The following is a 54377-nucleotide window of genomic DNA, read 5'->3' as shown; positions in this document are numbered from 1 at the left end:
GCGGGCGTGGCCGTCACGCCGATGCGGTCGCGGTACAGGTAGTACCCTGGGGCGATTTTCCAGTGCAGGTTCAGCGACGAAGCGGCGCGGGTCGATGGTTCCACGCTCAGTGCAAAGGCCGCCTCGGGCGCGAGGAAGTCGTCGGCGGCGTGCGCGGGGCCGGCGAGCAGGCTGGCCAGCAGCAGCAGCGCCGGCCAGGCGGCGCGGATGCCATGGGAAGGAAGCGCAGGCACGATGGAGGTCCACAGGAAGAAAGCGTGGGCCATCGTGGAAAGCGCGGATTAAGGCATCGTTAACACCGCCTTAATGCGCGCGCCGCAGATTCGTCTACGACCGAAAGAGAAGGATGGCATGCATGTTCTGTTGATCGAGGACGACCCATTGGTGGCCACCGGCATCGTCGCGGGCCTGCGCCTGCATGGCCTGACCGTGGACCACGTGGGCACGGCCGGCCGCGCGCGTTCGGCGCTGGCCACGTCGCACTTCGACATCTGCATCCTCGACCTCGGACTGCCGGACGAGGACGGGCTGACGCTGCTCTCCGGCTGGCGCATGCAGGGCCGCGACCTGCCGGTGCTGGTGCTGACCGCGCGCGATGCGGTCGCGCACCGCATCCGCGGTCTGGGCGCGGGCGCCGACGACTACGTGCTCAAGCCCTTCGACCTGGACGAGCTCGTGGCGCGCCTGCACGCCCTGCTGCGCCGCGCGTCAGGGCGCAGCGCCGATCGGGTCGAGCATGGCGAGCTTTCATTCATCCCGTCGACGGGCGAGGTGCGGCTGGCGGGCCAGGTGGTGGAGCTGGCGCGGCGCGAGCTGGCGCTGTTGCGTGCGCTGCTGCAGCATCCTGGGCAGATCCTGTCGAGCGAGCAGCTGCGCGACAGCCTCTACGGCTTCGACCAGGACGTCGAGAGCAATGCGGTCAACGTCCATATCCACCACCTGCGCCGCAAGCTCGGGCCGGAGATCGTGGAGACGGTGCGCGGGCTTGGCTACCGACTCGGGCCGGCCGGCGGAGCCGCGTTATGAGCCTTCGACTGCGCCTGCTGGCCATCATCGGCGTGTCGCTCACCGCGCTGTGGAGCCTGGTGGCGGTTTGGATGTTCCTGGACGTGCGCCACGAGCTGCGCACCGCACTGGACGATCGGCTGGCGGCGTCCGCGCGCATGGTGGCGGGGCTGATGTCGCAACTGCCGCCCACCGGTGCGACCGCGTCCGAAGATGCCGCGTCGCCGATGGACGTGATCGCCCGCGACGGGCTGGCCTGCGAGGTCAGCCTGCTGCGCGGCGAGGTCATGACACGCGCCCTGGCGCGAACCACCGGCAGCCCCGGCCTCCGGGCGGCCGAGGCGGGATACGGCACCCATGTCCTGGGCGGCAAGGTCTGGCGCACCTATGTGCTCGAACAAGGCGGCATCCGCATCGCGACGGCCGACCGCATCGACGTGCGCGAAGCGCTGCTGCGCGACATCGCGCTGACGGCGGGCGTGCCCTTCGTCGTGGCGCTGAGCGGAAGCCTGATGCTGCTGTGGTTCGGCATCGGCCGCGGTCTGTTGCCGCTCGAACGCGTGCGTGCGGCGCTGGCACGGCGCGCACCGGACGACGCCATGCCCCTGCCGGCCACCGACGTGCCACCGGAGCTGCGGCCCCTGGTGGCGACCATCCACCACCTGCTGGAGCGTGTCCAGGGCACGCTCGCGCGCGAGCGGCGCTTCACCGATGATGCGGCCCACGAGCTGCGCACGCCGCTCACCGCCATCAAGACCCACCTTCAGGTCGCCCGCCTCGCGGCTGCGAAGCCCGAGACGGCCGAGGTCATGACCCAGGCGCTGGGCAGTGCGGACCAGGGCGTGCTGCGCCTCCAGAACACGCTCGACCAGTTGCTGCTGCTGGCGCGCCTGGACGGCCGGGTCGAGCAGGATCGCCCTGAATGCACGCAGGCGCTGCGGGTGGCTCGACGCGCCATCGAAGACGCAAAGGCGCCAGGCGATGGCCCTGGCCGGGTCAGGCTCGAAGCGGGCGATTCGCTCCTCGAGCTGCGCATGCCCGAGGCGCTGGCCGTGTCCGCGCTGCGCAACCTGATCGACAACGCCCTGCGCTATTCGCCCTCGACGTCTCGCGTGACCTTGAGCGTCGAGTGGCGCGACGAGAAATGGGTGTGCTTCACCGTGCTCGACGAAGGCCCCGGCCTCACCGAAGCCGAATGCGCGCAAGCCCTGGAACGCTTCTGGCGACGAGGGTCGGGCGTGCAGGGCAGTGGGCTCGGGCTGTCCATTGCAGGTGCCATTGCGCTGCGTTACGGCGGGCGATTGCAGCTGCAGCCGCGTGGCCAGGGCGGGTTGAAGGCCGAGCTGTGCCTACCCGGCGCATCGCTCGGTCATCCGGCGGCGTTCAGCGCGTGAAGTCGTAGTCGATCGCGATCGGTGCGTGGTCGCTGAATTTCATGGCCTGGTAGATCGGCTGGTGCCGGACGAGGGCGTCCAACGTCGACGTCGACTCACGCCCCGCTTTTCTGGCCATTTCCATGTACCTCCTTGTCCAGCATGCAGTCGATAAAGGCGCGCAGCGGAGCGGGAAAATGGCGTCGGCTGGAGTGGTAAAGAAACAGCCCTGGCCGTGAGATCGACCAGTCTGCAAGGACCTGTATCAACTCTCCTCGGGCGAGATGCTCGTCGATGCGTTCGCGGTCGAAAGCATAGGCAATTCCCAGTCCCTGCAACGCTGCGGCCACGCCGATGTCCGAATGGTTGGTCACCAACGACCCTTCCACTTCCACCTCGATCTTCCGTCCTCGCTTAGCGAACTGCCAGCGGTAGGCACTGCCATCGACCTGAAGGCGCCAGTTGATGCAGTCATGGCCATGCAGGTCGCCCGGGGTGCGCGGCGTGCCGCGACGTGTCAGGTAATCGGGAGACGCGACGGCGACCATCTTCACATCGGGCGTCAGGCGTACAGCGATCATGTCCTTCTCCAGCCGTCCGCCCACGCGGATCCCGGCATCGAAACGGCCGGCTACGATGTCCTTCAATTCATCGTCGACCACGATGTCCAGTGTCACATCCGGATGCGCGCGATGGAACCGGCCCAGACGCGGCGCGATGACCTGCCGTGCCGCCATTCCCAGCGTGTTGATGCGCAGCGTGCCACCCGTCTGCCCGGCGGCGGCACTGGCTTGGGCCACTGCCTCGCTCATCTCACGGAAAAGAGGCGCAATGCGACCGTACAGCTGCTCGCCAGCGACAGTGGGCGCCAGGCTGCGCGTGGTGCGGTTCAGCAGCCGCACCCCGAGCCGGGCTTCCAACAGGCGGATGGTCTGGCTCAGCGCTGAAGGCGACACCCCCAGATGCGCCGCTGCACGCGCGAAGCTGGCGCGCTCGACCACCGCGGCAAAGGCCTTCAGCTCAGCGAATTCAGATCCGCGCATTCTGTACCGCTTTCTACATAACTCATGAAGAGTCTAGATGATTCTCTAATTTCTGCGGCGCGCGCAATCTCTGGTCATCACCACAACGGAGCCACCACCATGCCCGACCTGATCCTGCCCGAGCCGATTGCGGCCTATTTCGCAGCCGACACACGCAGCCCCGAAGCCGTCGCCCTGTGCTTTTCCACCGATGCCACGGTGAAAGATGAAGGCCTCACCCACACCGGCGTTGCCGCCATCAAGGCATGGAAGGCAGCGGCGTCAGCCCAATACACGTACACGGCGCAGCCGCTCGCGCTGGAGCGGAGAGATGGGTTTGAGGTGGTCACCAGCCGAGTGGTCGGCAATTTCCCGGGCAGCCCGGTCGATCTTCGGTACCGCTTTCGCCTGGAGCGCGGCCTGATCGCTTCGCTGGAGATCGGTGCATGAGCTTCGATCTGCAACTGACAGGCCTGCGGGCGCTGGTCACGGGTGGTACCAAAGGCATTGGCGCCGCCGTCGTTCAAAGCCTGCACGTTGCAGGCGTGCGGGTGATGGCCACGGCACGCGTCGTGCCTTCGCCGTCGGCCGGGGGCGTGTCGTATGTCGCGGCCGACCTGTCGACGGCTGAAGGTGCAGCCGAGGTGGCGCGGGCCGTGCGCGAGCATGGGGGCGGCATCGACATACTGGTCAACGTGCTCGGCGGCTCCAGCGCGCCGGGTGGTGGTTTTGCGGCCTTGGACGATGCGCAGTGGTTCGATGCGTTGAATCAGAACCTCATGCCGGCCGTGCGACTCGATCGCGCACTCCTGCCCGGCATGCTGGCGCAAGGCTCAGGTGTCATCGTCCATGTCAGCTCGATCCAGCGTCTTCTGCCCTTGCCGGAGTCGACGACCGCCTACGCAGCAGCCAAGGCGGCCTTGTCGACCTACAGCAAGGCCTTGTCGAAAGAGGTGACGCCGAAGGGCGTGCGCGTGCTGCGCGTCTCGCCCGGCTGGGTCGAGACCGAAGCCGCCGTCGCGCTGGCCGAGCGCTTGGCCAGCCAGGCTGGCACGGACTACGAAGGAGGCAAGCAGATCATCATGCAATCGCTCGGCGGCATTCCGCTCGGGCGGCCGGCCAAGCCGCAGGAAGTCGCCGATCTGATCACCTTTCTCGTGTCGCCTCGCGCGGGTTCGATTTCGGGCTCGGAGCACCTGATCGACGGCGGGACGGTGCCGACAGTCTAGGGTGCGGACGTTTCTGGAGCGGCGCGCAGACCTGCGCGAGACACCGATTCGTAGGAAATCTTGTAGGCCGTGCCCGCTCGCTCGATGTGTGCAAAACCAAGTTCACCCAGGTGCATGCCGGCGACGAGGAGCTTGTCCGCGCTGACGACGTCCAGCAGCTTCGCTCGCGTCGCCGAGGAAACAAGCGGGTCCTGGTCGAAGGCAATCGACACGTCAGGTCGGGCGATCTGGATCTGCGGAAAGTGAACGATGTCCCCCCATATCAGCAGGCCGCGTTCTCCCGACTCGATCCGATAGCCGGAGTGCCCGGCCGTATGTCCAGGCAAGGGCATCGCGCTGATCCCAGGCAGAACCTCACGATCGGAAAACGTTCGTATCCTTTCCTGGTACAGATCGAACGCCCTTCGGGCAAAGAGGAAGTTGCCGCGCGCACGCTCGCTCGCCTGAGCGAGGTTGCCGTCGTCTCTCCAGAAAGAGAGTTCGCGTTGGTGAACGATGAGTTCGGCGTTGGGAAAAACGACGTCGCCCGAGGCATCGACCAGGCCACCCACGTGATCAGGATGCGCATGGGTCAGCAGGATCGTGTCGATGTCGAGCGGCTGCACGCCAGCGAGGGCTAGATTCGCCGTGAGCTTGCCACCCCATTGCCTGAAGCCGCCTGCACCCGCATCGACCAGGATCGTGCGGCCCCGGCCACGAACCACGTAGCAATTGATGTGAATGGCCGAGGGATCCGTCATGCCTGCGTCCTGCTGCCATCGGGACGCATCCGCCGGGTCGATATTGGAGAGCAGTTCCAGGCTGGCGGACAGGTAGCCATCGCTGATGGCGGTGATCGAAAAATCCCCCAGTTGCTGGCTCGGGAATGTCGGGTTGTTCATGGTGGGTGTGGTCCGGCGACGCTCAGTGGAGCGCGTGAATGGTCGATGCCGCGTATCCAAAGCAGCGGATACGCGCTGTCAGCGCTGTGCAATTGCGTATGGTTTCATCCAGTCTTTCCATGAACGACGCCATCACGCCTTGCGTCCTGAACGGCTCGAGGCGGTACTTGAGTTCCGCGAACGCCGGATGTCCACGCCCCTCGTCGACGCAGACATAGACGATGTGGACGTTTTCTGGCGCAGCTTGGAGGATCTCGATGCACAACGCGGCGCATTGCGTCGTGAGCGCGTCCCGCGTTCGCGCCGGCGGCATCTTCTGGGCCGCGATGAAGAGCGTGAGGTTCGGCATGTCGGCCCTAACGCGCGAGGGCGGCGTCACCGCTGCGCGTGAGTTGCTCCGTCATCGGCGCATAGAGATGGATGCCCTTTGACAGTGCGCTGCCGCCATCGTCGATGGGATGGTCGAGCCGCGCCAGCCATCGTTGGGCGGGGAATCTCTCCAATGCGACTGCTTGCATCTGGCATGGAGCGAGGCCCATGTCGATCAACGGCTCGGGGCCGATTGCGCTCACGGCCAGGTAGTCGCCCGCACCGATGGCGGGCGCGCGGTCCAGCCCCGCGTAGAGATTGCGATGCCAATCCGTGATGTGCTGCTGCCAGCGCGCGAAGTTGCCACCACCCTTCTGACGGTATTCGCTGCCTTGCAGGACCTCGAGGCCATCGATCGAGTGAATGGCCAGATAGACCGGGCAGCCGGTGCGCAACGCCTTGAAGCGTTGCGAGGTATGGAACCCCTTCACCGAGATGAGCGCGGGGAGCTTCTCGAGGCTGTAGAAATCATTCCATTCTGCTTCGCTGACAGGATCGGCGAAGCTGCATTCGACGGTGTAGATCATTCGATCACTCATGCCCGAAGCGACGATGCATCCGGGGCTCGGTTGTTGATGTTTCATCATGGTATGGCGTGGATTTCGATTGATAAATCGAAGTTTCGGTATGCTTCGGTGATGAAAGATCAAGCTGACCGGGATGTGCCCACGTGCAATGCCTCAAGGCCGATACGCCGCAGGATCCCCAGCAGCAGCGCGTTGATGGCGTTCGAGGCGGCAGCGCGCCATGGCAGCTTCGCGCGCGCGGCCGACGAGCTGGCGCTCACCGAAGGCGCCATCAGCCGTCAGATCGGCCGACTCGAAGCCTTCCTCGGCGTCACGCTGTTCGAGCGGATCGGAAACCGTGTCCGGCTTCGGCCGCACGGCGAGCGTTATGCCGCCCAGGTCCGGGAGTCACTCGACCGGCTCGATCGCGACAGCCAGTACCTGATGGGCCAACCAAGCGGTGGGGTCAGCCTCGACATTGCGACCGTCTCGACGTTCGCGATGCGATGGCTGATTCCCCGCTTGCCTCGATTCCAGCGCAAGCACCCGAACATTCTGGTGCACCTTGCCGATCGCGTGGAGCCCTTCGTCCTCGTGGGCAGTGGCTTCGACGCGGCCATCCACTTCGAGCACCCGGCCTGGACGGGAATGCGGACCTACCCGCTGTTGCATGAGACGCTGGTTCCGGTCTGCCATCCGCAACTCCTGAAGGGCGGCGCAGACACGGCGACCTTGGACACGCTGCCACGGCTGCATCGGCGACAGAATCCGGATGCCTGGCAACGCTACGCGCAGGAAACCGGCATCGCATTGACCAGCCCGGCGACCGGTGCGCGCTACGAGCTTCATGCGATGTTGATCGAAGCGGCCCTGGCAGGGCTTGGCGTGGCGCTCGTGCCGCGCCTCTATGTCGAATCCGAGCTGACACAGGGTCGATTGGTCGCTCCGTGGCCGGAAGGAAGGACCATTGCCAAGACCTTCTGCCTGGTCCTCCCCGAGCCGATCGGGTTGAGCGGAGCGCCGGTTCAGGCGTTTGCGCAGTGGGTGATGGACGAAGCCAAGGCGACGACGACTGCCTGAGCAAATCCGATTCTTGTAGACCTTGATCGTCACCTGCAGCTGTTGACAATTCCTGTCGGATTTTATTATGATAAGCATCATGCGAAAATCCACTGCCACCGCCCGAAGCGCCACCAAGGAAGCCACGCACGAGCGCATCGTGAGGGTCGCGGCGCGTGCCATCAGGCGCAGTGGATACGAAGGAACCGGTGTCGCCGACATCATGAAGGAAGCCGGTTTGACGCATGGCGGGTTCTATGCGCACTTCGCGTCTCGTGATGCGATGCTGGCGGAGGCGGTGCACCGCGCTTGTTCGGAGTCTTCGGATGTGGCGGCGAACGTGGCGGCTGAGGTGGCTCCCGAGCAGGCACTGGCATCCATGCTCGGCGTCTATCTTTCGCGAGAACACCTTGAGCATGTCGACACAGGGTGCCCACTCGCCGCACTGGGTTCCGAGACATCTCGCCAAGGGCCCGAAGTTCGCCGAGTCATCACCCGACACCTCAAGGAAGTGATCGACGGCGTCGCCCGGCAGTCGTCGGACTGGGGGACACCGGCGGCCCACGAACGTGCCATGGTGACGGTCGCCACCATGGTGGGTGCCTTGCTTCTGGCTCGGGCCGTGGACGAACGCAAGCTGTCCGATGGGCTGCGCCAGTCGGCGCTCAAGCATCTGACCTCCTCCGGTTGATGGCGTTTTCCGCCCAAGCTTCCGCTTCGCACGGTTAAAAATATGATGATCATCATTTCAACCGCCGGGCAGCACTCGAAAAACCAGATGGCACGTTGAAGTGCACGCACGCAAAGGACACCATGAAAGCATTCGTTCTCGATCGATACGAAAAGAAAAGCACGCTGCGACTTGCAGACCTTCCGATGCCGGATTTGCGCAACGACGAAGTTCTGGTCGAGGTGCATGCTGCTGGGGTGAACCTGCTCGACGCCAAGATCAGGGACGGGGAGTTCAAACTCTTCCTGCCTTACCGCCTGCCCATCGTCCTGGGCCATGACGTGGCAGGCGTGGTGGTCAAGGTCGGTCCTCAAGTGCGGCAGTTCAAGGTCGGCGACGAGGTCTATGCGCGGCCGGACGACTTGCGCATCGGCAGCTTCGCCGAATATCTTCCGGTCAGGGAGTCCTCGCTGGCGCTCAAGCCCCAGGGCCTGACGATGGAGGAGGCTGCTTCCATCCCGCTGGTGGGCCTGACCGCATGGCAGGCGCTCGTTGAGAAGGCGGGCCTTGAAAAGGGCCAGAAGGTCTTCATCCAGGCCGGCTCGGGCGGCGTGGGTACCTTCGCCATCCAACTGGCCAGACACTTGGGCGCCATCGTCGCGACGACGACGAGCGCAAGCAGCATTGCGCTCGTGAAGCGCCTGGGCGCCGATGTGGTGGTCGACTACAGGCAGCAGGACTTCTCGGATGTCTTGAGGGACTACGACGTCGTTTTGAATAGCCAGGACGGCAGGACGCTTCAAAAATCTCTCGGGGTGCTCAAGCCCGGCGGCAAACTGATTTCCATCTCCGGCCCACCCGATCCCGACTTCGCACGAGCGGTCCATGCGCCCTGGTTCGTGAAGCCGATCATGCGACTCCTCAGTGCGCAGATTCGTCGAAAAGCGAACCAGCGCGACGTGCGCTACGCCTTCCTCTTCATGCGTGCCGATGGGGCTCAGTTGCGCGCGATCACTCAGCTCATTGAGGCTGGCGCCATCGTTCCCGTGATCGACAGGATTTTTCCGTTCGAGGCCACGAACGACGCCATGGCCTATGTCGAGTCCGGCAGGGCCAAGGGCAAGGTCGTCATCAAGCTCAGGTGAGCTTGACGACGCATTTCCAACATTCCTTCATCCAACTCTGGAGTCATTCATGAAAATAGAAAACGCCGTTGCGCTCGTCACAGGTGCCAATCGCGGGATTGGTCAGGCATTCTCACGCGAGTTGCTCGCCCGCGGCGCGAAAAAAGTCTATGCAGGCACGCGCCACCCCGTGGCCATCAGCCCCACCGGCGTTCAGGAGCTGCGCCTGGACGTCAACCATCCTGAGGATGTGGCGGCGGCTGCCGCCATGGCGTCGGACGTCACGCTGGTCATCAACAATGCGGGCATCGCCCAGCTGGGTGGCTTTCTGGCAGAAGACAGCGAAGACACAGCGCGCCGGATTTTCGAGACCAACTTCTTCGCTATGTTGCGCGTGAGCAAGGCCTTCGCGCCCATCCTCAAGGCCAATGGCGGTGGTGCCCTGCTCAACGTCCTGTCGGTGGCCTCCTGGGTCAACGGTGGGGAACTCGCCGCCTACTCCGCCAGCAAGTCGGCAGCCTGGTCGCTGACCAACGCCTTGCGCAACGAACTCGCTGCCCAGAAGACGCAGGTGCTGGGTCTGCACATGGCCTATGTCGACACCGATCTCACGCGCGGCTTCGAAGCGCCGAAGTCGAGCCCTGAAGACATCGTCAAGCGGGCGCTCGATGGACTGGAAGCGGGCTTCGACGAAGTGCTTGCCGATGAACTCACCGTTCAGGTCAAGAAGGGTTTCACTGCGGAACGTTCCAGTTATCTGCCGCAAGCAGCATGACCCCACCCAACATCACATCCAGGATGAGCATGCTTTTCGACCCGCTCTCCAGCGCTTCGCTCCAACTGGCCAATCGCATCGTCATGGCACCCATGACGCGCAGCCGTGCCGTCGAGGCCAACACGCCCAATGCCTTGATGGCGGCGTACTATGCGCAGCGCGCAACGGCAGGCCTGATCATTGCCGAGGGCACTTCGCCTTCGCCTAACGGTCTCGGCTACCCACGTATTCCAGGCCTGTTCAATGAAGCGCATGCCGTCGCATGGAAGGCGGTCACCGATGCCGTCCACGCCAGAGGCGGCAAGATGTTTGTCCAACTCATGCATACCGGTCGCGTGACGCAGACGGCCAACCTGCCCGCTGGGGCCGAAGTGCTCGGGCCGACGTCCGAGACATGTCCTGGCGAGATGTACACCGACTCACGAGGCATGCAACCGCACAGCGTGCCGCGCGCCATGGCCGAAGCCGACATTGCCCAGGCCGTGAGCGAGTATGCCCACTCGGCCCGGCTCGCGATCGATGCGGGGTTCGACGGGATCGAGTTGCACGCGGCCAATGGGTATCTGATCGAGCAGTTCCTGAACGGCAACGTGAACCAGCGCACCGATGGCTATGGTGGCGGCATCGAAGAGCGCAATCGCTTTGCGCTCGAGGTCACCCGCGCCACGGTGGCCGCTGTCGGCGCCGATAGGGTTGGCATCCGGCTGTCGCCGTTCGGCATGTTCAACAGCACGGGCGCGTTTCCCGGCGCTGAAGCGCAATACTTGGCGCTCACCGAGGCGCTGTCGAAGTTGGGACTGTTGTACGTTCATGTGTTGGACCATTCGGCCCTGGGCGCGCCGCCCGTGCCTGGCGAGCTGAAGGCGAAATTGCGGGCTGCGTTCAAGGGCTTGTTCATCCTCGCCGGCGGCTTTGATCGCGCATCTGCGGAAGACGCACTCCATACGGGTCAGGCCGATCTCATCGCATTTGCCCGGCCGTTCATTGCCAACCCCGATCTGGTCGAGCGCATGCGGACAGATGCGCCGCTGAATGCGCCGGACATGGCCACGGCGTATACCCCTGGCGCCAAGGGCTACACAGACTACCCGGCGTTGGCGGCATGATTTCAGCGACGCCAACGCAAGTCATGTGGAAGGACGCGCCGACGCGCACGATAACGGCGGGCGGCGTGACTTTTGCCTATCGCGAACTGGGCGGCACCAACCCCGGCCCTCCCGTCGTTTGCCTGATTCACTTGGCCGCCGTACTCGACAACTGGGATCCCCGCGTGATCGACGGGCTTGCGGCCCGGCACCACGTGGTTGCTTTCGACAACCGGGGCGTTGGCGCCTCCAGTGGCAAGCCGGCCACGTCGATCGAGCAGATGGCCGAAGACGCCATCCTCTTCATCGAGGCAATGGGCTTCGATCAGGTCGATCTCTTCGGATTCTCGATGGGCGGCATGGTGGCGCAGGAGATCGCGCTGATGGCGCCACGGCGCGTGCGCAGGATGATCATCACTGGCTCCGGGCCCGCCGGCGGCGAAGGCATCAGCAAGGTGGCGCGCGTCACCTATGTGGACATGGTTCGCGGCCTGCTGACATTCCAGGACCCCAAGCAGTACCTGTTCTTCACCCGCACGTCAGCGGGGATTCGGGCTGGCAAGACGTTCTTGGATCGCTTGAAGGAGCGCACCTGGAACCGCGACAAGACGATCACTGTCGCGGCGCTTCAGGCGCAACTCAAAGCGCTGCGTCGCTGGGGAGACAAGCAACCTGCCGATCTCTCGAGGGTGGTGCATCCTGTGCTCGTGGTCAACGGCGACAACGACCGGATGGTTCCCAGCCAGAACACGCATGATCTGGCGCGGCGTCTTCCCAACAGTGAACTCGTCATCTATCCGGACGCGGGGCACGGCGCGGTTTTCCAGTTTCATGCCGAATTCGTATCTAGAGCGTTGGCATTTCTCGCCGGATGAATCGGTGATTCCGCCAGGTCGGCGGGGCAGGCCATTGCCTTGGGGTGTCCGGATGCAAGCCTGTGAAAGGTATTCACAGTTTCGGACATCGAGGACCCTTCGCCATGTGCGGCGTCAGAGGGTGAACTCGTAATCCACCGTGATCGGCGCATGGTCGCTGAACTTCACGGTCTTGTAGATCGACTCGTGCCTGGCGAGCGCCGCGATGGCCGGCGTCGCCAGGTGGTAGTCCAGCCGCCAGCCCACGTTCTTCGCATAGGCCTGGCCGCGGTTGCTCCACCAGGTGTAGGCCTCGCCGGTGGTGTCGGGCTTGAGCATGCGGTAGACGTCGATCAGGCCGGCGCCGTCGGTGCCCGCGTCGAGCAGGCGGGTCATCCAGGCGCGCTCTTCGGGGAGGAAGCCGCTGTTCTTCATGTTGCCCTTCCAGTTCTTCAGGTCGATCTCCTGGTGCGCGATGTTGATGTCGCCGCAGAGGATGAATTCGCGTTCGCGCTTGAGCGCGTTCAGGTGCGGGAAGAAGCCCTTGAGAAAGCGGAACTTGGCGGCCTGGCGCTCCTCGCCGGATGAGCCGCTGGGGAAGTAGCAGCTGATGATCGACAGCTTGCGCGCGGGCGTGTCGAAGCGCAGTTCGAGGTAGCGGCCCTCGGCGTCGAACTCGGCATCGCCCCATCCGACCACGACCTCGCTGGGTGCATGCTTCGTGTAGATCGCGGTGCCGGCGTAGCCCTTCTTCTCGGCAAAATGGAAGTGGCCCTTCAGGCCGGCCATCTCTTCGAAGCGGCCTTCGATGTCGCTGGCCTGGACCCGGATCTCCTGCATGCAAATACAATCCGGCGCCAGTTCGGCCACCCAGTCGGCCACGCCCTTGGTGGCGGCCGAACGCAGGCCATTGAGGTTGAGGCTGGTCAGTTTGAACAAAAGGAATTCCCGTGGCTGTTGCAGAAGATGTGGACAAGGATGGCGCGCTGGCGCAGGACTTCGTGAAATTCGCGCTCGACGCAGGGGTGCTGCGCTTTGGCGAGTTCAAGATCAAGTCCGGCCGCCTGAGCCCCTATTTCTTCAATGCGGGGCTGTTCGACGACGGCGCCAAGCTGATGCGGCTGGCCGAATTCTATGCAGAGCGGCTGATCGCGAGCGGCCTGGCGTTCGACATGATCTTCGGCCCCGCGTACAAGGGCATCCCCTTGGGCGCCGCGGTAGCGGTGGAACTGGCACGCCGCGGGCATAACGTGCCCTTTGCCTACAACCGCAAGGAAGCCAAGGCTCACGGCGAGGGCGGCTCGCTGGTGGGCGCGCCGCTGCAGGGTCGCGTGCTGATCGTCGACGACGTCATGTCGGCCGGCACCGCAGTGCGCGAGTCGATCGCCATCATCCGCAATGCGGGTGCCACGCCGCATGCGGTGGCGATTGCGCTCGATCGCCAGGAGAAGGCCACGGAAGACGGTCAGGATGTCGCGCACAGCGCCGTGCAGTACGTGCGGGAGCAACTGGGCCTGCAGGTGGTGGCGATCGCCACGCTCGCCGACCTGCTGCAATACCTGACCGACGGCGCCGACGACGCGCTGGGGGTGCACCGCGCCAACGTGGTGGCCTACCGGGCGCGCTACGGCGCGACCTGAGCGCCACCGTGTTGCGCTGCGCGGGCCGACGGGTCTGGTCGATGCCCCTGACGGGCATCGGGATCGTGATGTTGGCCTGGAGCGCGCACGCCGCGCCGCAGCCGTTGCCTCAGACCCCTGCTTCAACCCCGGCAACCACGGTCGCTGCACCGCGATCGCCGTCCAGTGGTCCAGCCAAAGACAGCCACGGGCGCAAGGGCCCGGCCGTCTACGTGTGCCGCGACCGCCAGGGTCGCCTGGTCACGAACGCGGAGCTGATTGCCGGCTGTACAGCCGGCCGGTTGCCCGTCAGCCCAGCTTCGCCTTCAAAAGCGCGTTGACCTGCGCCGGGTTGGCCTTGCCCTGGCTGGCCTTCATGACTTGGCCGACGAGCGCGTTGAAGGCCTTGTCCTTGCCCGCGCGGTATTCGTCGATGTTCTTCTGGTTTGTGGCCAGCACACCGTCGACGATGGCTTCGAGCGCGCCGGTGTCGCGCATCTGCTTCAAGCCCTTGGCCTCGATCACCGCGTCGACGTCGTCGCCGTCGCCGGTCCACAGCGCGTCGAACACCTGGCGCGCCGCGTTGTTGGAGATGGTTTCGTCACCGATGCGCACGACCAGCCTGGCCAGCTGCGCCGACGTGACCGGCGCCTGGTCGATGGCGAGGTCCTGCGCATTGAGCCGGCGCGCGATCTCGCCGGTGATCCAGTTGCTCGCCAGCTTGGGCGCGGCACCCGCGGCCACCGCGGCGTCGAAGTAGTGCGCGAGCGCCAGGCTCTGCGTCAGCTGGTCTGCGTCGTACGCCGACAGGCCATGCGTCGTGACATAGCGCTCGGCCATCGCACGCGGCAGCTCGGGCATCTCGGCACGCACGCGCTCGACCCATTCGGGCGCGATCGCCAGCGGCGGCAGGTCCGGGTCGGGGAAGTAGCGGTAGTCGGCCGCGTCTTCCTTGGTGCGCATGGCGCGCGTCTCGCCCGTGTCGGGGTTGAACAGCACGGTGGCCTGCTGGATGGCGCGGCCGTCCTCGATCTCCTCGATCTGCCAGCGGATCTCGTAGTCGATCGCCTGCTGCATGAACTTGAAGCTGTTGAGGTTCTTGATCTCGCGGCGCGTGCCCAGCGGCTGGCCCGGCTTGCGCACCGACACGTTGGCGTCGCAGCGAAAGCTGCCTTCCTGCATGTTGCCGTCGCAGATGCCGATCCAGGTGACGATCTTGTGCAGCTCGCGCGCATAGGCCACGGCCTCGGCGGTCGAGCGCATGTCGGGTTCGGTCACGATCTCCAGCAGCGGCGTGCCCGCGCGGTTCAGGTCGATGCCCGACTGGCCGATGAAGTTCTCGTGCAGCGACTTGCCCGCGTCTTCTTCGAGGTGGGCGCGTACCAGGCGCACGGTTTTCTGTTCCTCGCCCAGGAAGAAGCTGACCGAGCCGCCCTGCACCACCGGAATCTCGAACTGGCTGATCTGGTAGCCCTTGGGAAGGTCGGGGTAGAAGTAGTTCTTGCGCGCGAACACGCTGCGCGGCGCGATGGTCGAGCCCAGCGCCAGGCCGAGCTTGATGGCGCGTTCGACCGCACCCTTGTTCATCACCGGCAGCGTGCCGGGCAGCGCCAGGTCGACCGCGCAGGCCTGCGTGTTGGGTTCGGCGCCGAAGGCGGTGGAGGCGCGGCTGAAGATCTTCGATTCGGTCGAGAGCTGCGAGTGCGTCTCGAAGCCGATGATGACTTCATAGCCTTGCACCAGCGGGCCGGTGGGGCGCCCTTGCTGCTGGGCTTCGAAGGTGTTCACGGGTTCGCTCATGTCAGAAGCCCTCCGGCTTGTGCTGGTGCCAATCGGTGGCCTGCTGGAAGCGATGCGCCGCATTCAGCAGCTTCGCCTCGCCGAAGTAGTTGCCGATCAGCTGCAGGCCCACGGGCATGCCGCCGTCGAAGCCCGCCGGCACGCTCATGCCGGGCAGGCCGGCGAGCGAGCCGGGCAGCGTGAAGATGTCGGCCAGGTAGTCGGCCATGGGGTCGTCGCCATGCGAGCCGATCTTCCAGGCGGTGGTGGGTGCCACCGGGCCGGCGATCAGGTCGCACTGGGTGAAGGCCTGCTGGAAGTCGTCGGCGATCATGCGGCGGATCTTTTGCGCCTGCAGGTAGTAGGCGTCGTAGTAGCCGTGGCTCAGCACGTAGGTGCCGATCATGATGCGGCGCTTGACCTCGTCGCCGAAGCCTTCGGCGCGCGTCCTGCCGTACATGTCGGCCAGGTCGCGATAGTCCTTGGCGCGGTGGCCGAACTTGACGCCGTCGAAGCGGCTCAGGTTGCTCGACGCCTCGGCCGGCGCAATGATGTAGTAGACCGGAATCGACAGCTCGGTGCGCGGCAGCGAAATCTCGACACGCCGGGCCCCGAGTTTTTCGTACGCGACCAGCGCCGCCTCGATGGCCGCGCGCACGCCGGGTGCCACGCCGTCGCCCAGGAACTCCCTGGGCACGCCGATGCGCAGGCCTTCGAGCGAATCGCTCAACGAGCGCGAGAAGTCTTCGGCCGGCCGGTCGATCGAAGTCGAGTCGCGGTCGAGGTCCGGGCCACACAGGGCCGACAGCAGCAGCGCGCAGTCTTCGGCCGAACGGGCCATGGGGCCGGCCTGGTCGAGGCTGGAGGCAAAGGCGACCATGCCGTAGCGCGAGGCGCGGCCGTAGGTCGGCTTGATGCCGGTCACGCCGCAGAACGAAGCGGGCTGGCGGATCGAGCCACCGGTGTCGGTGCCGGTGGCGGCCGGTGCCAGGCGCGCGGCCACAGCCGCTGCGCTGCCGCCGGAAGATCCGCCCGGAATGCGCTCGGTGTCCCATGGGTTGCGCACCGGCACGACGACCGTGCCGCCGGCGGCCGGCACGGCCACGTTCTCGTTGGCCGAGCCCATGGCGAACTCGTCGCAGCTGAGCTTGCCCAGCGTCACGGTGCCGGCTTCGCTCAGCTTGCGCACCACGGTCGCGTCGAAGGGCGAACGGTAGCCCGCCAGCATGCGCGAACCTGCGGTGGTCGGGAAGTCCCGCGTGACGAAAATGTCCTTGTGGGCGATCGGCACGCCGGCCAGGAGGGGCGCGTTGCCGCTCGCGAGCTGGGCGTCGGCCGCGCGGGCCTGCGCCAGCGTCACGTCGGCGTCGACGGCCACGAAAGCGCCGAGCGCCTCGTGCGCGGCCATGCGCTGCAGGAAATGCTGGGCGGTTTCGACCGCGGAGACTTCACGCGCAGCGAGCGCACGGGCCAGTTCGGCCACGCCGAGTTGGTGCAGGTCTTTTTTCATTCGATCACCTTCGGCACCAGGAACAGGCCGCCTTCGACGGCCGGTGCGCTGCGCTGGTTGGCCTCGCGGTCGTTAGGCTCGCTCGCGACGTCGTCGCGCAGGCGCAGCGTGATGTCTTCGATGGCGGCCACCGGATGGGCCAGCGGCTGGACGCCCGCGGTGTCGACCGAACGCATTTTCTCGACGATGTCGAAAAAGCCGTTGAGCTGACTGAGCATGCGCTCGCTTTCGTCGGGCGCCAGCTGCAGCCGCGCAAGCGATGCAATGCGGTCGATGTCGGAATGGGTCAGGGACATGAGGAATACGTCTGGAAACGGCATGTAATGCACCCGGAAAGGATGCGTTTGCATGGGAGGCCGAGGGGGATTCGGGTATTATCCCGCCTTTGCCGCGACCCCCGCCAACGCGCCGGTTTTTGCCGCAAAAACAACCTCTACACCCCCAATCAAACGACAAATACAGGGCGACGACCTGCCGACGCGCAAGCCGTGCCCTCATAGGATTTCGCAATGTTCGGCACTTTTCGTCGGTACTTTTCGACCGACCTCGCGATCGACCTCGGCACCGCCAACACCCTGATCTTCGCGCGCGGCAAGGGCATCGTCCTGGACGAGCCTTCCGTCGTGGCCATCCGCCACGAAGGCGGTCCGCACGGCAAGAAGGTGATCCAGGCCGTGGGCCGTGAAGCCAAGGCGATGCTGGGCAAGGTCCCAGGCAACATCGAGGCCATCCGCCCGATGAAGGACGGCGTGATTGCCGACTTCGTGATCACCGAGCAGATGATCAAGCAGTTCATCAAGATGGTGCATCCGCGTTCGATGCTCGCGCCCAGCCCGCGCATCATCATCTGCGTGCCCTGCGGCTCGACCCAGGTCGAGCGCCGCGCCATCAAGGACGCGGCCGAGGCGGCCGGCGCCACCTCGGTCTACCTCATCGAAGAACCCATGGCTGCGGCCATCGGTGCCGGCCTGCCGGTGTCCGAGGCTTCCGGCTCGATGGTCGTCGACATCGGCGGCGGTACCACCGAAGTGGGCGTGATCTCGCTGGGTGGCATGGTCTACAAGGGTAGCGTCCGCGTGGGCGGCGACCGCTTCGACGAAGCCATCATCAACTACATCCGCCGCAACTACGGCATGCTGATCGGCGAGCCGACAGCCGAAGTCATCAAGAAGACCATCGGCTCGGCCTTCCCCGGCTCCGAGGTCAAGGAGATGGAAGTCAAGGGCCGCAACCTCAGCGAAGGCGTGCCGCGCAGCTTCACCATCAGCAGCAACGAAGTGCTGGAAGCGCTGACCGATCCGCTCAACAACATCGTCTCGGCCGTGAAGAACGCGCTCGAACAGACGCCGCCCGAACTGGGCGCCGACATCGCCGACCGCGGGATGATGCTGACCGGTGGCGGCGCATTGCTGCGTGATCTGGACCGGCTGCTGGCCGAAGAAACCGGCCTGCCGGTGCTGGTGGCCGAAGACCCGCTGACCTGCGTGGTGCGCGGCTGCGGCATCGCGCTGGAACGCATGGACCGCCTGGGCAGCATCTTCACGTCGGAGTAAGGCTCGCCCCCAGGCTGCGGCGCACTGCGTGTCGCCTCCGCCAACCCCCTACCGGGGGGCGGCGCCTGCGGCCCGGCAAAGCCGGTTCCGCGGCACCCCGCGAGAATGCAGGTTTCCCCGTGTGTTTCTTCTGGCGTAAAACCGCACCATGCCTCTCGGCACTCTTGATCGAACCGCCCCGCCCCTGTTCAACCAGGGGCCGTCGGCGCTCAGCAAGCTGATCTTCTTCAGTGCGCTGGCGCTGTTCCTGATGGTGGCCGACGCGCGCTTTCACATCGTGCAGCCGATGCGCCAGGCCATTGGCACGCTGCTCTATCCTGCGCAGTGGCTGGCGCTCAAGCCGGTGCAGATGTTCGTTGGTGGTGGCCGTTATTTCGACGACCTGCAGACCGCGCAGCGCAACGAGTCCGACGCCCGCAAGGCGCTGGCGCTGCAGTCAGAGCGCGCGAGCCAGGCCGACGCGCTCGCGCGTGACAACGCCCGGTTGCGCGCCATGCTCGACTTGCGCCAGCTCACCACCACGCCGGGCCGCGCGGCCGAGGTACTCTACGACGCGGCCGATCCGTACACGCGCAAGATCGTCATTGACCAGGGCCTGTCCAGCGGTATCGTCGCCGGCTCGCCGGTGATCGACGAGCACGGTGTGCTGGGTCAGGTCACGCTGGTACAGCCTTTGGCGAGCGAGGTCACGCTGGTCATCGACCGCGACCAGGCGATTCCCGTACAAAACACCCGGACCGGCGCGCGCAGCGTGGCCTTCGGCGACGCGAGCGCGCATGGCAACGGGCTGGAGCTGCGCTTCATGGCGGCCAATTCCGATCTGCAGGAGGGTGACCTGCTCGCCACCAGCGGTGTGGACGGCGTGTATCCGGCCGGGTTGCCGGTGGCGAAGATCGCCCGCATCGAGCGTCGCGCGGACTCGGGTTTTGCGCGCATCTACTGCGTGCCGTTGGCGCAGGTGACCGCCGCGCGCTATGTGCTCGTGCTGCAACCGGTGGGCGACCAGACAGCGGTGCGTGCCGCACAGGCTGCAACCGCAGCGGCATCGGCTGCCTCTGCCTCCGCGGCGTTGAAGAAGAAATCCGAGGGCAAGACGGACGCCAAGACGGACAAGGTGACCCGGCCCGAGCCCAAGGAAAGGGCCGCACCATGATCATGCGTCCCGGCCAGCAACAGTTGCTGCTGCCCGTCAGCCCGGTGTTCATCTGGGCGAGCCTGATCGTCGCGCTGCTGCTCGACATGCTGCCGCTCGGCCGCGGGGCCTGGACGCCCGACCTGCTCGCGCTGGTGATCGTGTTCTGGAGCGTGCACCAGCCCAGCCGCATCGGCATCGGCGTGGCCTTCGTGTTCGGGCTGTGCATGGACGTGCACCAGTCGGCGCTACTCGGTCAGCATGCGCTGTCGTACACCACATTGGGTTTCTGCGCGATCACGCTGCACCGGCGGCTGCTCTGGTACCCGGTGCTGCTGCAGGCGCTGCAGCTCATTCCGCTGTTCGCGTTGTCACACCTGATCGAGTTGGCCATCCGCATGATCGGCGGGGGGGTGTTCCCGGGCTGGTCACTGCTGATCTCGCCGCTGCTCGAGGCGGTGTTCTGGCCGCTGGCCAGCCTGCTGCTGCTGGCGCCGCAGCGCCGCACGCCGGACCCCGACGCCAACCGGCCCCTGTAAGCTGAACGAAACCGCGTCTTCGCGACTCGAAGCTTTCCATGACTGAAATCCGCAACGTTGCCGCTGAGATCGCGCGCTTCAAGCGTCGCGTGTTCATCATCGGGTTGGTGGTGCTCACGGCCTTCGGTCTGTTGTGCGCGCGGCTGTTCTACCTCCAGGTCGTGCGCCACGAAGACTTGGCCGAACAGGCCGAGAGCAACCGCACTGCCATCGTGCCGGTGGTGCCCAACCGGGGGCTCATCCTCGACCGCAACGGGATCGTGCTGGCTTCGAACTACTCGGCCTACACGCTGGAGATCACACCCTCCAAGGCCGGTGACGTCGAAGAGGCGATCGACAACCTGTCGAAGGTGGTGGACATCACGCCGCGCGACCGGCGCCGCTTCAAGCGGCTGCGGGAAGACTCGCGCAGCTTCGACTCGGTGCCCATCCGCACCCGCTTGAGCGACGAGGAAGTGGCTCGTTTCGCCGCGCAGCGCTATCGCTTTCCCGGCGTTGAAATCAAGGCACGCCTGTTTCGCAACTACCCCAACGGCGAGACGGCGAGTCACGTGCTGGGCTACATCGGCCGCATCAACCAGCGCGAGAAGACCGCGATGGAGGACTGGAGCGACGAGGACCTCGCCAACTACAAGGGCACGGACTACATCGGCAAGCTGGGCGTCGAACAGAGCTACGAGAAGACGCTGCACGGGCTGACCGGCGTCGAGCAGATGGAGACCTCCGCCGGCGGCCGTGCGGTGCGTCGCCTGGCCAGCCATCCGGCGACGCCGGGCAACACCGTGATGCTGGCGCTCGACATCAAGCTGCAGAAGCTGGTGGAGGACATGTTCGGCAACCGTCGCGGTGCGCTGGTGGCGATGGACCCGCGCACCGGGGAGATCCTCGCCTTCGTCAGCAAGCCGACCTTCGACCCGAACCTGTTCGTCGAAGGCATCGACACGGACAGCTGGAAGGAACTGAGCGAGTCGCTCGACAAGCCACTGCTCAACCGCGCGCTGCGGGGCAGCTATCCGCCCGGATCGACCTACAAGCCCTTCATGGCGCTGGCCGCGTTGCAGACGGGCAAGCGCGGGCCGAACGTGGTGGTCAACGACCCGGGCTACTTCAACTTCGGCGGGCATCGCTTCGGCAGCCCGGAAGGCAACATCGGTGGCGTCGACATGCGCCGGGCGATCCAGCTGTCGAGCAACATCTACTTCTACTCACTGGCCAACGAAATGGGCGTGGACCTGATCCACGACTTCATGAAGCCGCTGGGCTTCGGCCAGATCACCGGCATCGACCTGGGCGGCGAGTTGCGTGGTGTGCTGCCGAGTACGGCCTGGAAGCGCGCCGCCTACAAGCGGCCCGAGCAGCAGAAGTGGTATGCAGGCGAGACCATCTCGCTGGGCATCGGCCAGGGCTACAACAACTTCACCATGCTGCAGTTGGCGCAGGCCACGGCCATCGTGGCGGATGGCGGCATCCGCCACAAGCCGCATGTGGTGCTGGCCACCCGCGACACCGTCAGCGGCCAGGTCACGCCCGTGGTGCAGCCGCCGGCCGACGACCTGGGCTTTGCGCCAGCCAACGTGGCCGTCGTTCGCGACGGCCTGGTGAGCGTGGTCAGCGCCGGCACCGCACGCGGCGTGTTCGCAGGGGCGGCCTACCAGGCTGCGGGCAAGACGGGCACCGCGCAGGCGGTGACGCAGGCGCAGAACACCAAGTACAACGCGCGTGCGCTGGAAGAGCACCAGCGCGACCATGCGCTGTTCATGGGCTTCGCGCCCGCCAACGATCCGAAGATCGCGGTGGCCGTGATCGTCGAGAACGCAGGTTGGGGTGCGGGCGCCGCGGCGCCGTTGGCACGGCGCGTGTTCGACTACTGGCTTGCCAACCAGTATCCCAGCGAGGCCGACATGGCCGCGATCAAGCTGGGCAAGGCCACCGCACCCATCGGCACGCCCCGCGTCGCCAGCGACGTGGTGTGGCCCGTGCCTTCGCCGACGGCCCCCGCCCCCTGAGCGGCCTTGCCGGCCTTTGCGGGAAGCACCGCGGAACCGGCTCCGCCGGGCCGCTGGTGCTGCCCCCGGAAGGGGGTAGGCGGCTACGCGCAGCGAGCAAGCCTGGGGGCGAACCTATTCCAACGAACCTATTTCAAGAAGGCGTCGTAGGCGGTCTTCAGGATCAGGGCGCTGACGACGAAGATGAACACGCCGCGCACGAAGCCCGCACCATGACGCAGCGCCACGCGCGTGCCCAGGAGGCTGCCCGCCACGTTGGCCAGCGCCATCACCAGCGCGAAATGCCACCAGACGTGGCCTTTGGCCGCCAGCAGGATCAGCGCCGCGAAGTTGGTGGCGGTGTTGATGATCTTGGCCGATGCCGAAGCGTTCAGGAAGTCGTAACCCAGCCATCGCACGAACAGGAACACCAGGAAGCTGCCCGTGCCGGGGCCGAAGAAGCCGTCGTAGGCGCCGATCAGCAGGCCCACCGAGCCTGCCGCCAGAACCTCATGGCGTCCGACGAAACGGGGCACATGGTGTTTGCCCATGTCCTTGCGCACCAGCGTGTAGGCCAGCACGGCCAGCAGGATGAAGGGCAGCGCACGGCGCAGGAAGTCGCCCGGGAACACGGTCACGGCCCAGGCACCGGACATCGATCCGACAAAGCCCAGCGCTGCCGCTGGCAGCAGCGCATGCCAGCGAAGCTGCACACGGCGGCTGAACTGCGCGGCGGCAGCGGCGGTGCCCCAAACTGAGGCGGCCTTGTTGGTGCCCAGCAGCGTGGCGGGTGGCGCGCCGGGGAAAACGGCGAACAACGCCGGGACCAGAATCAATCCGCCGCCACCTACGATCGAATCGATAAAACCCGCCAAGAGCGAGGCGAGTGTCACAACCAGCATGTCCATGGCGGCGATTGTCGCATCCGGGATGCTATGAAATCAGGAGTGGTGCGTGAGTTCAGCGTTGCGCTGGTGGCGGATCGGGCGGGCAAAAAAAAGCGCCGACTCAGCGGCGCTTTATAAAAATTGCATCTCTTGGGATGCGTATCGATTCGTGATTATGGTGTTCGCGAATGTGTCTCCTCGGCCCTCGCGCTACGGCTGGGCCGCTTGCGAAGTGGCGTAACTGTATGTCACGCACCGCGGCAGTGCATCGGTGAAAACCCGCTGCCCACCGCCATCTCACGGCGTTGCCGATGTCGCGCTGCCATTCGTGCTCAATCCGACGATGCGGGTGCTTCGGGCGGGTGGATCTTCTGCGCGGCCGGCGACCCGGCCAGGCTCTGCGCGGGTCGGCGCAGCGTCGGGTCGAACGGGTTGATGCGCGGGCCGATGGCGGCCGCCTCGCGCTTGAGCAACTCGACCACCGTGGGCATGCGGTCGGCGTTGAGCCGGTCGGCGATGGTGCCCACGCTCAGCGCGGCCACGGCACGGCCTTCGCGGTCGCAGATCGGCACCGCCACGCCGGCCATGCCTTCGAGCAGGCCGGTGTTGCGGCCGGCGTAGCCCTGCTGGCGAACCTTCTCGATCTCGGTGCGCAGGTAGACCTCGTCGTACACGCCGTACTCGCGCACCCGCGACAGGTTGAAGCGGATGACCTCCTCGCGCTCGGCCTCCGGCAGGAAAGCGAGGATTGCCAGCGCGCCCTGGCCCACGCCCAGCGCAATGCGCCCGCCGATGTCGCCGGTGAAGGAGCGGATGGGGAAGGGGCCTTCGCTGCGGTCGAGGCAGACGGCGTCGAAGCTGCTGCGCACCAGCAGGAAGATGCTGTCGCCCAGGCTGGCGCTCAGTCGCAGCAGAGCGGGGCGGCACAGGGCACGCAGCCCGCCGCCGTCCCCGGCCTTCGCCGCCAGCGCGAAGAAGTCGATGCTCAGCCGGTAGAGCTTGCTGCGCTCGTCCTGTTCCACCACGCCCTCGGTCACCAGCGATTGCAGCAAACGGTGCGTGGTGGCCTGGGTCAGGCCCACATTTCGTGCGATCTGGGTCACGCGGCCGCCTTCGGCCTGCAGTTCGGACAGCGCGCGGATCACCAGAAAGACCCGGGGCACGCCCCCGGTGGCGGTGGAAGTCGTCGTCATGGTCGTGTGTGCGGAATCTCTGTGGCGCAGATTATCACAATCATTCCATCTATCGGAATAAAAAGAATATAACTTCCGTTTAATGGAATACCAGAATCGTTCTGGTTCGGTTATTGCAATAGATTGGTTCGAACGCCGCTGGGATTCAGACCCTGCAGCGGCCCCCGATCGATGAAAGGCCATCCATGTCATTTCTTCAACTCACCGGCGTGACCAAGTACTACGGCACGACCTGCGCCGTGTCGGCCATGAACCTGTCCGTGGAGAAGGGCGAGTTCGTCTCGCTGCTCGGTCCGTCGGGCTGCGGCAAGACCACCACGCTGCAGATGGTGGCCGGCTTCGAGGCGGTGAGCAGTGGGCGCATCGAACTCGACGGCCAGGACATCACCAACGCCAAGGCCAACACGCGCGGCCTGGGCATCGTGTTCCAGACTTACGCGCTGTTCCCGCACATGACGGTGGCCGACAACGTGAGCTTCGGCCTCGAGATGCGCAAGATGCCCAAGGCCGAGCGGCAGGAACGCGTCGCGCAGGCGCTGGCGCTGGTGCACCTCGAAATGCATGCGAAGAAGTACCCGCGCGAGCTCTCTGGTGGCCAGCGCCAGCGCGTCGCCCTGGCCCGCGCGCTGGTGATCGAGCCGCCGGTGCTGCTGCTCGACGAGCCGCTGTCGAACCTCGACGCCAAGCTGCGCGAGGAGATGCAGTTCGAGCTGCGCCAGATCCAGCGCAAGGTCGGCACCACCACCATCATGGTCACGCACGACCAGAGCGAGGCGATGTCCATCAGCGACCGCGTGGTCGTGATGGAAGGCGGCCGCGCCACGCAGATCGACCATCCGCACCGCGTGTACGAGCATCCGCGCACGCGCTTCATCTCAACCTTCGTCGGCAAGGCGAACCTGCTGGAAGGCCGGGTCGCCTCGGTCGGCAGCCGCACGCGCGTCGAGATCGGTCCGCTCGCCGTCGACGTGGACGACGCAGGCTTCCGCCCCGGCGCCGCCGTGCTGCTGAGCGTGCGGCCCGAGAAGGCGCAACTGGTCGCCGCCGGCAGCGGCCGGCTCCAGGGCGTGGTGGGCGAGCGCTTCTTCCTCGGCAGCCAGTGGCTCTATCGCGTGACGACGCCGGTGGGCGACATCATGGTGCTGACCCCCAACGACGGACGCGACGCGCTCGACGAAGGCCAGGCCGCCGGCATCGACTGGCCCGACCACTGCACGCGCCTGTTGCCGGCCGACGAATCGGTCGCCGAAGGGGTGCCTGCATGAGTGCGCTTGCCAGGAAGTCCACGCCCTGGTGGCTCTCGGCCCCGGCGCTGGTGCTGTTCACCGTGCTGCTGCTGGTGCCGCTGGGGCTCACCGCGGTGCTGTCGTTCAACGTCTACGACCCGACGCTGGGCGTGAAGAGCGGCGAGTTCACGCTCACGCACTACACGCACCTCTTCACCGACTCCTACTACTACGGCATCTTCTGGCGCACCTTCTGGATCTCGGCGCTGGTCGCGCTGATCTGCGTGCTCATCGGCACGCCCGAGGCCTACGTGCTCAGCCGCATGCGCAACCCGTGGCGCTCGATCCTGCTGCTGGTGGTGCTCGCGCCGCTGCTGGTGTCGGTGGTGGTGCGCGCCTTCGGCTGGAGCATGCTGCTCGGACCGGAAGGCCTGGTCAACGGGCTGCTGGGCCTCGTCGGCATCGGCCCGGTCAAGATCCTCTACACCGAGACGGCCATCGTCATCGCGCTGGTGCATGTGATGCTGCCCTTCATGGTGATCCCGGTGTGGACCTCGCTGCAGAAGCTCGACGCGGGCGTTGAGAACGCGGCGCTGTCGCTCGGCGCCACGCCCTTGACCACGCTGCGGCGCATCGTGCTGCCGCAGGTCATGCCTGGCATCCTGTCGGGCAGCCTGATCGTCTTCGGGCTGGCTGCCAGTTCTTTCGCCATCCCCGGCCTGCTCGGCGGACGTCGGCTGAAGATGGTCGCCACGGTGGTGTACGACGAGTACCTGCACGAGCTGAACTGGCCGCTCGGCGCTGCTATTGCGCTGGTGCTGCTCGCCGCGAACCTCGTGGTGATGCTCAGCTACAACCGCCTCGTCGAAGGCCGCTACAAGAAAGCGCTGGGCTGATCCATGTCGAAGAACGGCCCCCTCGCCCTCGCGTTCAACGCGCTCGTCATCGCCTTCATGCTGGCACCCCTGGTGGTCGTCTGCGTGGTCGCCTTCACGCCCGAGAACACGCTGACCTTGCCGACGACCGAGTTCTCACTGCGCTGGTTCCGCGCGGTCTTCGAGCATTCGGACTTCATGCAGTCCTTCTGGAACAGCCTGTGGCTGGCGCTTGCCTCCGCCACCATCGCGACGCTGCTCGCGGTACCGGCCGGCATGGCGATCACGCGCTACGCTTTTCCGGGGCGCGACTTCCTCAACGCGCTCTTCCTGTCGCCACTGATCATTCCGCACCTGGTGCTGGGCGTCGCGCTGCTGCGGATGTTCGCGCTGGTCGGCGGCACCGGCAGCTTCGGCTTCCTGATCTTTGCGCACGCGCTGATCGTCACGCCCTACACACTGCGCCTGGTGGTGGCCGCGCTGGTGGGCTTCGACCGCAGCGCCGAGCAGGCCGCGCTGTCGCTGGGCGCGAGCCAGGCGACGGTGTTCAGGCGCATCACGTTGCCGATGATCCTGCCGGGTGTGACGGGCGGCTGGCTGCTGGCCTTCATCAACAGCTTCGACGAGGTGACGATGTCGATCTTCGTGACCTCGCCGAGCACGGTGACCCTGCCGGTGCGCATGTACATGTACGCGACCGAGTCCATCGACCCGCTGATGGCGGCGGTGTCGGCGCTGATGGTCGCGGTCACGGCTGTCGCAATGATCGTGCTCGACCGGCTCTACGGCCTCGACCGCGTGCTGGTGGGCGGGCACAAATGAGCCTCGGCACCGCACAACCCTTGTTGCGCCGCGTCGCCGAAACGCAGCGCGCCGCTGTGTCGTTCACGCTCGACGGACGGCCGGTGCAGGCGCTGGAAGGCGACACGGTGCTGACCGCCGTGCTCACGCAGGGCGCGCAATTGCGCCGCAACGAATTCAGCGGCGAGCCGCGGGCAGGCTTCTGCATGATGGGCGCCTGCCAGGACTGCTGGATCGCCACCGCCGACGGCGCGCGGCTGCGGGCCTGCTCGACCTTCATTGCGCCGGGCATGGCGCTGCTCAGCGAGGTGCCGGCATGACCAGGCCCGCACTGCAGCCCGTCATCGTCGGCGCTGGCCCGGCCGGCATCCGTGCGGCGCAGACGCTGGCCGCGCACGGCGTGCGGCCGATCGTGATCGACGAGGCGGCGCGTGCCGGCGGCCAGATCTACCGTCGCCCGCCCGCCCATTTCAAGCGCACGCCGCGGACGCTCTACGGCACCGAGGCCGCACGCGCCACCGCCGTGCATGCGGCCATCGACGGTGTGCAGGACCGCATCGACCACCGGCCCGACAGCCTCGTGTGGAACGTGCAGGACCACCGGCTCGACGTGCTGCACGGTCCCACGCAGACCACGCGCACCGTGCCTTACGGCCAGCTCATCGTCGCCACCGGCGCGACCGACCGGGTGCTGCCCGTGCCGGGCTGGACGCTGCCCGGCGTGTACACGCTCGGCGGCGCGCAGGTGGCGCTCAAGTTCCAGGGTTGCGCCATCGGTTCTCGCGTGGTGTTCGCGGGCACCGGGCCGCTGCTCTATCTGGTGGCGTACCAGTATGCGAAAGCCGGCGTCGAGGTGGCGGCGGTGCTCGACACGGCGCGCTTCGGCGATCAGCTTGCGGCCGTGCCGGCGATGCTTCGGCAACCTGCGGTTTTCGCGAAGGGCGTGTACTACGTCGCTTGGCTGCGCGCGCACGGCGTGGCGATGCACAACGGCGTGCGGCTGGTCCGCATGCAGGGCGACCAGCGTGTGCGCTCGGTCGTCTGGGCCGAAGGCGGCCACGAACGTTCGCTCGACTGCGATGCCGTCGGCTTTGGTTACGCGCTGCGTTCCGAAACCCAATTGGCCGACCTGCTCGGCTGCCGCTTCACCTTCGCGCCGATGCACCGCGCGCACCTGCCCGAGCGCGATGCGGCAGGGCGCTCCAGCGTGCCGGGCGTTTACCTCGCGGGCGATGGCGCTGGCATCATGGGCGCCGATGCGGCCGAGTGGGCGGGCGAACTCGCGGCCCTCACGCTGCTGGCCGACCACGGCGTGACTGTCGATGCGCAGCGTGCCAATGGGTTGCAGCAGAAGCTCGAAAAGCTCATGGGCTTCCGCGCAGGGCTGGAACGCGCCTTTCCCTTTCCCGACGATTGGGCCGCGCAGGCGCCCGACGATCTCGTCGTGTGCCGCTGCGAAAACGTCACGGCCGGCGAGTTGCGTCGCGCCGTCGCCGACAGCGGGGCCGACGAAATGAACCGGCTCAAGGCACTGACGCGCGTCGGCATGGGCCGTTGCCAGGGCCGCATGTGCGGCGTGGCGGCGGCGGAGATCCTCGCGCAGGCCACCGGCCAGCCAGTGCAGCAGGTCGGCCGCTTCCGCGGGCAGGCGCCGATCAAGCCGATCCCGATCCATCTGGTGCACGCGGCCGATAAAGAGGTGGCCGCATGACGCAGCACATCGTGACCGATATCGCCATCGTCGGCGGCGGCATCGTCGGCAGCTCGGCCGCGCTGGCGCTGCGCCGCAAGGGGCTGCGCGTGGTGCTGCTGGAACGCGACCTGTGCGGTTCGCGATCGAGCGGCGTGAACTACGGCGGCGTGCGGCGCCAGGGCCGGCCGATCAGCCAGCTGCCGCTGGCGCAGCGCGCGCACGGCATCTGGGGGCGGCTGCCCGAACTGCTCGGCACCGACGGCGAATACATCCGATCAGGCCACTTCAAGATCGCCCGCAGCGAGGCCGACCTGGCCGCGCTGGAAGCCTATCGCGACAGCGCGCGCGACTTCGACCTGGGCATCGACATCCTCTCGGGTGCGCGGCTGCGGGCGCAGTGCCCGTGGCTCGGCGGCAAGGCGGTCGGTGGCTCGCTCTGCCTCGAAGACGGCCAGGCCAATCCGCGCCTGGTGTCGCCGGCCTTCGCGCTCGCGGCGCGTCGTGCGGGTGCGGACATCCACGAGCGCACGCGGGTCGACGAGATCGCGCACGACGGCCAGTTCTTCCATCTGCGTGCGGGCAATGCGCTGCAGGTGAAGTCGCAGGTGCTGCTCAATTGCGCGGGCGCCTGGGCCAACAGCATCGCCGCGCAGTTCGGCGATGCGGTGCCGATGCAGTCCGGCCATCCGGCCATGGCGGTGACCGAGCCGATGCCCTTCTTCATGCACTGGAGCCTGGGCGTGGAAGGCGGCAGCGTGTACTGCCGCCAGGTCGCGCGCGGCAACCTGGTGCTCGGCGGCGGGCCGGGTCGTGCGCTCGATGCCGACCGCGCGCGTTCCGATCGTGCGTCGATGGCCGCGCTCGCCACGCAGGCGATCGAACTGCTGCCCGTGCTGCGCCATGCCCATTTCATCCGCACCTGGAGCGGCACCGAGGGATACCTGCCAGATCGACAACCCGTGGTCGGCCCGAGCCGCACCACGACCGGGCTGTTCCACGGCTTCGGCTTCGCCGGCGCCGGCTTCCAGATCGGGCCCGCAGTCGGCGAGGTGCTGGCGGAGCTGGTGAGCGATGGCCAGAGCGCCACGCCCATCGACGCCTTCGCCATCGACCGCTTCGCCCACACATCCGTCGTCGAGCCTGCGCTCGCGCATTGAACCGTTCTCTCTCAGCATCCCCTTCACCCACCGAAAGGAAAGCCATGTCCATCCCCCGCATCGCCTCACCGTCCGCGGCCCTGCGCCGCACCGTCTTCACCGCGGTGGCCGCCGCTGCGCTGGCCGTCACCGGCATGGCCGGCGCGCAGACCAAGACGATCTACATCGGCATGAACGGCGGCACCTTCGAGAAGGCGTACACGCAGTACGTCTTCCCGGCTTTCGAGAAGGCCAACAATGTCAAGGTGGTGGTCGTGCCCGGCACCTCGTCCGACATCCTGGCCAAGGCGCAGGCCAACAAGGACCGTCCGCAGATGCACGTGATGTTCCTCGACGACGGCATCATGGCGCGCGCCATCGGCATGGGCCTGTGCGAGAAGCAACGCCCGAGCGCCGCGCTCAACGAGATCTACCCGGCCGCACGCTTCAAGGGCGACATGGCCAGCGGCGTGAGCCTGGGCATGACCGGCCTGGCCTACAACGCGAAGATGTTCAAGGAGAAGGGCTGGGCGCCGCCGACCTCGTGGATGGACCTGGCCGACCCGAAGTTCAAAGGCAAGGTGGTGTTTCAGTCGGCCTCGGCGTCGTCCTTCGGGCTGCACGGCTTCCTGATGTTCAACCGCATCCAGGGCGGTAGCGAGAAGAACGTCGAGCCGGGCTTCAAGGCCTGGCCGACGACCATCGGCCCGAACGTGCTGGAGTACATCCCGAGTTCGGCCAAGCTCTCCGAGATGGTCCAGACCAACGAGGCCGCGATCTTCCCGCTGACCCCGACGGCCGTGGCCGCCATGAAGACCAAGGGCATCCCGGTCGAATACGCGAACCCGAAGGAAGGCGCCGTGGTGTTGATCGTCGGCCAGTGCGTGATCGCCAACAACAGCGAGCCCGAGCTGGCGCAGAAGCTGACAGAGTTCCTGCTCTCGCCGCTGGCGCAGGCGAACGTGCTGCAGTACGGCAGCCAGATCCCAACCAACCCCAAGGCGCCGGTCGTGGGCGAGGGCGCCGCGCAGGTGGCCGCGATCAACGGCTACATGAAGACGGCGATCACGGTGGACTGGGACAGCATCAATGCGAACCGGCCGGCTTGGAATGCGCGGTGGAACAAGACGATTGAGCGGTGAACGTTTGGGTTGCAGTGAGTGCGGGGTGGCGTCGGCGGGCGGTAGGCCTGCGGGCGGCAGACGTCTCCGGTCCTTCGGACTTCGCTGCTGCTCCTCGCCAAAGGCGGGGTCCGCGCAAACTCGCTTCGCTCAAACATGCGCGGCCCTGATCCGCCTTTGGCTGCGGTGCTCGCCGGAGCCGGACAGCCGCCCGTAGGCCTACCGCCCGCCGACGTGGACGCGCGATGGTTGTGCATCCCGCACCGCCTGTCGGGCGCTCTGACCAACGTCAAGCCACAGTCAATCCCCCAAACGAACCCACCCCGCAGCCTTCTCCGCCATCATCAACGTCGGGCTGTTCGTGTTCCCGCTCGTGATCGTCGGCATCGCACCGGCATCGACGACGCGCAGGCCGGCAATCAAACCCCCGCGCCCGTCCCGCACCCGCAAGCGCGAATCCAGCACCGCCATCGGATCGCCATCGGCGCCCATCTTCGTCGTGCCCACCGGATGGAAGATGGTGGTCGCAATATCTCCAGCCAGACGTGCCAGATCGTCGTCGCTCTCGTACTGCGGCCCCGGCTTCCATTCGACCGGCTTGTACTTGGCGAGCGCCGGCTGCGCGGCGATGCGGCGCGTCACGCGCAGCGAATCGGCCGCGACCTTCCGGTCTTCGTCGGTGCTCAGGTAGTTCGGCGCGATCGCCGGTGCGTCCTCGAAGCGCGCGCTCTTGATGCGCACCGAGCCGCGGCTCGTCGGGTTCAGGTTGCACACGCTCGCGGTGAAGGCCGGGAAGGCGTGCAGCGGATCGCCGAAGGCGTCGAGCGACAGCGGCTGCACGTGGTACTCGAGGTTCGGCCATTCGTGGTCGGGCGAACTGCGCGTGAAGGCGCCCAGCTGCGAGGGCGCCATGCTCATCGGCCCGCTGCGCTTCATCAGGTACTCGAGGCCGATCTTCGCCTTGCCCATCATCGACGACGCCAGCACGTTGAGCGTCGGCGCGCCGTCGATCTTGAACACCGCGCGGATCTGCAGATGGTCCTGCAGGTTCGCGCCCACGCCCGGCAGGTCGGCCACCACGTCGATGCCGCGCTCGCGCAGCAGGTCGGCCGGGCCGATGCCCGAGAGCTGCAGCGTCTGCGGCGAACCAATGCTGCCGGCGCACAGCAGCACTTCGGCGGTGGCGTGCGCCGTCACCATCTCCTGGCCGTCCCACACCTGCGCGCCGGTGCAGCGCTGCGTGCCATCGGGCTGCGTCTCGACGATCAGCTTCGTGACTTGCGCGCCGGTCCACATCTCGAAGTTCGGCCGGCCATAGCAGGTCGGTCGCAGGAAGGCTTTGGCGGTGTTCCAGCGCCAGCCGTTCTTCTGGTTGACCTGGAAGTAGCCCACGCCTTCGTTGCTGCCGCGGTTGAAGTCGGTGGAATGCGGAATGCCGGCTTCCTGCGCGGCCTGCGCGAAGGCATCGAGGATGTCCCAACGCAGGCGCTGCTTCTCGACCCGCCACTCGCCGCCCGCGCCGTGCATCTCGTCGGCGCCGAGGTAGTGGTCCTCGTGCTGCTTGAAGGCCGGCAGCACCTGGTCCCAGCGCCATGCGTCGTCGGCGGTGAGCTGCGCCCACTGGTCGTAGTCGCGCGACTGGCCGCGCATGTAGATCATCCCGTTGATGCTGGAACTGCCGCCGAGCGTCTTGCCGCGCGGGTAGCGCAGCGTGCGGCCGTTGAGGCCCGGGTCGGGCTCGGTGCTGTAGAGCCAGTCGGTGCGCGGGTTGCCGATGCAGTAGAGGTAGCCGACCGGAATGTGGATCCAGTGGTAGTCGTCGCGGCGGCCCGCCTCGATCAGCAGCACGCGCTTGCGCTTGTTCGCCGAGAGCCGGTTGCACATCAGCGCGCCGGCCGTGCCGCCGCCGATGACGATGTAGTCGAATGTGGTGTCGCTCAAGGGTGTTGTCTCCGGCCTTGTCATTGTTGGCAGTCGCACCGTTGTACCCGGTTTCTTCACAGCTCCCGTGCAACCGGCTTTGCCGGGCCGCCGGGAGCGCCCCCTCAGCCTGGGGGGTGAGCTTATTTCGCCGTGGGCATCACGAACTCTGCGCCCTTGCCGATGCTTTCGGGCCAGCGCTGCATGATGCTCTTTTGCTTCGTGTAGAAGCGCACGCCTTCCTCGCCATAGGCATGCATGTCGCCGAACAGCGAGCGCTTCCAGCCGCCGAAGCCATGCCAGGCCATCGGCACCGGAATCGGCACGTTGATGCCCACCATGCCGACCTGGATGCGGCGCGAGAACTCGCGCGCCACGTTGCCGTCGCGGGTGAAGCAGCTCACGCCGTTGCCGAACTCATGGGCATTGATCAGGTCGACGGCTGCCGCCAGGTCGTCCACGCGCACGCAGCCGAGCACCGGGCCGAAGATCTCTTCCTTGTAGATGCGCATCTCGGGCGTGACGTGGTCGAACAGCGTGCCGCCCATCCAGAAGCCGTTGTCGCAGCCCTTGCCTGCCGCCGCTCCCTGAAAGCCGCGGCCGTCGACCAGCAGCTTTGCGCCTTCCTTTTCGCCCAGATCGATGTAGCCGGTGATGCGCTCGTGCGCGGCGCGGGTGACGATCGGGCCCATTTCGGCTGCGAGGTTCTCGCCGTCGAGCACCTTGAGCGTCTTCGTGCGCTCGACCAGTTGGGCCACGACCTTGTCGGCCACATCGCCCACCAGCACGGCCACCGAGATCGCCATGCAGCGTTCGCCGGCCGAGCCGTAGCCCGCGCCGATCAGCGCATCGACCACCTGGTCGATGTCGGCATCGGGCATCACCACCATGTGGTTCTTCGCGCCGCCCAGGGCCTGCACGCGCTTGCCATGGCGGGCGCCGGTTTCGTAGATGTAGTTGGCGATGGGCGTGGAGCCGACGAAGCTGATGGCCTTGACGTCGGGGTGCTCCAGCAGCGCGTCGACGGCCGCCTTATCCCCTTGCACGACGTTGAACACGCCGTCGGGCAGGCCGGCTTCCTTGAGCAGCTCGGCCATGCGCAGCGACGCGCTCGGGTCGGTCGGGCTGGGCTTGAGGATGAAGGTGTTGCCCGCGGCGATGGCCACCGGGAACATCCACATCGGCACCATCACCGGGAAATTGAAGGGCGTGATGCCCGCGACCACGCCCAGCGACTGGCGCAGCGTCCAGTTGTCGATGCCGGTGGACACCTGGTCGGTGAAGTCGCCCTTGAGCAGTTGCGGAATGCCGCAGGCGAATTCGACGATGTCGATGCCGCGGCTGACTTCGCCCTGCGCGTCGGTGAACACCTTGCCGTGTTCGGCGGTGATCAGGTGGGCCAGTTCGTCCTTGTGCAGGTTCAGCAGCTCGAGGAACTTGAACATGACGCGGGCACGGCGGATCGGCGGCGTGTCGGCCCACTTGGGGAAGGCCGCATGGGCGGCAGCCACGGCAGCGGCAACCTCGCTGCTGTCGGCCAGCGCCACGCTGCCGGTGACGGCACCCGTGGCCGGATTGGTCACGTCCTGGCGGCGGCCGCTCTGGCTGGCAACGGGTTGGCCGCCCACCCAGTGGTCAAGGGCGGCGAGGGCGGGGCGTACGGGTGCGTTCATGAAAAGGGGTCCTTGGGGCTGGTGCAATGTGGCGCAAGTCTAGGCTCGGCTCCGTACTTTGGAAATACCGGATTACTGATTACATTGTTCAAATTCCTGAACACTGTGCGACGCATGACCCCCTCGTCCGACCCCGTTTTCGCCGACGTGCACTTGCTGGTGGTACTGGCGCAGACACGCAGCTACACCCAGGCCGCGCGCCGCCTGGGCATCTCCAAGGCTTCGGTGAGCATGCGCATTGCCGAGCTCGAGCGTGCAGCGGGCATGCCGCTGGTGCAGCGCACCACGCGCTCGGTTGCACTCACTGCGGCCGGCCAGCAACTGGCGGCGGAGACCGAGCTGTCGTTCACGCGCATCGCGCAGAGCTTCACCGCGGTGCGCGACCTCGCGAGCACGCCACGCGGCCTGGTGCGGGTGACGGCGCCGGTGGCGCTCGGACGCCAGCACATGACCGGGCTGATCGCCCGCTTCCTGCTGCGCTACCCCGAGATCCGCATCGAGCTCGAGCTGACCGACCGCTTCGTGAACCTGGCGCAGGAGGGTTTCGACCTGGCGATCCGCCACACCCACGCGCCACCCGACACGCACGTGGCCTGGACGCTGTGCGAGACGCGCTCGCTGCTGGTGGCCACCGGCGACTACCTGCAGCGCCGCGGGACGCCCACGCATCCGTCGGAGCTGGTCGATCACGACTGCCTGCTCTACCTGCGCGACGGCGCCGGTCAGGCGGCCTGGTCGTTCGAGCGCGCAAGCGGTCGGCGGCCTGGCGGCGCGGCCCGCGAGCCGGTGCGCGTGCCCGTGGCCGGCCCGTTCAAGGCGAACAACAGCGAGGCGCTGCGCGACGCGGTGCTCTGCGGGCTGGGCATCGGGCTGCTGCCCGACTTCAGCGCCAGCACGCACCTGCGAACGCAGGCGTTGCAGGCGGTGATGCCCGACTGGCAGCCGCAAGGGGTGTTCGGCGACCGCATCCATGCCATCAGGCCCTGGTCGCCGCACGTCCCGCGTGCGGTGCAGTGCCTGGTCGACCATCTGCGCGAGCATCTGGCCGAGGGTTTTCCAGCCGCCGAAGGAGAGGGATGAGGGCGCAGAATCCCGCGATGGCCGGCGCATCGCCGGGCCACTTGCCGCCGGTACGCGCCCTGACCCCGCACGCGCCCCATCGATCGGATGCATCTTCATGTGCTGCGGTTAGGATCGGCGATCCGCTTTCGTTGCTGGCCGCTTCAGGAATCCCACGCCCTCATGCCCCTCACTGCGCCGAACCCCGCGCCCGACGCCCCGTCTGCCATTGCGCCGACCCCGGCCACGGCAACGGCGCCGCGCGTTGAGTCAGCCGGCGAATCGGGTGTGCTGGCCAGTGGTGCCTGGACCGCGCTGTCCTTTTCCTCGCCGCGTCACTGGAAGGCGCTCTCAGAGAGTCTGGAACGCCTGCCTGCCCGCGCCGACACCGCCTGGGACCTGCGGCCGATCAAGCAGCTCGACCACATCGGCGCCCAGCTGCTCTGGAACCACTGGCACCATGCGTGGCCCGCGCAGATCGAACTCGATCCGCAGCATCGGGCCGTGCTCGAACACGTCGCGCGCTACACCTGCAGCGTGCCGGTCGAGCCGCCACCGACGTTCGTGCAGCACCTCCAACGGCTCGCGCGTGGTGGCTCGCGTTCGGTGCGCGTGGCGCGCGACTTTCTTGCGCTGTTCGGCCAGTTCGTGCTCGACGTCGGCACGCTCATCCGTGCGCCGCACCGCGGGCCCTGGCGCGATTTCTCCGGCCAGCTCTACCAGTTCGGGGCCACGGCGCTGCCCATCACGGCGCTGGTCGGGCTGCTCATCGGCGTGGTGCTGGCCTATCTCACCTCGAACCAGCTTCGCAACTATGGTGCGGAGACGTTCATCGTCAACATCCTCGGCCTGTCGCTGATCCGCGAACTCGGGCCGGTGCTGGCGGCGGTGCTCATCGCCGGCCGTTCGGGCTCGGCCATCACCGCGCAGATCGGCGTGATGCGTGTGACCGAAGAACTCGACGCGATGCGCGTCATGGGCATCCCGCACGGCTTCCGGCTGGTGATGCCGCGCGTGCTCGCGCTGGCCATTGCGATGCCGCTCATCAGCATGTGGACCTCGATGGCCGCGCTCTTGGGCGGCATGATCGCGGCCGATATGGCGCTGGGCATCTCGCCCTCGTACTTCATGTCGGCGCTGCCACGCGCGGTGCCGCTGTCGAACCTCTGGCTGGCCATGGCCAAGTCGGCCGTGTTCGGCGTGCTGATCGCGCTGGTGGGCTGCTACTTCGGCATGAAGGTCAAGCCCAACACCGAGAGCCTGGGACGTGGCACGACCTCGTCGGTGGTCACCTCCATCACCGTCGTGATCCTGATCGACGCGCTGTTCGCGGTGCTGTTCAAAGGCGTGGGTTTTCGATGATCGATGCGCCCGACGTGCACGCGCCCACGGTGGTGGACATCCGCAAGCTCTGGACGGTGTTCGCGTCGTCGCGCGGAGAGCAGGTGGTGCACCGCGACCTCGACCTCGCGATCCGGCGCGGCGAGGTGCTGTCGCTGGTGGGTGGCTCGGGCACGGGCAAGACCGTGCTGCTGCGCCAGATCCTCGGGCTGGAACATCCCAGCCGTGGCGACGTCACGGTGCTGGGCCAGCCGGCCGGCCGACTGAGCGCGCACGCGGCGGCCTCGGTGGGCATGCTGTTCCAGCACGGCGCGCTGTTCTCGGCGTTCAGCGTGCTCGACAACATTGCCTTTCCGCTGCGCGAACTCAAGCTGTTGCCTGAAGCGTTGATCCGCGACGCGGCGCTGGTCAAGCTGCAGATGGTCGGGCTCGGCCCGGCCCATGCCAACAAGAGCCCGGCGGACCTGTCGGGCGGCATGATCAAGCGCGTGGCGCTGGCGCGTGCCCTCATCATGGACCCGCCGCTGCTGCTGCTCGACGAACCCACGGCCGGCCTCGACCCCGAGAGCGCCGACGGCTTCTGCACGCTGCTGCGCACGTTGCACCGCGAGCTCGGGCTCACGGTGGTGATGGTCACGCACGACCTCGACACGCTGTTCGACCTGAGCACGCGCATCGCGGTCCTGGCTGACCAGCGGGTGATCGTCGCGGGCCTGCCACGCGAGGTGATCGCCCACCCGCACCCGTTCATCCAGCAGTACTTCCTGGGCGGCCGAGGCCGCCGCGCGATGGAAGCCCTGCACGAGGACGACGTCCCCGATTCGCAAAGGTAGACCCATGGAAAACAAGTCCCATGCCCTCGCCGCCGGTGCCTTCGTGCTCGGCCTTGCGGCTGCGCTGGTGGCGCTGGTGATCTGGCTCACGCGTGACGACACCGTGCGCCACGTCTACGAACTGTCCACACGCGACGCGGTCAGCGGCCTGCAGCCGCAGGCCATGGTGCGCTACCGCGGCATCGCGGTGGGCAAGGTCACGGCCATCGACTTCGACCCCAAGCAGACCGGCAACGTGCGCGTGCGCCTGACGGTCGATGCCCGCGTGCCGCTCACGCAGTCGAGCTATGCCACGCTCAGCTACCAGGGCGTGACCGGCCTGGCCTTCATTGCGATCGACGACAAGGGCGAGTCGCAGGTGGCGCTGGTGCCCAACGACGAAGCGCCGCCACGCCTGCCGTTGCGGCCGTCGATGCTCGCGCAGTTGCAGGACCGCGGCGAGGCGATCCTCAAGCAGGTCGAGCAGGTGACCACGCGGGTCAACAACGTGCTCGACGACGGCAACCAGAAACGCATTGCGACCGCGCTGGAAAACATTGCGCAGGCCGCGGCCAGCGCCAACCAGCTCACGCGGCAGCTCGATGCCACCGTGAAGAACGGCCTGAACCCGACGCTGGCAGCGCTGCCGCCGCTGATCGATCGCACCCGCGACACCATGGGGTCGCTCAAGACGGCCGCAGGCGACGTCTCGCGGGTGGCCAACAACCTCAACACCACGGCATCGCGGCTGAATGCGCCCGACGGGCCGATGCAGCGCCTGGGCGACGGCACCCAGGCGCTGTCGCAGGCTGTCGAGTCGTTCAACAACGCAACGCTGCCGCGCCTGAACCGCGTGGCCGATGACACGTCGCAGGCGGTGCGCCGGCTGGGCCGCGCGGCCGACGGCATCAACGACAACCCGCAATCGCTGCTGTTCGGCAATGGCGGTGTGGTGGCGGGGCCGGGCGAGCCGGGCTTTGCCGCACCGCCGGCCGCAGCCCGTCCCTGAGGAAGGTCCAAGCCCATGAACGTGAACCCGAAGATCACCCTGTCTGCGCGACGCCTGCGCGTCGTGGCCACCTTGGCCCTGGGCGCGGCCGCGAGCGCGCTGTTGCTCGCCGGTTGCGGCGCCTTGCCCGACCGGCCCGCGCGTGCCGTGCTCTACGACTTCGGCCCTGGCCTGGTCGCGGGTGGTGCTGCGGCAGTGGCGACGGCTGGGGCACCCGTCGCCGCCGGGTCTACGCTGGCGCTCGCCGACATCGAAGCCAGCGCGCGCCTGGAGGGCACGCAGGTGCTCTACCGTCTGGGCTATGCCGATGGCAACGAGCTGCGCCCCTATGGCCTGGCGCGCTGGAGCGTGGCGCCGGTGCAGCTCGTGCACCAGCGTTTGAACGACGCGCTGTCCGTGCGCCATACGGTGCTCAGCCCGCGCGAAAGTGCTTCCATGGCGCGCAGCGGCGGCCGGGTGCCCAACACGCTGCGTGTGACGCTCGAGGAGTTCAGCCAGTACTTCGAGGCGCCGTCGGCCAGCGTTGGCCTGGTGCGCCTGCGTGCCACCTTGATCCAGACCCAGCCCGGTGGCGACCGCGTGCTGGCGCAACGCAGCTTCACCGTCCAGCGTCCGGCGCCCACGGCCGATGCGGCGGGCGGTGTGAAGGCGCTGGCCGCGGCCACCGAGGCGGCGGTGACCGAACTGGCCGGCTGGGTGGACGCAACGCGCTGAGTGCGCTCGGCGCGTCGCGGCGGTTCGGGCGAGGTCAGCCCGCGCGGCCGAGGATCGGGAACAGTTTGCCCAGGCCGTCGGCCATCACCTCGACAGCGAGTGCGGCCAGGATCAGGCCCATCAGACGGGTCATCACGTTGATGCCTGTCTTGCCCAGCACACGGGCGATCGGCTCGGCCAGCGAAAAGGTCACACCGGTGGCCAGGCCGATGATGACGCCGTAGCCCACCAGCAGCGCGAGTTCCCACAGATGCTGGGTCTTCTCTGCGTAGATCACCATGGTCGACATGGTGGCCGGGCCAGTCAGCAGCGGAATGGTCAGCGGTACGACCGCGATCGAGGCGCCCAGCGAGGCTTTCACCTCGGTCGCGCGAATCTCTTCCTTGCTGGTCTTGGCCTCGGCGGGTTGCGCGTTGAGCATGTTCAGCGAACTGATCAGCAGCAGCATGCCCCCGCCGACCTGGAAGCTGGCGATCGAGATGCCGAAGAACGACAGCAACTGCAGCCCGAGCAGGGCGCTGACCGCGATCACCACGAAGGCGCTGAAGGCCGACACCCACGCGGTGTGGCGGCGCTGGCGCGAGGTGTATTCCTGCGTGTAGTGGATGAAGAACGGCACGATCGCCAGCGGGTTGACGATGGCCAGCAGCGTGATCAGCGGCTTGATCAGGTCCATGGTGGGCGTGGCCATCAGCGGCCTCCTGCCACATCGAGCAGCGCCCCCGTGGTGTAGCTGGCCTCGGGTGACAGCAACCACACGATGGCCGCGGCCACTTCGTCGGCGCTGCCGGTGCGCTTCATGGGCACGGTGGGTGCCAGCGCTGCGGCGCGTTCGGGCATGCCGCCCGAGGCGTGGATCTCGGTTTCGATCAGGCCGGGACGCACCGCGTTCACCCGAATGCCCTCGTCGGCCACTTCCTTGGCCAGGCCGAGCGTGAAGGTGTCGATGGCACCCTTGCTGGCCGCATAGTCGACGTATTGCCCCGGCGAGCCCAGGCGCGACGCGGCGCTCGACACGTTGACGATGGCGCCGCCGTGGCCGCCATGGCGCGTGCTCATGCGGCGCACCGCTTCGCGTGCACAGACGAAGCTGCCGATCACGTTGATGCGCATCATGCGTTCGAGCCGGGCCACGCTCATCTCGTCGACACGCGCCTGCCGGTCGACCACACCGGCGTTGTTGACGAGTGCGGTGAGCCGGCCCAGCCGGGCGTCGATTGCCGCGAACATGGCCAGCACCTGCGCCTCATCGCCGACGTCGGCTTGCACGGCGATGGCGGTGCCGCCTTCGCTGCGGATGCGACGCACCACCTCGTCGGCGGCCGCCGATTGGCTGGCGTAGTTGACGGCCACCGCAAAGCCGCGTCGGGCAGCGAGCACGGCGGCGGCCGCGCCGATGCCGCGACTGCCGCCCGTCATCAAGAGCACCTGGTTCAAGTCCCGCCTCCTGCACAAGTAATGCGCGTCAGTTAAAAACCGTCTGCACGGATTACATCATCGAGGAGAAGCCATGCGCCGCACCATCGACTATTACTTCACGCCCCAGAGTCCCTGGACCTACCTGGGCCACGCGCGCTTCGTGGCGCTGGCGCAGGCAGCCGATGCCACCGTGCGCGTGCGCCCGGTTGATTTCGGCGCGGTGTTCCCGGTTTCGGGCGGCCTGCCGCTGGGCAAGCGCGCGCCACAGCGCCAGGCCTACCGGCTGGTCGAACTCGCGCGCTTCTCCCGCCACCTCGGCCTGCCGCTGAATCCGAAGCCCAAGTTCTTTCCGGTGGGCGGCGACGATGCGGCCAAGCTCATCATCGCGGTCGACCTGCACGACGGCACCGATGCGGCGCTGCGCCTGTGTGCGGCGGTGTTCGCGGCCGTATGGGTGCAGGAGCGCAATATCGCCGACCCGACGCTGCTGGAGACGCTGGTGGCCGAATGCGGTCTGCCGGCCAAGCGCGCCGAGCAATCGCAGAGCCAGGCGGTTCAGGAGCGCTACGAGGCCTACACGCAGGACGCCATCGACGCGCAGGTCTTCGGCGCGCCCAGCTATGTGCTGGATGGCGAGATCTTCTGGGGCCAGGACCGGCTGGACTTTCTGGCGAGCGCACTCGAACAACCTTTCACTCAGTCTCAAGGAGCATGACCATGGGTCAATTCATCGATCTCACCGCCGCCGACGGTTTCACTTTTCCTGCGTATGTGGCCGAGCCCGCAGCCCAGCCCAAGGGCGCCATCGTGGTGCTGCAGGAAATCTTCGGCGTGAACTCGCACGTCCGCGCGGTCGCCGACGGCTATGCCGCCGCGGGCTACCTGGCGGTGGCGCCGGCCACTTTCCACCGCGTCAAGCCGGGCGTCGAATTGGGCTACACCGGCGACGACATGCAGGCCGGCGTCGCGCTCAAGGCGGCGGTCGAGGCGCTGCCCGCGCCCGGTGTGCTGCAGGACGTGCAGGCGGCCGTCGACTACGCGGCGCGTGCGGGCAAGGTGGGCGTGGTCGGCTATTGCTGGGGTGGGCTGTTGGCCTGGCGGGCGGCCGCGGGTGTTTCCGGCCTCGCGGCGGCAGCCCCTTATTACGGCGGCGGCATGACCACCCCCGAGGAATCGGCGCGCCGGCCACACGTGCCCGTGCTCGCGCATTTCGGCGAAAAGGATCACTGGATTTCGCTCGAATCGGTCGAGGCCTTCAAGGCCGCGCATCCGGACGTCGAGGTGCATGTGTATGCCGCCGATCACGGCTTCAATTGCGACCAGCGCGGCTCCTACGATGGCGCTGCGGCCACGCTGGCGCGCGAGCGCACGCTGGCCTTTTTCGCCCGTCACGTGGGCTGACGCCGACGCTCGCCCGGCACGGCGGGTGGGTGCTTCGGCGCACCGTGGATTGTTCGCCTTTCATGAACGCCGTGGTTCGTTTTGGAGGCGTTTTCAGGGCGTGATCCGGCGCAAACTTCATCTCACAGGCAGGCACTTCAGCAAGCCTGATCCTTCCACTACCAAGGAACTGAAATGAAGACCTCCAAGATCATCGCCGCCGCCGCTCTCTCCCTGCTTGCTGCCGCAGGCGCCCAAGCCGAAACCTATGACGGCGTGCTGACCACGCAAGGCGCGCTGAGCCGCGCCGAAGTGAGCACGCAAGCCGTGGCCGCTGCTCGCGCTGGTGACCCGTACGCCGAAGCCGCCAACGCTGGCGTGCAACCGGTGCTGGCCGCCTCGACCGACCGCGCCCTCGTCCAGGCCGAAGCCGTTGCTGCCGCCCATGCACCGAACCAGAACCTGGACCGCAAGGCGTTCGTGAACAGCACGGTGCTGCCCGCTTACACCAACGGCACCCTGAAGATCCGCACCACACGCCAGGCTGCACTGTAAGCTGCAGTTTGCCTAAGCCCGAAAGGCCGGCGCCCCAGAAGGCGCCGGCCTTTTTCATTTTGCCGCGCTCATTTCTTCTTCGCAGGGGCGCGTGCGCCGATGCGCGTTTCCAGGAAGTCGAGCAGGGCACGCAGCGCAGCGCTGTTGTGGCGCCGCTGGAGGTAGGCCGCCGACAGCCACACGTCGCTGCGCACGAAGGATTCGAGCACCGGCTCCAGTTCGCCGTGGTCGATGTGCGACTGCACCAGCAAGGCGGGCACGTACAGCACGCCGAAGCCCTGCATGGCGACCTGGATCAGCGGCCCCGCCTCGGTCGCATCCATGCGGCTTTTGACGGCGATGTCGACGGGTTTGCCCTCGACCTCGAAGCGCCAGAGCGGGTGATGGCCAAGACGTGAGTGCGTCAGGGCGTCGTGTCCGGCGAGGTCGGTGGGCTGCACGGGCTTGCCGTGTTTCTTCCAGTAGCGCGGGGACGCACACACCACCAGCTTCACCAGCACCAGTTTGCGCACGATCAGGTTGTCGTCCTCGATCGGTCCGAGGCGCAGCGACAGGTCGATGGCTTCCTCGGCCATGTCCACGGTGCGATTGCTCAGGTGCAGGCTGATGCTGACTTCGGGGTAATAGCCCATGAATTGCGCCAGCAGCTTGGGCAGGTCGCCCTGACCCATGCCGTGCGGCGCCGACAGGCGAATGCGTCCGGTCGGCCGGCTCGCGTGCTCCTGCAACTCGGCCTGGGTGAGCTCGACCATCTCCATCACTGGTTTGCTGCGCTCGAGCAGCAGCGCGCCCGCGTCGGTCAGGCTCACCGAGCGGGTCGAGCGGTTGAGCAGCCGCACGCCGAAACGTGTCTCCAGTTCGGCCACGTACTTGCTGACGGTGGCTTTCGACATGTCCAGCTTGGTCGCTGCCCGCGAAAAACTGCCCAGCGCGGCGACTTCGCGGAAGGTCCTGATGAGATCAAAGCTGTCCATTTACCGGCCTATTGTTTCGATATCGTGAACACCGTGATTCATTTTCATGAGGGTTTTTACCTACTTACGGGTGCACAATTCATGCCACGGGACGCCAAATCGGCATCCCGAGCGAACCGCTCCAGAACAAACCAAGGAATCCAAATGAAGACCTCGAACATCCTCGCCGCTGCTGCCCTGACCATTCTCGCCGCTACCGGCGCCCAAGCAGAAACGTATGACGGCGTGCTGACCACGCAAGGCGCACTCAGCCGTGCCGAAGTGAGCACGCAAGCCGTTGCCGCTGCTCGCGCTGGTGACCAGTACGCTGAAGCCGCCAACGCTGGCGTGCAACCGGTGCTGGCCGCCTCGACCGATCGCGCACGCGTCCAGGCCGAAGCCGTTGCGACCGCCCATGCACCGAACCAGAACCTGGACCGCAAGGCGTTCGTGAACAGCACGGTGCTGCCCGCTTACACCAACGGCACGCTGAAGATCAACACGCGCCAAGCCGCGCTGTAAAGCGCCTGCCTCACTGTCCGCACATCGCGGCCGGTCAAGCAAGCCAAAGAAAAAACCGGGGATGCGCAGGCATCACCCGGTTTTTTCACGTTTCACTCAGCGCGCGGTGCGTGCCAGGTAGCGTTTGCGCCAGAACACCATCACCAGCCCCACGGCCGTCAGGCCCATGGAAGCCATGGCGATCCAGAAGCCGTCGGCCTTGTGCACGAGCGGGATGAACTCAAAATTCATGCCGAAGATGCCGGCGATGAGGTTGAGCGGCAGGAACACCGCCGTGAGCACGGTCAGGATCCGCATGATGTCGTTGGTGCGGTGGCTCTGCACGCTGAAGTGCATCTGCACCGCGGTCTCAGCGTTCTGTTCAAGGCGGCGCACATGGTGCACGACGCGCTCGATGTGCTCGAGCACGTCGCGGCTGCGCACCAGGATCAGCTCCCGCTCGCGCAGTTCGACCGCGCCCACGGGTGCAGGCAGTGTTTCGAGCGCATCGAGCCAGTCCTGCACGGCCGCGCGCTGGTCTTCGCAGATCTCGTCGAGGTGGTGCAACGACTGGCGCGCCTGCATCAGCGCGCTCCAGTTGGTGAATCGGCTTTTCGGGTCGATCAGCTCGGCCTGCCAGTGGTCGAGCTGGCGAGTGAGTTCGCGGCGCAACTCCAGGTAGGCGTCGACGATCTGGTTGACCACGCGCAGCATCAGGTCGGCCGGGCTGGTGGGTACGCGCGCGCTGGTCGCACGCGCGTCAAGTGCCGGCGTTTCGGCTTCGGGCCGATCGCCACGGTCGCCGCGTCCGGCGGCGGCCAGCAGCTTGGCCGCGTAGGCGTCGCGCACGGCGGCGTCGTCGGGGTGCACCGAGAGCAGCACCCGGTCGAACACGGCGAAACCGACGGGCCGGGTGTCGATGCGCCGCAGCACCGGTGGGCCACTGCGGGGCAAGGCGGGCGCCTGTGTGTCGGGGCCGACGCCCGCCGCTGCGAGCCGCCGGAACACGATCACGTCGTACAGCGAGGTGTAGTCGTAGTGCGAGGGCAACTGGTCGTTGAGCAGGTCGCTCACGTGCAGATCGACCAGTTGCGTGCCGCAGAGCGCTGCCAGCACGCGCTGCACATCGCCGAGCGAGGCGCGGAACTCTTCCCGCGTGAGCGACAGCCACAGGTAGCCCGTGCGGCAGGCGCCGGGCAGGGCCAGCGGCGCGAGCGTGGCATGTTCGTCGACCTGCGAGCCGCTGACCTGGAAGATCCGCATCGCGCCGCTCAGCCCTGGCGCAGCAGGCGTGCGGCGTCGAGTGCGAAATAGGTCAGCACGCCGTCGGCGCCGGCGCGCTTGAAGGCCAGCAGGCTTTCGAGCATGACCGCGTCGTGGTCGAGCCAGCCGTTCTGCGCGGCCGCCTTGAGCATCGCGTACTCGCCGCTGACCTGGTAGGCGAAGGTCGGCACGTGGAATTCGTCTTTGACGCGGCGCACGATGTCCAGGTAGGGCATGCCGGGCTTGACCATGACCATATCGGCGCCTTCGGCGATGTCGATCGCCACCTCGCGCAGGGCCTCGTCGCTGTTGCCCGGGTCCATCTGGTAGACCTTCTTGTTGCTCTTGCCGAGGTTGGCCGAGGAACCGACCGCGTCACGAAACGGGCCGTAGAAGGCACTCGCGTACTTGGCGCTGTACGCCATGATCCGCGTGTGGATGTCGCCGGCTTCTTCCAGCGCGTCGCGGATGGCGCCGATGCGTCCGTCCATCATGTCGCTGGGCGCGACGATGTCGACGCCGGCGTGCGATTGCGTGAGGGCCTGCTGAACCAGCACCTCGACGGTGGGGTCGTTCAGGATGTAGCCGGTGTCATCGAGCAGGCCATCCTGCCCATGGCTGGTGTAAGGGTCGAGCGCGACGTCGGTCATGATGCCCAGTTCGGGAAAGTGTGATTTCAGCGAGGCGACCACACGCGGGATGAGCCCGTCCGGGTTGAAGGCTTCGTCGCCGTTGGGCGTCTTCAGCCGCGCGTCGATCACCGGGAACAGCGCCATCACCGGAATGCCCAGTGCCACGCATTGCTCGGCCACCGGCAGCAGCAGGTCGAGGCTCAGCCGTTCGACGCCGGGCATCGACGCGATGGCGTCGCGGCGGCGTTCGCCTTCCTGCACGAACACCGGGTAGATCAGGTCATGGCTGTGCAGGGCATGTTCACGGACGAGGTTGCGCGTGAAACTGTCGCGACGGAGACGGCGCGGACGGCCGGCAGGAAACGGGGCGTGGAAGGTCATGGCCAAAATTGTGCCCCATCGGCTGCTTTTGCCCGGCGCGCCACCTGTCTGGGTGAACGAATTTGCACGCCAGAGGCATGATTGAGCGCGCTCAGTCCACCGAAATGTCAAAAATAGTTACTGGAAACGCTTGATCGTAGGTTTCCCCTTTGTTAAATTCTGTGCTGGGCGGCTTGCCGCTCCCCGCTTTTCCTCCCTGAGCGGGTGCCTTGATGTGTGACAGCAAAAGGGCTTCCCAGCCCGGCGTTTTGACGCCGGGCTTTTTTTTGTCCGGCGTGGCATCGGTGGCGTGCGCTGCCTCGTGCGTCGACACCCTCTAAACTGGTCGCCATGCTCTGGGTCAAGTCGCTGCACATCGTATTCATCGCCAGCTGGTTTGCCGGCCTTTTCTATTTGCCGCGGATTTTTGTGAATCTCGCAATGGTGCCGCCCGGGTCGGTGGCCGAGCGCGACAGGCTGTTGCTGATGGCGCGCAAGCTGTTGCGTTTCACCACCTTCCTGGCAGTCCCTGCGCTGGGGTTCGGCGCCTGGCTCTGGCTGGGCTACGGCATCGGCCGCGGTCCGGGCAACGGCTGGATGCACGCCAAGCTGGCGTTGGTGCTGATGGCGCTTGGTTACCACCACGGCTGTGGCGTGCTGTTGCGCAAATTCGAGGCCAACGCCAACCGCCGCAGCCATCGCTGGTACCGCTGGTTCAACGAGGCGCCGGTGGTGCTATTGCTCTGCATCGTGATCCTGGTCGTCGTCAAGCCCTTCTGACCGTGCCTGCGCAGCACAAGTCCGCCGCGCAGCCTCTGGCGCTCGCATACGCCACGCTGATCGTCTATGCGAGCCTGTATCCATTCTCCGAATGGCGCGACCAGGGTATTGCGCCCTGGGCCTACCTGGCGGCACCCTGGCCGAAGTACTGGACGGGATTCGACTTCGGGGTGAACGTGGTGGGTTACATGCCGATGGGTTTCCTGTCGGCGTTGGCGGTGCTGCGCACGCGCCCGGGCAGCGGCGGCCTGCCTGCCGTGCTGCGCGCCACGTTGGCCGGCGGTGCAATCTCGCTGGCCATGGAAACATTGCAGAGCTACCTGCCCTCGCGCATCCCGTCGAACGTCGATCTGGGGCTCAACACCGCCGGCGCACTGCTCGGCGCCGTGGTGGCGGCGGTGCTCGAACGCGTGGGTGCGGTCGCACACTGGAGCCGCGCACGTTCCCAGTGGTTTGTCGATGACGCGCGTGGCGGGCTGGTGCTGCTGGCGCTCTGGCCGGTTGCGCTGCTGTTTCCGGCGGCCGTCACCTTCGGTCTCGGGCAGGTCTTCGAGCGGCTGGAGGCGGCGTTGTCGGAATGGCTGCTCGACACACCCTTCATCGACTGGCTGCCCGTGCGCCAGTTCGAGCTGGAGCCGCTGGTGCCCGGCGTCGAGATGATCTGCGTGCTGCTGGGGGCGCTGGTGCCTTGCCTGCTGGGCTTCATGGTCACGCGCGAGTTGCCGCGCCGTGCCGTGCTGTTGCCGCTCACGCTGCTCGCGGGTGCGCTGGCCAGCGGTCTGTCGGCGGCGCTCAGCTACGGGCCGGACCATGCCTGGGCGTGGCTGAGCGCGCCGGTGCAACTGGGCATGGCGGGTGCGGTGATCGTCGGCACGCTGCTGCTCGGCGCGGGGCGTCGGCTCTGCGCCGCGCTGCTGCTGCTGGCGCTGGTGCTGCACCTGAGCCTGCTCAACCAGGCACCGGAAAGCGCGTACTTCGCTCAGACGCTGGCGACCTGGGAGCAGGGGCGCTTCATTCGCTTCCATGGGCTGGTGCAGTGGCTCGGCTGGCTCTGGCCATTCGCCACACTGGGCTACGTGGTGGCCGTGCTGTCGAGGCGGCCGGCGCAAACCTAGAATGCGTCCATGCCCTACTACCAGCGCCACATCTTCTTCTGCCTGAACGAACGCAAGAACGGCGAGGATGCCTGCGCCAAGCACCAGGCGCAGGAAGGCTTCGACCGCTGCAAGTCCAAGGTCAAGGAGGCGGGGCTGGCGGGCGTTGGCAAGGTGCGGGTGAACAAGGCCGGTTGCCTCGATCGCTGTGCGGGCGGGCCGGTGGCGGTGGTCTACCCGGAGGAGACGTGGTACACCTTCGTGGACCACGACGACATTGACGAGATCGTCGAGTCGCACCTGAAGAACGGTCGGCCGGTGGAGCGGCTGCTGCTGCCGCCCGACGTCGGACGCTGAGCGGCGCCGCACGGCCCTCAAAATTGGCTGAACCTTCCTGGCTTTCGGGCGTCCATGAGGACTGACCGGAGGAATCTTCCATTGCAAGCATCATGAATTCACAGACCGAGAAGCTCCGCCTGCACGGCGCCGCCGGCGTGATCGAGGTTCAGCGCGACGCCGCTGCCCAAGGCGTTCCCGCCCGCGGGGTCGCCGTCATCGCCCACCCGCACCCGCTTTTTGGCGGCACCATGGACAACAAGGTCGTGCAGACGCTGGCGCGCGCCTTCGTGGCCAGCGGCTGGACGGCCGTGCGCTTCAACTTCCGTGGCGTGGGCGCCAGCGAAGGCGTGCACGACGAGGGGCGCGGCGAAACCGACGACTACCGCTCGGTGGTTGCCCAACTCGCGCCCGAGGGGCCCATTGCCATTGCGGGCTTTTCCTTTGGCGCCTTCGTGGCCATGAATGCGCTTCAGTCGCTCTGGGGCGAGCGCGACGTGGGAAGTGTGGCGTTGGTCGGCGCCAGCGTTGTGCGAGCCGTGCCGGCAGCCCTCCCCGAGGCCGCACACGAGCGCACGCTGCTCGTCCATGGCGAGGTCGACGACACGGTGGCCTTGTCGGCGGTGATGGATTGGGCGCGGCCCCAGTCACTTCCTGTCACAGTCATACCGGGGGTTGGCCATTTCTTTCACGGACAATTGCCCCTGCTCAAGCACCTTGTCGCCCGCCATTTGCGCGCGGGCTAGTTTTTCGTCTGTTTGCATCCCCCATGAACCGTATGTCCGACGCGCTCCGTGCGCTGGTGCTGGCTGCTGCCGCATCCTTTTCCATCCTGGCCGCCGCGCAGGCACCCGTTCCGCCGGAAATTGCCGCGCGCAGCTATCTCCTGCTCGACGTCACGGCCAACCAGTTGCTCGCGCAGAAAGACATCGACAGCCAGGTCGAGCCGGCCTCGCTCACCAAGCTGATGTCCGCCTACCTTGTCTTCGATGCACTGAAATCCAAGAAGATCACGCTCACCCAGACGCTGCCGGTGAGCGAGCGCGCCTGGAAGATGCCGGGCTCGCGCATGTTCATCGACCCGAAGATGCAGGTGCCGGTCGAAGACCTGATCAAGGGGTTGATCGTCCAGTCGGGCAATGACGCCACGATGGCGTTGGCCGAAGGCGTGGGCGGCACTGCCGAGCATTTCGTGCAGCTCATGAACGAGCAGGCCAAGGTGCTGGGCATGAAAAACACCACCTACAAGAATCCTGAAGGCCTGACCGAGCCGGGCCACACCACGACCGCGCGTGACCTCAGCATTCTGGCGGGCCGGCTGATGCTCGACTTTCCCGAGTACGTCCATTACTACGCGATCAAGAAGTACCGCTACCCGGGCACGCCGTCGACCAACGACACCAACCGCAACCTCTTGCTGTTTCGCGATCCGACGGTCGACGGGCTGAAGACGGGCCATACCAATGCCGCTGGCTACTGCATGATCGTCACGGCCAAGCGCGACTTCCCGAACCTCAGCGGCGGGCGCCGCCTGCTGTCGATCGTGCTGGGCACCAGCAGCGAGGCGGTGCGCGCCAACGAGTCGCAAAAACTGCTGAACTGGGGCTATACCGCCTACGACGCGGTCCGCCTGTTCGAAGCCAATCAGCCCGTCGCGACGCCGCCGGTATGGAAGGGTGCGGTCAACACGCTGAAGCTGGGGCGCACCGAGCCGATCGTGGTCGCGGTGCCGGCTGGTTCGGCCGCCAAGCTGACCACGCAGGTCGCGCGGCCCGATCCCCTGGTGGCGCCGTTCACCAAGAACCAACCGGTAGGCTCGCTCAAGATCAGCCTGGGCGATCAACCCGTGGCCGAGGTGCCCCTGGTGGCGCTCGAAGCGGTCGAGCAGGCCGGCATTCTGGGCCGCGCCTGGGACGCCGTGCGTCTCTGGATCAAGTGAGGGGCAGTCAAGGGCTCGCCCCTTAACGGGGGACAGACCGGCGGTCGGGCAGCGCCCGTTCCGTGGTGTTTGGCAAATCCGCTGGCCAACGGTTGACGCTATGCGCTATACTCGTGGGCTTTTCGGAAATTTCCGAAGGGTTTCACGTTTTCGTCCATTCCTGGACTATCTAGAAACATGCCCTGGTCGGTTCACGCTTGGACTGGGGTGTTTTGGGACTTATTCATTCATGCCAACCATCAATCAACTGGTGCGTCAGGGTCGGACGGTCGAAAAGATCAATTCGAAGAGCCCTGCAATGCAGAACTCGCCGCAACGTCGCGGTGTCTGCACCCGCGTCTACACCACGACGCCCAAGAAGCCCAACTCGGCGCTTCGTAAAGTTGCCAAGGTCCGTCTGACCAATGGCTTCGAAGTCATCTCGTACATCGGCGGCGAAGGCCACAACCTGCAGGAACACAGCGTTGTGCTGGTTCGCGGCGGTCGTGTCAAGGACTTGCCCGGCGTGCGTTACCACATCGTGCGCGGTTCGCTCGACTTGCAAGGCGTGAAAGACCGCAAGCAGTCGCGTTCCAAGTACGGCGCCAAGCGCCCCAAGAAGGCTTAATCGCTTTCTGTATCAGCGGTGTTCGGCGTGCCTTGGCGGGCGCATCGAACGAAGTGACCCGATCCTGGGTCGAGTAAGTGAGAGTTTTTGTTGGCTCTCGCGGTACCTGAAACGGTGCCAACTGAAGCAAAGAGGTGAAAAAATGCCACGTCGTCGCGAAGTCCCCAAACGTGAAATCCTGCCGGATCCAAAGTTCGGCAATGTCGAGCTGTCCAAATTCATGAACGTGATCATGGAAGGCGGCAAGAAAGCCATCGCTGAGCGCATCATCTACGGTGCTCTGGAGCAGATCGAGAAGAAGAACCCGGGCAAGGATCCGGTCGAAGCCTTCACCATGGCCATCAACAATGTGAAGCCGATGGTCGAAGTGAAGTCGCGCCGCGTGGGCGGTGCGAACTACCAGGTGCCTGTCGAAGTGCGCCCGGTCCGTCGTCTGGCGCTGTCGATGCGCTGGATCAAGGAAGCCGCTCGCAAGCGCGGTGAAAAGTCGATGGCCCTGCGTCTGGCCAACGAACTCATGGAAGCCACCGAAGGCCGTGGCGGCGCCATGAAGAAGCGTGACGAAGTGCACCGCATGGCAGAGGCCAACAAGGCCTTCAGCCACTTCCGCTTCTAAAGAATCGTCTTAAAACAGACTGGCTGGAAGCCCGACCTGCCGTGTGGCAGGCGGGCTTTCATCCGTTAATGGAGTAATTTCTCATGGCACGCAACACCCCCATCGAGCGCTACCGCAACATCGGTATCTCGGCGCACATCGACGCTGGCAAAACCACGACGACCGAGCGCATCCTGTTCTACACCGGCGTGAATCACAAGATCGGCGAAGTGCACGATGGTGCAGCGACGATGGACTGGATGGAGCAGGAACAAGAGCGTGGCATCACGATCACGTCCGCCGCGACCACCTGCTTCTGGAAGGGCATGGCCGGCACGTTCCCCGAACACCGCATCAACATCATCGACACCCCCGGTCACGTGGACTTCACGATTGAAGTCGAGCGCTCGATGCGCGTGCTCGACGGCGCCGTGATGGTGTACGACGCCGTCGGCGGCGTGCAGCCCCAGTCGGAAACCGTCTGGCGCCAGGCCAACAAGTACCGCGTGCCGCGTCTGGCGTTCGTCAACAAGATGGACCGCACCGGTGCCAACTTCCTGCGCGTTCGCCAGATGATGATCGACCGTCTGAAGGCCAACCCCGTCGTGATCCAGATCCCGATCGGCGCCGAAGACAAGTTCCAGGGCATCGTCGACCTCGTGAAGATGAAGGCCATCATCTGGGACGAAGACAAGGGCGTGACCTTCCAGTACGGCGAGATTCCTGCCGACCTGGTGGACGTCTGCAACGAATACCACGAAAAGCTCGTCGAAGCCGCTGCCGAAGCCAGCGAAGAGCTGATGAACAAGTACCTCGAAGGCGAAACGCTGTCCGAGGCAGAAATCAAGGCCGCCATCCGCCAGCGCACCATTGCCGGCGAGATCCAGCCGATGCTGTGCGGTTCCGCGTTCAAGAACAAGGGCGTGCAGGCCATGCTCGACGCGGTCATCGAATACATGCCCGCTCCGACGGACATCCCGCCAGTGAGTGGCACCGACGAAGACGAAGCACCTGTCGTTCGCCAAGCCGACGACGAAGAGAAGTTCTCTGCGCTGGCATTCAAGCTCATGACCGACCCGTTCGTCGGCCAGCTGACCTTCGTGCGCGTCTATTCCGGCGTGCTGAAGAAGGGCGACAGCGTCTACAACCCCGTGCGCGGCAAGAAGGAACGCATCGGCCGTATCGTGCAGATGCACGCCAACAACCGTGAAGAAGTCAGCGAAATCCGCGCCGGCGACATCGCGGCTTGCGTGGGCCTGAAGGAAGTGACCACGGGCGAAACCCTGTGCGATCCGTCGGCGATCGTGACGCTCGAGCGCATGGTGTTCCCGGAATCGGTGATCTCCCAGGCCGTCGAGCCGAAGACCAAGGTCGACCAGGAAAAGATGGGCATCGCGCTGCAGCGTCTGGCTCAGGAAGATCCTTCGTTCCGCGTGAAGACCGACGAAGAATCCGGCCAAACCATCATCTCGGGCATGGGCGAGCTCCATCTCGAAATCATCGTGGACCGCATGAAGCGCGAATTCGGCGTGGAAGCCAACGTCGGCAAGCCGCAGGTGGCGTACCGCGAAACCATCCGCAAGACGGTCGAAGATGCCGAAGGCAAGTTCGTTCGCCAGTCGGGCGGCAAGGGCCAGTACGGCCACGTGATCCTGAAGGTCGAGCCCCAGGAAGCCGGCAAGGGCTTCGAGTTCGTCGACGCGATCAAGGGCGGTGTGGTTCCTCGCGAATACATCCCTGCGGTCGAAAAGGGCGTCATCGAAGCGCTGGGCCAGGGTGTGCTCGCCGGTTACCCGGTGGTCGACGTCAAGGTCACGCTGCACTTCGGTTCGTACCACGACGTGGACTCGAACGAAATGGCCTTCAAGATGGCTGCCATCTTCGGCTTCAAGGAAGGCTGCCGCAAGGCCAGCCCGGTCATCCTGGAACCCATGATGGCCGTGGAAGTCGAGACACCTGAAGACTACGCCGGCAACGTGATGGGCGACCTGTCCAGCCGTCGCGGCATGGTGCAGGGCATGGACGACATGATCGGCGGCGGCAAGGCCATCAAGGCTGAAGTCCCGCTGTCGGAAATGTTCGGCTACTCGACCACACTGCGTTCGATGTCGCAAGGCCGCGCCACGTACACGATGGAGTTCAAGCACTACGCCGAAGCTCCTCGCAACGTTGCCGAAGCCATCGTGGCCGCCCGCGCTAAGTAATTCAAGAATGTGGGGCTTGCGCAGTGCGCAGCCCGACTTGTCTGCGACCCGATGCCGTCCTGTTTCCGTGCGGGACGAATCAGCAATTGGGTGCAGACATAAAACCAACACACGGACATGCTCTTTCAAGGATTGAAAAATGGCAAAAGGTAAGTTCACCCGCACCAAGCCCCACGTGAACGTGGGCACGATCGGTCACGTCGACCATGGCAAGACCACGCTGACCGCTG

59 protein-coding genes (1 of these 59 running past the window's edge) are annotated in these 54377 nt (G+C 66.3%); 40 read left to right on the top strand and 19 right to left on the bottom strand.

Annotation, left to right across the window (positions count from 1 at the left end; genetic code table 11):
- Positions 1 to 266, bottom strand: the start of a protein-coding gene (gene dsbD, locus J2W36_RS08495; protein ID WP_307689276.1) for a protein-disulfide reductase DsbD. It extends 1615 nt beyond the left edge of the window; the window shows 266 of its 1881 coding nt (coding positions 1-266); it begins with the start codon at positions 264 to 266; its stop codon lies beyond the left edge, outside the window.
- A gap of 85 nt (positions 267 to 351) precedes the next feature.
- Here dsbD and J2W36_RS08490 point away from each other — a divergent pair, with 85 nt between their 5' ends.
- Together J2W36_RS08490 and J2W36_RS08485 are read left to right on the top strand one after the other, a co-directional pair.
- Positions 352 to 1026, top strand: a complete 675-nt coding sequence (locus tag J2W36_RS08490) for a response regulator (protein WP_307689275.1) — start codon at positions 352 to 354, stop codon at positions 1024 to 1026.
- On the top strand, positions 1023 to 2399 hold the full coding sequence (locus J2W36_RS08485; RefSeq protein WP_307689274.1) for an ATP-binding protein: 1377 nt from the start codon (positions 1023 to 1025) through the stop codon (positions 2397 to 2399). Before J2W36_RS08490 ends, J2W36_RS08485 begins: the two co-directional genes overlap by 4 nt.
- A 95-nt stretch (positions 2400 to 2494) precedes the next feature.
- On the opposite strand, the gene J2W36_RS08480 is transcribed toward J2W36_RS08485, so the two are convergent.
- Positions 2495 to 3421, bottom strand: a complete 927-nt coding sequence (locus J2W36_RS08480) for a LysR family transcriptional regulator (protein ID WP_307689273.1) — start codon at positions 3419 to 3421, stop codon at positions 2495 to 2497.
- Positions 3422 to 3520: 99 nt separating this feature from the next.
- Here J2W36_RS08480 and J2W36_RS08475 point away from each other — a divergent pair, with 99 nt between their 5' ends.
- Positions 3521 to 3850, top strand: coding sequence for a nuclear transport factor 2 family protein (locus J2W36_RS08475; RefSeq protein ID WP_307689272.1), 330 nt, complete (start codon positions 3521 to 3523; stop codon positions 3848 to 3850).
- The gene (locus tag J2W36_RS08470) at positions 3847 to 4629 is read left to right on the top strand and encodes an SDR family oxidoreductase (protein WP_307689271.1); all 783 of its coding nucleotides are present in this window, start codon (positions 3847 to 3849) and stop codon (positions 4627 to 4629) included. The genes J2W36_RS08475 and J2W36_RS08470 overlap by 4 nt, the downstream gene beginning before the upstream one ends.
- Here J2W36_RS08470 and J2W36_RS08465 read toward each other — a convergent pair.
- Genes J2W36_RS08465 through J2W36_RS08455 form a run of 3 tightly spaced genes read right to left on the bottom strand, consistent with a single transcriptional unit; the run spans position 4626 to position 6406 of the window.
- The gene (locus J2W36_RS08465; protein WP_307689270.1) at positions 4626 to 5510 is read right to left on the bottom strand and encodes an MBL fold metallo-hydrolase; all 885 of its coding nucleotides are present in this window, start codon (positions 5508 to 5510) and stop codon (positions 4626 to 4628) included. The two genes, J2W36_RS08470 and J2W36_RS08465, sit on opposite strands and share 4 nt — an antisense overlap.
- A 22-nt stretch (positions 5511 to 5532) precedes the next feature.
- The gene (locus J2W36_RS08460) at positions 5533 to 5859 is read right to left on the bottom strand and encodes a hypothetical protein (RefSeq protein WP_307689269.1); all 327 of its coding nucleotides are present in this window, start codon (positions 5857 to 5859) and stop codon (positions 5533 to 5535) included.
- A 7-nt stretch (positions 5860 to 5866) separates the two neighbouring features.
- Positions 5867 to 6406, bottom strand: a complete 540-nt coding sequence (locus J2W36_RS08455; RefSeq protein ID WP_307689268.1) for a sugar ABC transporter — start codon at positions 6404 to 6406, stop codon at positions 5867 to 5869.
- Positions 6407 to 6568: 162 nt separating this feature from the next.
- Here J2W36_RS08455 and J2W36_RS08450 point away from each other — a divergent pair, with 162 nt between their 5' ends.
- The 6 genes from J2W36_RS08450 to J2W36_RS08425 all read left to right on the top strand — a co-directional run bounded on the left by J2W36_RS08450 (position 6569) and on the right by J2W36_RS08425 (position 11973).
- The gene (locus J2W36_RS08450; protein ID WP_307689599.1) at positions 6569 to 7465 is read left to right on the top strand and encodes a LysR substrate-binding domain-containing protein; all 897 of its coding nucleotides are present in this window, start codon (positions 6569 to 6571) and stop codon (positions 7463 to 7465) included.
- Between the two features lie 67 nt (positions 7466 to 7532).
- Complete coding sequence (locus tag J2W36_RS08445) at positions 7533 to 8135, top strand: TetR/AcrR family transcriptional regulator (RefSeq protein ID WP_307689267.1); 603 nt, start codon at positions 7533 to 7535, stop codon at positions 8133 to 8135.
- Between the two features lie 122 nt (positions 8136 to 8257).
- Positions 8258 to 9259 carry an NADP-dependent oxidoreductase gene (locus tag J2W36_RS08440; protein ID WP_307689266.1) on the top strand — a complete coding sequence of 334 codons (1002 nt, stop codon included), beginning with the start codon at positions 8258 to 8260 and terminating at the stop codon, positions 9257 to 9259.
- A 49-nt stretch (positions 9260 to 9308) separates the two neighbouring features.
- On the top strand, positions 9309 to 10013 hold the full coding sequence (locus tag J2W36_RS08435) for an SDR family oxidoreductase (RefSeq protein WP_307689265.1): 705 nt from the start codon (positions 9309 to 9311) through the stop codon (positions 10011 to 10013).
- A 29-nt stretch (positions 10014 to 10042) separates the two neighbouring features.
- Positions 10043 to 11119: an alkene reductase gene (locus J2W36_RS08430; protein ID WP_307689598.1), complete on the top strand. Its 1077-nt coding sequence runs from the start codon at positions 10043 to 10045 to the stop codon at positions 11117 to 11119.
- A complete protein-coding gene (locus J2W36_RS08425) occupies positions 11116 to 11973 on the top strand; it encodes an alpha/beta fold hydrolase (protein ID WP_307689264.1) in 858 nt (285 codons plus the stop codon). The genes J2W36_RS08430 and J2W36_RS08425 overlap by 4 nt, the downstream gene beginning before the upstream one ends.
- A 114-nt stretch (positions 11974 to 12087) precedes the next feature.
- Here the strand turns inward: J2W36_RS08425 and J2W36_RS08420 are convergent, their stop codons facing one another.
- Positions 12088 to 12891, bottom strand: a complete 804-nt coding sequence (locus tag J2W36_RS08420; RefSeq protein ID WP_307689263.1) for an exodeoxyribonuclease III — start codon at positions 12889 to 12891, stop codon at positions 12088 to 12090.
- Positions 12892 to 12902: 11 nt separating this feature from the next.
- On the opposite strand from J2W36_RS08420, the gene pyrE reads away from it, so the two are divergent.
- Positions 12903 to 13592: an orotate phosphoribosyltransferase gene (gene pyrE, locus J2W36_RS08415; protein WP_307689262.1), complete on the top strand. Its 690-nt coding sequence runs from the start codon at positions 12903 to 12905 to the stop codon at positions 13590 to 13592.
- Positions 13593 to 13880: 288 nt separating this feature from the next.
- Here the strand turns inward: pyrE and gatB are convergent, their stop codons facing one another.
- From gatB to gatC, 3 genes are read right to left on the bottom strand one after another with little or no spacing between them, the layout of a single operon-like run.
- Positions 13881 to 15371, bottom strand: a complete 1491-nt coding sequence (gene gatB, locus J2W36_RS08410; RefSeq protein WP_307689261.1) for an Asp-tRNA(Asn)/Glu-tRNA(Gln) amidotransferase subunit GatB — start codon at positions 15369 to 15371, stop codon at positions 13881 to 13883.
- A 1-nt stretch (position 15372) separates the two neighbouring features.
- On the bottom strand, positions 15373 to 16860 hold the full coding sequence (gene gatA / locus J2W36_RS08405; RefSeq protein ID WP_307689260.1) for an Asp-tRNA(Asn)/Glu-tRNA(Gln) amidotransferase subunit GatA: 1488 nt from the start codon (positions 16858 to 16860) through the stop codon (positions 15373 to 15375).
- Positions 16857 to 17156 (bottom strand): Asp-tRNA(Asn)/Glu-tRNA(Gln) amidotransferase subunit GatC, encoded by a 300-nt coding sequence (gene gatC, locus J2W36_RS08400; protein ID WP_307689259.1) that lies wholly within the window; start codon positions 17154 to 17156, stop codon positions 16857 to 16859. Before gatC ends, gatA begins: the two co-directional genes overlap by 4 nt.
- Positions 17157 to 17369: 213 nt before the next feature.
- Here gatC and J2W36_RS08395 point away from each other — a divergent pair, with 213 nt between their 5' ends.
- The 4 genes from J2W36_RS08395 to mrdA all read left to right on the top strand — a co-directional run bounded on the left by J2W36_RS08395 (position 17370) and on the right by mrdA (position 22090).
- Positions 17370 to 18413, top strand: coding sequence for a rod shape-determining protein (locus J2W36_RS08395; protein WP_307689258.1), 1044 nt, complete (start codon positions 17370 to 17372; stop codon positions 18411 to 18413).
- Positions 18414 to 18561: 148 nt separating this feature from the next.
- Positions 18562 to 19566 (top strand): rod shape-determining protein MreC, encoded by a 1005-nt coding sequence (gene mreC, locus J2W36_RS08390; RefSeq protein ID WP_307689257.1) that lies wholly within the window; start codon positions 18562 to 18564, stop codon positions 19564 to 19566.
- A complete protein-coding gene (mreD, locus tag J2W36_RS08385) occupies positions 19563 to 20084 on the top strand; it encodes a rod shape-determining protein MreD (protein WP_307689256.1) in 522 nt (173 codons plus the stop codon). The genes mreC and mreD overlap by 4 nt, the downstream gene beginning before the upstream one ends.
- Before the next feature lie 38 nt (positions 20085 to 20122).
- Positions 20123 to 22090 carry a penicillin-binding protein 2 gene (mrdA, locus tag J2W36_RS08380; protein WP_307689255.1) on the top strand — a complete coding sequence of 656 codons (1968 nt, stop codon included), beginning with the start codon at positions 20123 to 20125 and terminating at the stop codon, positions 22088 to 22090.
- Positions 22091 to 22218: 128 nt separating this feature from the next.
- Here the strand turns inward: mrdA and J2W36_RS08375 are convergent, their stop codons facing one another.
- Both J2W36_RS08375 and J2W36_RS08370 read right to left on the bottom strand, forming a co-directional pair.
- Entirely contained in the window at positions 22219 to 22977 is a 759-nt protein-coding gene (locus J2W36_RS08375; RefSeq protein WP_307689254.1) for a sulfite exporter TauE/SafE family protein, read from the bottom strand.
- Between the two features lie 311 nt (positions 22978 to 23288).
- On the bottom strand, positions 23289 to 24149 hold the full coding sequence (locus J2W36_RS08370) for an IclR family transcriptional regulator (protein WP_307689253.1): 861 nt from the start codon (positions 24147 to 24149) through the stop codon (positions 23289 to 23291).
- 185 nt (positions 24150 to 24334) lie between these two features.
- Between J2W36_RS08370 and J2W36_RS08365 the strand changes: the two genes are divergently transcribed.
- The 7 genes from J2W36_RS08365 to J2W36_RS08335 are packed head-to-tail and all read left to right on the top strand — an operon-like array spanning position 24335 to position 31022.
- Positions 24335 to 25414, top strand: a complete 1080-nt coding sequence (locus J2W36_RS08365; protein ID WP_307689252.1) for an ABC transporter ATP-binding protein — start codon at positions 24335 to 24337, stop codon at positions 25412 to 25414.
- On the top strand, positions 25411 to 26271 hold the full coding sequence (locus tag J2W36_RS08360; protein WP_307689251.1) for an ABC transporter permease: 861 nt from the start codon (positions 25411 to 25413) through the stop codon (positions 26269 to 26271). Before J2W36_RS08365 ends, J2W36_RS08360 begins: the two co-directional genes overlap by 4 nt.
- 3 nt (positions 26272 to 26274) lie before the next feature.
- On the top strand, positions 26275 to 27072 hold the full coding sequence (locus J2W36_RS08355; RefSeq protein WP_307689250.1) for an ABC transporter permease: 798 nt from the start codon (positions 26275 to 26277) through the stop codon (positions 27070 to 27072).
- Positions 27069 to 27371 (top strand): (2Fe-2S)-binding protein, encoded by a 303-nt coding sequence (locus J2W36_RS08350; RefSeq protein WP_307689249.1) that lies wholly within the window; start codon positions 27069 to 27071, stop codon positions 27369 to 27371. Before J2W36_RS08355 ends, J2W36_RS08350 begins: the two co-directional genes overlap by 4 nt.
- Positions 27368 to 28762: an FAD/NAD(P)-dependent oxidoreductase gene (locus tag J2W36_RS08345; protein ID WP_307689248.1), complete on the top strand. Its 1395-nt coding sequence runs from the start codon at positions 27368 to 27370 to the stop codon at positions 28760 to 28762. Before J2W36_RS08350 ends, J2W36_RS08345 begins: the two co-directional genes overlap by 4 nt.
- Positions 28759 to 29901 (top strand): NAD(P)/FAD-dependent oxidoreductase, encoded by a 1143-nt coding sequence (locus J2W36_RS08340; RefSeq protein WP_307689246.1) that lies wholly within the window; start codon positions 28759 to 28761, stop codon positions 29899 to 29901. The genes J2W36_RS08345 and J2W36_RS08340 overlap by 4 nt, the downstream gene beginning before the upstream one ends.
- A 44-nt stretch (positions 29902 to 29945) precedes the next feature.
- Positions 29946 to 31022, top strand: a complete 1077-nt coding sequence (locus tag J2W36_RS08335; protein ID WP_307689245.1) for an ABC transporter substrate-binding protein — start codon at positions 29946 to 29948, stop codon at positions 31020 to 31022.
- Between the two features lie 279 nt (positions 31023 to 31301).
- Here J2W36_RS08335 and J2W36_RS08330 read toward each other — a convergent pair whose 3' ends face one another.
- The gene (locus J2W36_RS08330) at positions 31302 to 32942 is read right to left on the bottom strand and encodes a GMC family oxidoreductase (RefSeq protein WP_307689244.1); all 1641 of its coding nucleotides are present in this window, start codon (positions 32940 to 32942) and stop codon (positions 31302 to 31304) included.
- Positions 32943 to 33064: 122 nt separating this feature from the next.
- Positions 33065 to 34594, bottom strand: a complete 1530-nt coding sequence (locus J2W36_RS08325; protein ID WP_307689243.1) for a CoA-acylating methylmalonate-semialdehyde dehydrogenase — start codon at positions 34592 to 34594, stop codon at positions 33065 to 33067.
- Between the two features lie 114 nt (positions 34595 to 34708).
- Between J2W36_RS08325 and J2W36_RS08320 the strand changes: the two genes are divergently transcribed.
- From J2W36_RS08320 to J2W36_RS08300, 5 genes are all read left to right on the top strand, one after another.
- Positions 34709 to 35674, top strand: a complete 966-nt coding sequence (locus tag J2W36_RS08320; RefSeq protein ID WP_307689242.1) for a LysR family transcriptional regulator — start codon at positions 34709 to 34711, stop codon at positions 35672 to 35674.
- A 162-nt stretch (positions 35675 to 35836) separates the two neighbouring features.
- Positions 35837 to 37015: an MlaE family ABC transporter permease gene (locus tag J2W36_RS08315; RefSeq protein WP_307689241.1), complete on the top strand. Its 1179-nt coding sequence runs from the start codon at positions 35837 to 35839 to the stop codon at positions 37013 to 37015.
- Positions 37012 to 37827 carry an ABC transporter ATP-binding protein gene (locus tag J2W36_RS08310; RefSeq protein WP_307689239.1) on the top strand — a complete coding sequence of 272 codons (816 nt, stop codon included), beginning with the start codon at positions 37012 to 37014 and terminating at the stop codon, positions 37825 to 37827. Before J2W36_RS08315 ends, J2W36_RS08310 begins: the two co-directional genes overlap by 4 nt.
- Positions 37828 to 37831: 4 nt before the next feature.
- Positions 37832 to 38815, top strand: coding sequence for an MlaD family protein (locus J2W36_RS08305; protein ID WP_307689238.1), 984 nt, complete (start codon positions 37832 to 37834; stop codon positions 38813 to 38815).
- A 15-nt stretch (positions 38816 to 38830) separates the two neighbouring features.
- On the top strand, positions 38831 to 39529 hold the full coding sequence (locus tag J2W36_RS08300; protein WP_307689237.1) for an ABC-type transport auxiliary lipoprotein family protein: 699 nt from the start codon (positions 38831 to 38833) through the stop codon (positions 39527 to 39529).
- Between the two features lie 34 nt (positions 39530 to 39563).
- Here J2W36_RS08300 and J2W36_RS08295 read toward each other — a convergent pair whose 3' ends face one another.
- Positions 39564 to 40205, bottom strand: a complete 642-nt coding sequence (locus J2W36_RS08295; protein ID WP_370869291.1) for a MarC family protein — start codon at positions 40203 to 40205, stop codon at positions 39564 to 39566.
- Between the two features lie 14 nt (positions 40206 to 40219).
- A complete protein-coding gene (locus J2W36_RS08290) occupies positions 40220 to 40966 on the bottom strand; it encodes an SDR family oxidoreductase (protein ID WP_307689235.1) in 747 nt (248 codons plus the stop codon).
- Positions 40967 to 41039: 73 nt separating this feature from the next.
- On the opposite strand from J2W36_RS08290, the gene J2W36_RS08285 reads away from it, so the two are divergent.
- The 3 genes from J2W36_RS08285 (at position 41040) to J2W36_RS08275 (ending at position 42883) form a co-directional block, all read left to right on the top strand.
- A complete protein-coding gene (locus J2W36_RS08285; protein ID WP_307689234.1) occupies positions 41040 to 41663 on the top strand; it encodes a 2-hydroxychromene-2-carboxylate isomerase in 624 nt (207 codons plus the stop codon).
- 2 nt (positions 41664 to 41665) lie between these two features.
- Entirely contained in the window at positions 41666 to 42349 is a 684-nt protein-coding gene (locus J2W36_RS08280; protein ID WP_307689233.1) for a dienelactone hydrolase family protein, read from the top strand.
- A 174-nt stretch (positions 42350 to 42523) separates the two neighbouring features.
- Positions 42524 to 42883, top strand: a complete 360-nt coding sequence (locus J2W36_RS08275) for an alpha/beta hydrolase (RefSeq protein ID WP_307689232.1) — start codon at positions 42524 to 42526, stop codon at positions 42881 to 42883.
- A gap of 68 nt (positions 42884 to 42951) precedes the next feature.
- Here the strand turns inward: J2W36_RS08275 and J2W36_RS08270 are convergent, their stop codons facing one another.
- Positions 42952 to 43857, bottom strand: a complete 906-nt coding sequence (locus tag J2W36_RS08270) for a LysR family transcriptional regulator (protein WP_307689231.1) — start codon at positions 43855 to 43857, stop codon at positions 42952 to 42954.
- 144 nt (positions 43858 to 44001) lie between these two features.
- On the opposite strand from J2W36_RS08270, the gene J2W36_RS08265 reads away from it, so the two are divergent.
- Positions 44002 to 44358, top strand: coding sequence for an alpha/beta hydrolase (locus J2W36_RS08265; RefSeq protein WP_307689230.1), 357 nt, complete (start codon positions 44002 to 44004; stop codon positions 44356 to 44358).
- Between the two features lie 96 nt (positions 44359 to 44454).
- On the opposite strand, the gene J2W36_RS08260 is transcribed toward J2W36_RS08265, so the two are convergent.
- From J2W36_RS08260 to J2W36_RS08250, 3 genes are all read right to left on the bottom strand, one after another.
- Positions 44455 to 45600: a magnesium transporter CorA family protein gene (locus J2W36_RS08260; protein WP_307689229.1), complete on the bottom strand. Its 1146-nt coding sequence runs from the start codon at positions 45598 to 45600 to the stop codon at positions 44455 to 44457.
- A gap of 8 nt (positions 45601 to 45608) precedes the next feature.
- On the bottom strand, positions 45609 to 46613 hold the full coding sequence (gene hemB, locus J2W36_RS08255) for a porphobilinogen synthase (RefSeq protein ID WP_307689228.1): 1005 nt from the start codon (positions 46611 to 46613) through the stop codon (positions 45609 to 45611).
- 91 nt (positions 46614 to 46704) lie between these two features.
- On the bottom strand, positions 46705 to 46926 hold the full coding sequence (locus tag J2W36_RS08250; protein WP_307689227.1) for a hypothetical protein: 222 nt from the start codon (positions 46924 to 46926) through the stop codon (positions 46705 to 46707).
- A gap of 17 nt (positions 46927 to 46943) precedes the next feature.
- Here J2W36_RS08250 and J2W36_RS08245 point away from each other — a divergent pair, with 17 nt between their 5' ends.
- The 9 genes from J2W36_RS08245 to J2W36_RS08205 form a co-directional block, all read left to right on the top strand.
- Positions 46944 to 47372, top strand: a complete 429-nt coding sequence (locus tag J2W36_RS08245; protein WP_307689226.1) for a CopD family protein — start codon at positions 46944 to 46946, stop codon at positions 47370 to 47372.
- A 2-nt stretch (positions 47373 to 47374) separates the two neighbouring features.
- Positions 47375 to 48487 carry a VanZ family protein gene (locus J2W36_RS08240; protein WP_307689225.1) on the top strand — a complete coding sequence of 371 codons (1113 nt, stop codon included), beginning with the start codon at positions 47375 to 47377 and terminating at the stop codon, positions 48485 to 48487.
- A gap of 9 nt (positions 48488 to 48496) precedes the next feature.
- Positions 48497 to 48823 (top strand): (2Fe-2S) ferredoxin domain-containing protein, encoded by a 327-nt coding sequence (locus tag J2W36_RS08235; protein WP_307689224.1) that lies wholly within the window; start codon positions 48497 to 48499, stop codon positions 48821 to 48823.
- A gap of 92 nt (positions 48824 to 48915) precedes the next feature.
- A complete protein-coding gene (locus J2W36_RS08230; protein WP_307689223.1) occupies positions 48916 to 49548 on the top strand; it encodes an alpha/beta hydrolase in 633 nt (210 codons plus the stop codon).
- A 23-nt stretch (positions 49549 to 49571) separates the two neighbouring features.
- Positions 49572 to 50741 (top strand): D-alanyl-D-alanine carboxypeptidase family protein, encoded by a 1170-nt coding sequence (locus J2W36_RS08225; RefSeq protein WP_307689222.1) that lies wholly within the window; start codon positions 49572 to 49574, stop codon positions 50739 to 50741.
- Between the two features lie 229 nt (positions 50742 to 50970).
- On the top strand, positions 50971 to 51348 hold the full coding sequence (gene rpsL / locus J2W36_RS08220; protein WP_013543948.1) for a 30S ribosomal protein S12: 378 nt from the start codon (positions 50971 to 50973) through the stop codon (positions 51346 to 51348).
- Positions 51349 to 51490: 142 nt separating this feature from the next.
- On the top strand, positions 51491 to 51964 hold the full coding sequence (gene rpsG / locus J2W36_RS08215; RefSeq protein WP_068630557.1) for a 30S ribosomal protein S7: 474 nt from the start codon (positions 51491 to 51493) through the stop codon (positions 51962 to 51964).
- An 83-nt stretch (positions 51965 to 52047) separates the two neighbouring features.
- Complete coding sequence (gene fusA, locus J2W36_RS08210; protein WP_307689221.1) at positions 52048 to 54147, top strand: elongation factor G; 2100 nt, start codon at positions 52048 to 52050, stop codon at positions 54145 to 54147.
- A gap of 139 nt (positions 54148 to 54286) precedes the next feature.
- Positions 54287 to 54377: GTP-binding protein (locus tag J2W36_RS08205; protein ID WP_038111923.1), on the top strand; the 91-nt coding region annotated here is incomplete at its 3' end.

It is taken from the genome of Variovorax ginsengisoli (assembly GCF_030811835.1).
GTDB classification, from domain to species: domain Bacteria; phylum Pseudomonadota; class Gammaproteobacteria; order Burkholderiales; family Burkholderiaceae_C; genus Variovorax; species Variovorax ginsengisoli_C.
Note: the sequence above shows the minus strand (reverse complement) of the source record. Positions and strands in the feature narration are given on the sequence as shown.

What these genes read in the sequence shown, in the direction of transcription:
- J2W36_RS08490 (WP_307689275.1), top strand. Translation starts at nt 352, where the DNA reads ATGCATGTTCTGTTGATCGAGGACGACCCATTGGTGGCCACCGGCATC.
- J2W36_RS08485 (WP_307689274.1), top strand. Translation starts at nt 1,023, where the DNA reads ATGAGCCTTCGACTGCGCCTGCTGGCCATCATCGGCGTGTCGCTCACC.
- J2W36_RS08480 (WP_307689273.1), bottom strand. Translation starts at nt 3,421, where the DNA reads ATGCGCGGATCTGAATTCGCTGAGCTGAAGGCCTTTGCCGCGGTGGTC.
- J2W36_RS08475 (WP_307689272.1), top strand. Translation starts at nt 3,521, where the DNA reads ATGCCCGACCTGATCCTGCCCGAGCCGATTGCGGCCTATTTCGCAGCC.
- J2W36_RS08470 (WP_307689271.1), top strand. Translation starts at nt 3,847, where the DNA reads ATGAGCTTCGATCTGCAACTGACAGGCCTGCGGGCGCTGGTCACGGGT.
- J2W36_RS08465 (WP_307689270.1), bottom strand. Translation starts at nt 5,510, where the DNA reads ATGAACAACCCGACATTCCCGAGCCAGCAACTGGGGGATTTTTCGATC.
- J2W36_RS08460 (WP_307689269.1), bottom strand. Translation starts at nt 5,859, where the DNA reads ATGCCGAACCTCACGCTCTTCATCGCGGCCCAGAAGATGCCGCCGGCG.
- J2W36_RS08455 (WP_307689268.1), bottom strand. Translation starts at nt 6,406, where the DNA reads ATGATCTACACCGTCGAATGCAGCTTCGCCGATCCTGTCAGCGAAGCA.
- J2W36_RS08445 (WP_307689267.1), top strand. Translation starts at nt 7,533, where the DNA reads ATGATAAGCATCATGCGAAAATCCACTGCCACCGCCCGAAGCGCCACC.
- J2W36_RS08440 (WP_307689266.1), top strand. Translation starts at nt 8,258, where the DNA reads ATGAAAGCATTCGTTCTCGATCGATACGAAAAGAAAAGCACGCTGCGA.
- J2W36_RS08435 (WP_307689265.1), top strand. Translation starts at nt 9,309, where the DNA reads ATGAAAATAGAAAACGCCGTTGCGCTCGTCACAGGTGCCAATCGCGGG.
- J2W36_RS08430 (WP_307689598.1), top strand. Translation starts at nt 10,043, where the DNA reads ATGCTTTTCGACCCGCTCTCCAGCGCTTCGCTCCAACTGGCCAATCGC.
- J2W36_RS08425 (WP_307689264.1), top strand. Translation starts at nt 11,116, where the DNA reads ATGATTTCAGCGACGCCAACGCAAGTCATGTGGAAGGACGCGCCGACG.
- gatB (WP_307689261.1), bottom strand. Translation starts at nt 15,371, where the DNA reads ATGAGCGAACCCGTGAACACCTTCGAAGCCCAGCAGCAAGGGCGCCCC.
- gatA (WP_307689260.1), bottom strand. Translation starts at nt 16,860, where the DNA reads ATGAAAAAAGACCTGCACCAACTCGGCGTGGCCGAACTGGCCCGTGCG.
- gatC (WP_307689259.1), bottom strand. Translation starts at nt 17,156, where the DNA reads ATGTCCCTGACCCATTCCGACATCGACCGCATTGCATCGCTTGCGCGG.
- J2W36_RS08395 (WP_307689258.1), top strand. Translation starts at nt 17,370, where the DNA reads ATGTTCGGCACTTTTCGTCGGTACTTTTCGACCGACCTCGCGATCGAC.
- mreC (WP_307689257.1), top strand. Translation starts at nt 18,562, where the DNA reads ATGCCTCTCGGCACTCTTGATCGAACCGCCCCGCCCCTGTTCAACCAG.
- mreD (WP_307689256.1), top strand. Translation starts at nt 19,563, where the DNA reads ATGATCATGCGTCCCGGCCAGCAACAGTTGCTGCTGCCCGTCAGCCCG.
- mrdA (WP_307689255.1), top strand. Translation starts at nt 20,123, where the DNA reads ATGACTGAAATCCGCAACGTTGCCGCTGAGATCGCGCGCTTCAAGCGT.
- J2W36_RS08375 (WP_307689254.1), bottom strand. Translation starts at nt 22,977, where the DNA reads ATGGACATGCTGGTTGTGACACTCGCCTCGCTCTTGGCGGGTTTTATC.
- J2W36_RS08370 (WP_307689253.1), bottom strand. Translation starts at nt 24,149, where the DNA reads ATGACGACGACTTCCACCGCCACCGGGGGCGTGCCCCGGGTCTTTCTG.
- J2W36_RS08365 (WP_307689252.1), top strand. Translation starts at nt 24,335, where the DNA reads ATGTCATTTCTTCAACTCACCGGCGTGACCAAGTACTACGGCACGACC.
- J2W36_RS08360 (WP_307689251.1), top strand. Translation starts at nt 25,411, where the DNA reads ATGAGTGCGCTTGCCAGGAAGTCCACGCCCTGGTGGCTCTCGGCCCCG.
- J2W36_RS08355 (WP_307689250.1), top strand. Translation starts at nt 26,275, where the DNA reads ATGTCGAAGAACGGCCCCCTCGCCCTCGCGTTCAACGCGCTCGTCATC.
- J2W36_RS08350 (WP_307689249.1), top strand. Translation starts at nt 27,069, where the DNA reads ATGAGCCTCGGCACCGCACAACCCTTGTTGCGCCGCGTCGCCGAAACG.
- J2W36_RS08345 (WP_307689248.1), top strand. Translation starts at nt 27,368, where the DNA reads ATGACCAGGCCCGCACTGCAGCCCGTCATCGTCGGCGCTGGCCCGGCC.
- J2W36_RS08340 (WP_307689246.1), top strand. Translation starts at nt 28,759, where the DNA reads ATGACGCAGCACATCGTGACCGATATCGCCATCGTCGGCGGCGGCATC.
- J2W36_RS08335 (WP_307689245.1), top strand. Translation starts at nt 29,946, where the DNA reads ATGTCCATCCCCCGCATCGCCTCACCGTCCGCGGCCCTGCGCCGCACC.
- J2W36_RS08325 (WP_307689243.1), bottom strand. Translation starts at nt 34,594, where the DNA reads ATGAACGCACCCGTACGCCCCGCCCTCGCCGCCCTTGACCACTGGGTG.
- J2W36_RS08320 (WP_307689242.1), top strand. Translation starts at nt 34,709, where the DNA reads ATGACCCCCTCGTCCGACCCCGTTTTCGCCGACGTGCACTTGCTGGTG.
- J2W36_RS08315 (WP_307689241.1), top strand. Translation starts at nt 35,837, where the DNA reads ATGCCCCTCACTGCGCCGAACCCCGCGCCCGACGCCCCGTCTGCCATT.
- J2W36_RS08310 (WP_307689239.1), top strand. Translation starts at nt 37,012, where the DNA reads ATGATCGATGCGCCCGACGTGCACGCGCCCACGGTGGTGGACATCCGC.
- J2W36_RS08305 (WP_307689238.1), top strand. Translation starts at nt 37,832, where the DNA reads ATGGAAAACAAGTCCCATGCCCTCGCCGCCGGTGCCTTCGTGCTCGGC.
- J2W36_RS08300 (WP_307689237.1), top strand. Translation starts at nt 38,831, where the DNA reads ATGAACGTGAACCCGAAGATCACCCTGTCTGCGCGACGCCTGCGCGTC.
- J2W36_RS08295 (WP_370869291.1), bottom strand. Translation starts at nt 40,205, where the DNA reads ATGGACCTGATCAAGCCGCTGATCACGCTGCTGGCCATCGTCAACCCG.
- J2W36_RS08285 (WP_307689234.1), top strand. Translation starts at nt 41,040, where the DNA reads ATGCGCCGCACCATCGACTATTACTTCACGCCCCAGAGTCCCTGGACC.
- J2W36_RS08280 (WP_307689233.1), top strand. Translation starts at nt 41,666, where the DNA reads ATGGGTCAATTCATCGATCTCACCGCCGCCGACGGTTTCACTTTTCCT.
- J2W36_RS08275 (WP_307689232.1), top strand. Translation starts at nt 42,524, where the DNA reads ATGAAGACCTCCAAGATCATCGCCGCCGCCGCTCTCTCCCTGCTTGCT.
- J2W36_RS08270 (WP_307689231.1), bottom strand. Translation starts at nt 43,857, where the DNA reads ATGGACAGCTTTGATCTCATCAGGACCTTCCGCGAAGTCGCCGCGCTG.
- J2W36_RS08265 (WP_307689230.1), top strand. Translation starts at nt 44,002, where the DNA reads ATGAAGACCTCGAACATCCTCGCCGCTGCTGCCCTGACCATTCTCGCC.
- J2W36_RS08260 (WP_307689229.1), bottom strand. Translation starts at nt 45,600, where the DNA reads ATGCGGATCTTCCAGGTCAGCGGCTCGCAGGTCGACGAACATGCCACG.
- hemB (WP_307689228.1), bottom strand. Translation starts at nt 46,613, where the DNA reads ATGACCTTCCACGCCCCGTTTCCTGCCGGCCGTCCGCGCCGTCTCCGT.
- J2W36_RS08245 (WP_307689226.1), top strand. Translation starts at nt 46,944, where the DNA reads ATGCTCTGGGTCAAGTCGCTGCACATCGTATTCATCGCCAGCTGGTTT.
- J2W36_RS08235 (WP_307689224.1), top strand. Translation starts at nt 48,497, where the DNA reads ATGCCCTACTACCAGCGCCACATCTTCTTCTGCCTGAACGAACGCAAG.
- J2W36_RS08230 (WP_307689223.1), top strand. Translation starts at nt 48,916, where the DNA reads ATGAATTCACAGACCGAGAAGCTCCGCCTGCACGGCGCCGCCGGCGTG.
- J2W36_RS08225 (WP_307689222.1), top strand. Translation starts at nt 49,572, where the DNA reads ATGAACCGTATGTCCGACGCGCTCCGTGCGCTGGTGCTGGCTGCTGCC.
- rpsL (WP_013543948.1), top strand. Translation starts at nt 50,971, where the DNA reads ATGCCAACCATCAATCAACTGGTGCGTCAGGGTCGGACGGTCGAAAAG.
- rpsG (WP_068630557.1), top strand. Translation starts at nt 51,491, where the DNA reads ATGCCACGTCGTCGCGAAGTCCCCAAACGTGAAATCCTGCCGGATCCA.
- fusA (WP_307689221.1), top strand. Translation starts at nt 52,048, where the DNA reads ATGGCACGCAACACCCCCATCGAGCGCTACCGCAACATCGGTATCTCG.